This is a genomic window from Arthrobacter sp. PM3, assembly GCF_003352915.1.
Taxonomy (GTDB): domain Bacteria; phylum Actinomycetota; class Actinomycetes; order Actinomycetales; family Micrococcaceae; genus Arthrobacter.
The window spans coordinates 460121-517791 of the sequence record NZ_CP022314.1; the positions used below are offsets into that span (position 1 = coordinate 460121).

49 protein-coding genes and 1 pseudogene (1 of these 50 cut by a window edge) are annotated in these 57671 nt (G+C 68.0%); 20 read left to right on the top strand and 30 right to left on the bottom strand.

What is annotated here, in order from left to right; translation table 11 throughout:
* Positions 1-78: 78 nt before the first annotated feature.
* Together CFN17_RS02205 and CFN17_RS02210 are read left to right on the top strand one after the other, a co-directional pair.
* Entirely contained in the window at positions 79-1425 is a 1347-nt protein-coding gene (locus CFN17_RS02205) for an ammonium transporter (RefSeq protein ID WP_395926829.1), read from the top strand.
* A 200-nt stretch (positions 1426-1625) separates the two neighbouring features.
* A complete protein-coding gene (locus CFN17_RS02210; RefSeq protein ID WP_261792312.1) occupies positions 1626-3023 on the top strand; it encodes a S8 family serine peptidase in 1398 nt (465 codons plus the stop codon).
* A gap of 43 nt (positions 3024-3066) precedes the next feature.
* On the opposite strand, the gene CFN17_RS02215 is transcribed toward CFN17_RS02210, so the two are convergent.
* Complete coding sequence (locus CFN17_RS02215) at positions 3067-3747, bottom strand: response regulator transcription factor (protein ID WP_261792313.1); 681 nt, start codon at positions 3745-3747, stop codon at positions 3067-3069.
* Positions 3740-5068, bottom strand: a complete 1329-nt coding sequence (locus tag CFN17_RS02220) for a sensor histidine kinase (RefSeq protein WP_261792314.1) — start codon at positions 5066-5068, stop codon at positions 3740-3742. Before CFN17_RS02220 ends, CFN17_RS02215 begins: the two co-directional genes overlap by 8 nt.
* 119 nt (positions 5069-5187) lie before the next feature.
* Here CFN17_RS02220 and CFN17_RS02225 point away from each other — a divergent pair, with 119 nt between their 5' ends.
* The 3 genes from CFN17_RS02225 (at position 5188) to CFN17_RS02235 (ending at position 7549) form a co-directional block, all read left to right on the top strand.
* Complete coding sequence (locus tag CFN17_RS02225) at positions 5188-6522, top strand: LssY C-terminal domain-containing protein (protein WP_261792315.1); 1335 nt, start codon at positions 5188-5190, stop codon at positions 6520-6522.
* Between the two features lie 193 nt (positions 6523-6715).
* On the top strand, positions 6716-6853 hold the full coding sequence (locus tag CFN17_RS02230) for a hypothetical protein (RefSeq protein WP_208749769.1): 138 nt from the start codon (positions 6716-6718) through the stop codon (positions 6851-6853).
* Positions 6854-6907: 54 nt separating this feature from the next.
* The gene (locus CFN17_RS02235) at positions 6908-7549 is read left to right on the top strand and encodes an NADPH-dependent F420 reductase (RefSeq protein WP_208749770.1); all 642 of its coding nucleotides are present in this window, start codon (positions 6908-6910) and stop codon (positions 7547-7549) included.
* 121 nt (positions 7550-7670) lie between these two features.
* Here CFN17_RS02235 and tkt read toward each other — a convergent pair whose 3' ends face one another.
* The 7 genes from tkt to CFN17_RS02270 form a co-directional block, all read right to left on the bottom strand.
* Positions 7671-9827 (bottom strand): transketolase, encoded by a 2157-nt coding sequence (gene tkt, locus CFN17_RS02240; protein ID WP_208749771.1) that lies wholly within the window; start codon positions 9825-9827, stop codon positions 7671-7673.
* A 113-nt stretch (positions 9828-9940) separates the two neighbouring features.
* Positions 9941-10804 carry a phosphogluconate dehydrogenase C-terminal domain-containing protein gene (locus CFN17_RS02245; RefSeq protein WP_208749772.1) on the bottom strand — a complete coding sequence of 288 codons (864 nt, stop codon included), beginning with the start codon at positions 10802-10804 and terminating at the stop codon, positions 9941-9943.
* A gap of 1 nt (position 10805) precedes the next feature.
* Positions 10806-11588 carry a sugar phosphate isomerase/epimerase gene (locus CFN17_RS02250; protein WP_261792316.1) on the bottom strand — a complete coding sequence of 261 codons (783 nt, stop codon included), beginning with the start codon at positions 11586-11588 and terminating at the stop codon, positions 10806-10808.
* Between the two features lie 29 nt (positions 11589-11617).
* On the bottom strand, positions 11618-12430 hold the full coding sequence (locus CFN17_RS02255) for a triose-phosphate isomerase family protein (protein ID WP_261792317.1): 813 nt from the start codon (positions 12428-12430) through the stop codon (positions 11618-11620).
* The gene (locus CFN17_RS02260) at positions 12414-12884 is read right to left on the bottom strand and encodes a ribose-5-phosphate isomerase (protein ID WP_208749774.1); all 471 of its coding nucleotides are present in this window, start codon (positions 12882-12884) and stop codon (positions 12414-12416) included. Before CFN17_RS02260 ends, CFN17_RS02255 begins: the two co-directional genes overlap by 17 nt.
* The gene (locus tag CFN17_RS02265; protein WP_208749775.1) at positions 12881-14638 is read right to left on the bottom strand and encodes a dihydroxyacetone kinase family protein; all 1758 of its coding nucleotides are present in this window, start codon (positions 14636-14638) and stop codon (positions 12881-12883) included. The genes CFN17_RS02260 and CFN17_RS02265 overlap by 4 nt, the downstream gene beginning before the upstream one ends.
* A 141-nt stretch (positions 14639-14779) precedes the next feature.
* Positions 14780-16144: an MFS transporter gene (locus CFN17_RS02270; RefSeq protein ID WP_208749776.1), complete on the bottom strand. Its 1365-nt coding sequence runs from the start codon at positions 16142-16144 to the stop codon at positions 14780-14782.
* Between the two features lie 214 nt (positions 16145-16358).
* Between CFN17_RS02270 and CFN17_RS02275 the strand changes: the two genes are divergently transcribed.
* Positions 16359-17114 carry a FadR/GntR family transcriptional regulator gene (locus CFN17_RS02275; protein WP_208749777.1) on the top strand — a complete coding sequence of 252 codons (756 nt, stop codon included), beginning with the start codon at positions 16359-16361 and terminating at the stop codon, positions 17112-17114.
* Between the two features lie 134 nt (positions 17115-17248).
* On the opposite strand, the gene CFN17_RS02280 is transcribed toward CFN17_RS02275, so the two are convergent.
* From CFN17_RS02280 to CFN17_RS02310, 7 genes and pseudogenes are all read right to left on the bottom strand, one after another.
* Positions 17249-18376 (bottom strand): Gfo/Idh/MocA family protein, encoded by a 1128-nt coding sequence (locus tag CFN17_RS02280; protein ID WP_208751295.1) that lies wholly within the window; start codon positions 18374-18376, stop codon positions 17249-17251.
* 68 nt (positions 18377-18444) lie between these two features.
* Entirely contained in the window at positions 18445-19146 is a 702-nt protein-coding gene (locus tag CFN17_RS02285; protein ID WP_208749778.1) for a ThuA domain-containing protein, read from the bottom strand.
* A 33-nt stretch (positions 19147-19179) separates the two neighbouring features.
* The gene (locus tag CFN17_RS02290; protein ID WP_208749779.1) at positions 19180-20184 is read right to left on the bottom strand and encodes a sugar phosphate isomerase/epimerase; all 1005 of its coding nucleotides are present in this window, start codon (positions 20182-20184) and stop codon (positions 19180-19182) included.
* 11 nt (positions 20185-20195) lie between these two features.
* The gene (locus CFN17_RS02295) at positions 20196-21419 is read right to left on the bottom strand and encodes a Gfo/Idh/MocA family protein (protein ID WP_208749780.1); all 1224 of its coding nucleotides are present in this window, start codon (positions 21417-21419) and stop codon (positions 20196-20198) included.
* Between the two features lie 12 nt (positions 21420-21431).
* Positions 21432-22333, bottom strand: a pseudogene (locus CFN17_RS02300) (carbohydrate ABC transporter permease).
* On the bottom strand, positions 22333-23235 hold the full coding sequence (locus tag CFN17_RS02305; RefSeq protein ID WP_208749781.1) for a carbohydrate ABC transporter permease: 903 nt from the start codon (positions 23233-23235) through the stop codon (positions 22333-22335). Before CFN17_RS02305 ends, CFN17_RS02300 begins: the two are co-directional and overlap by 1 nt.
* Before the next feature lie 4 nt (positions 23236-23239).
* Entirely contained in the window at positions 23240-24559 is a 1320-nt protein-coding gene (locus CFN17_RS02310; protein WP_208749782.1) for an extracellular solute-binding protein, read from the bottom strand.
* A gap of 286 nt (positions 24560-24845) precedes the next feature.
* Here CFN17_RS02310 and CFN17_RS02315 point away from each other — a divergent pair, with 286 nt between their 5' ends.
* Entirely contained in the window at positions 24846-25883 is a 1038-nt protein-coding gene (locus CFN17_RS02315; protein ID WP_395926836.1) for a LacI family DNA-binding transcriptional regulator, read from the top strand.
* On the opposite strand, the gene CFN17_RS02320 is transcribed toward CFN17_RS02315, so the two are convergent.
* Positions 25849-27372 (bottom strand): xylulokinase, encoded by a 1524-nt coding sequence (locus CFN17_RS02320; RefSeq protein WP_208749784.1) that lies wholly within the window; start codon positions 27370-27372, stop codon positions 25849-25851. The two genes, CFN17_RS02315 and CFN17_RS02320, sit on opposite strands and share 35 nt — an antisense overlap.
* A gap of 19 nt (positions 27373-27391) precedes the next feature.
* The gene (gene xylA / locus CFN17_RS02325; protein WP_208749785.1) at positions 27392-28582 is read right to left on the bottom strand and encodes a xylose isomerase; all 1191 of its coding nucleotides are present in this window, start codon (positions 28580-28582) and stop codon (positions 27392-27394) included.
* Between the two features lie 255 nt (positions 28583-28837).
* Here xylA and CFN17_RS02330 point away from each other — a divergent pair, with 255 nt between their 5' ends.
* Genes CFN17_RS02330 through CFN17_RS02340 form a run of 3 tightly spaced genes read left to right on the top strand, consistent with a single transcriptional unit; the run spans position 28838 to position 32305 of the window.
* Positions 28838-30097 carry an FAD-binding protein gene (locus tag CFN17_RS02330; RefSeq protein ID WP_208751296.1) on the top strand — a complete coding sequence of 420 codons (1260 nt, stop codon included), beginning with the start codon at positions 28838-28840 and terminating at the stop codon, positions 30095-30097.
* A gap of 10 nt (positions 30098-30107) precedes the next feature.
* Positions 30108-31328, top strand: coding sequence for an ROK family protein (locus CFN17_RS02335; protein ID WP_208749786.1), 1221 nt, complete (start codon positions 30108-30110; stop codon positions 31326-31328).
* 2 nt (positions 31329-31330) lie between these two features.
* Positions 31331-32305 (top strand): aldose 1-epimerase family protein, encoded by a 975-nt coding sequence (locus CFN17_RS02340; protein ID WP_261792318.1) that lies wholly within the window; start codon positions 31331-31333, stop codon positions 32303-32305.
* Positions 32306-32415: 110 nt separating this feature from the next.
* Here CFN17_RS02340 and CFN17_RS02345 read toward each other — a convergent pair whose 3' ends face one another.
* On the bottom strand, positions 32416-33174 hold the full coding sequence (locus CFN17_RS02345; protein WP_208749787.1) for a DUF4386 family protein: 759 nt from the start codon (positions 33172-33174) through the stop codon (positions 32416-32418).
* A gap of 152 nt (positions 33175-33326) precedes the next feature.
* Here CFN17_RS02345 and arfB point away from each other — a divergent pair, with 152 nt between their 5' ends.
* The gene (arfB, locus tag CFN17_RS02350) at positions 33327-33749 is read left to right on the top strand and encodes an alternative ribosome rescue aminoacyl-tRNA hydrolase ArfB (RefSeq protein ID WP_208749788.1); all 423 of its coding nucleotides are present in this window, start codon (positions 33327-33329) and stop codon (positions 33747-33749) included.
* Positions 33750-33781: 32 nt separating this feature from the next.
* Here the strand turns inward: arfB and CFN17_RS02355 are convergent, their stop codons facing one another.
* Entirely contained in the window at positions 33782-34777 is a 996-nt protein-coding gene (locus CFN17_RS02355) for a Gfo/Idh/MocA family oxidoreductase (RefSeq protein ID WP_208749789.1), read from the bottom strand.
* A gap of 1 nt (position 34778) precedes the next feature.
* On the bottom strand, positions 34779-35984 hold the full coding sequence (locus CFN17_RS02360) for a Gfo/Idh/MocA family protein (protein WP_208749790.1): 1206 nt from the start codon (positions 35982-35984) through the stop codon (positions 34779-34781).
* 121 nt (positions 35985-36105) lie between these two features.
* Between CFN17_RS02360 and CFN17_RS02365 the strand changes: the two genes are divergently transcribed.
* Positions 36106-37134, top strand: coding sequence for a LacI family DNA-binding transcriptional regulator (locus CFN17_RS02365; RefSeq protein ID WP_208749791.1), 1029 nt, complete (start codon positions 36106-36108; stop codon positions 37132-37134).
* Here CFN17_RS02365 and CFN17_RS02370 read toward each other — a convergent pair.
* Positions 37131-37769: a DUF1992 domain-containing protein gene (locus tag CFN17_RS02370; RefSeq protein ID WP_208749792.1), complete on the bottom strand. Its 639-nt coding sequence runs from the start codon at positions 37767-37769 to the stop codon at positions 37131-37133. The two genes, CFN17_RS02365 and CFN17_RS02370, sit on opposite strands and share 4 nt — an antisense overlap.
* Before the next feature lie 218 nt (positions 37770-37987).
* On the opposite strand from CFN17_RS02370, the gene CFN17_RS02375 reads away from it, so the two are divergent.
* Positions 37988-38230, top strand: a complete 243-nt coding sequence (locus tag CFN17_RS02375) for a hypothetical protein (RefSeq protein ID WP_208749793.1) — start codon at positions 37988-37990, stop codon at positions 38228-38230.
* A 190-nt stretch (positions 38231-38420) separates the two neighbouring features.
* Complete coding sequence (locus tag CFN17_RS02380) at positions 38421-40412, top strand: glycosyltransferase family 2 protein (protein WP_208749794.1); 1992 nt, start codon at positions 38421-38423, stop codon at positions 40410-40412.
* Positions 40413-40503: 91 nt separating this feature from the next.
* On the opposite strand, the gene CFN17_RS02385 is transcribed toward CFN17_RS02380, so the two are convergent.
* The 4 genes from CFN17_RS02385 to CFN17_RS02400 form a co-directional block, all read right to left on the bottom strand.
* Positions 40504-41394 (bottom strand): NAD(P)-dependent oxidoreductase, encoded by an 891-nt coding sequence (locus CFN17_RS02385; RefSeq protein WP_208749795.1) that lies wholly within the window; start codon positions 41392-41394, stop codon positions 40504-40506.
* Between the two features lie 18 nt (positions 41395-41412).
* A complete protein-coding gene (locus tag CFN17_RS02390) occupies positions 41413-43332 on the bottom strand; it encodes a TRAP transporter large permease subunit (RefSeq protein WP_208749796.1) in 1920 nt (639 codons plus the stop codon).
* A gap of 81 nt (positions 43333-43413) precedes the next feature.
* On the bottom strand, positions 43414-44448 hold the full coding sequence (locus tag CFN17_RS02395) for a DctP family TRAP transporter solute-binding subunit (RefSeq protein WP_208749797.1): 1035 nt from the start codon (positions 44446-44448) through the stop codon (positions 43414-43416).
* Positions 44449-44531: 83 nt separating this feature from the next.
* Entirely contained in the window at positions 44532-45884 is a 1353-nt protein-coding gene (locus tag CFN17_RS02400) for an NAD(P)H-dependent oxidoreductase (protein WP_208749798.1), read from the bottom strand.
* A gap of 237 nt (positions 45885-46121) precedes the next feature.
* Here CFN17_RS02400 and CFN17_RS02405 point away from each other — a divergent pair, with 237 nt between their 5' ends.
* Together CFN17_RS02405 and CFN17_RS02410 are read left to right on the top strand one after the other, a co-directional pair.
* Positions 46122-47156, top strand: coding sequence for a LacI family DNA-binding transcriptional regulator (locus tag CFN17_RS02405; RefSeq protein ID WP_208749799.1), 1035 nt, complete (start codon positions 46122-46124; stop codon positions 47154-47156).
* A 22-nt stretch (positions 47157-47178) separates the two neighbouring features.
* Entirely contained in the window at positions 47179-47490 is a 312-nt protein-coding gene (locus CFN17_RS02410; protein ID WP_208749800.1) for a putative quinol monooxygenase, read from the top strand.
* Here the strand turns inward: CFN17_RS02410 and CFN17_RS02415 are convergent.
* From CFN17_RS02415 to CFN17_RS02430, 4 genes are all read right to left on the bottom strand, one after another.
* On the bottom strand, positions 47487-48401 hold the full coding sequence (locus CFN17_RS02415) for an MBL fold metallo-hydrolase (protein ID WP_208749801.1): 915 nt from the start codon (positions 48399-48401) through the stop codon (positions 47487-47489). The genes CFN17_RS02410 and CFN17_RS02415 overlap by 4 nt on opposite strands.
* Before the next feature lie 8 nt (positions 48402-48409).
* Complete coding sequence (locus CFN17_RS02420) at positions 48410-50098, bottom strand: long-chain-fatty-acid--CoA ligase (RefSeq protein WP_208749802.1); 1689 nt, start codon at positions 50096-50098, stop codon at positions 48410-48412.
* A gap of 54 nt (positions 50099-50152) precedes the next feature.
* The gene (locus CFN17_RS02425) at positions 50153-50950 is read right to left on the bottom strand and encodes an IclR family transcriptional regulator C-terminal domain-containing protein (RefSeq protein WP_208749803.1); all 798 of its coding nucleotides are present in this window, start codon (positions 50948-50950) and stop codon (positions 50153-50155) included.
* 127 nt (positions 50951-51077) lie between these two features.
* A complete protein-coding gene (locus CFN17_RS02430) occupies positions 51078-51914 on the bottom strand; it encodes a shikimate dehydrogenase (RefSeq protein ID WP_208749804.1) in 837 nt (278 codons plus the stop codon).
* 175 nt (positions 51915-52089) lie between these two features.
* Between CFN17_RS02430 and CFN17_RS02435 the strand changes: the two genes are divergently transcribed.
* From CFN17_RS02435 to CFN17_RS02450, 4 genes are all read left to right on the top strand, one after another.
* Entirely contained in the window at positions 52090-53418 is a 1329-nt protein-coding gene (locus CFN17_RS02435) for an MFS transporter (protein WP_208749805.1), read from the top strand.
* Between the two features lie 222 nt (positions 53419-53640).
* Positions 53641-55239: a CdaR family transcriptional regulator gene (locus CFN17_RS02440; protein ID WP_208749806.1), complete on the top strand. Its 1599-nt coding sequence runs from the start codon at positions 53641-53643 to the stop codon at positions 55237-55239.
* The gene (locus tag CFN17_RS02445; RefSeq protein ID WP_208749807.1) at positions 55236-56168 is read left to right on the top strand and encodes a glutaminase; all 933 of its coding nucleotides are present in this window, start codon (positions 55236-55238) and stop codon (positions 56166-56168) included. The genes CFN17_RS02440 and CFN17_RS02445 overlap by 4 nt, the downstream gene beginning before the upstream one ends.
* A 73-nt stretch (positions 56169-56241) precedes the next feature.
* On the top strand, positions 56242-57671 hold the 5' portion of the coding sequence (locus CFN17_RS02450; RefSeq protein WP_261792319.1) for an amino acid permease. The gene runs 97 nt beyond the window's last position; the window shows 1430 of its 1527 coding nt (coding positions 1-1430); the start codon lies at positions 56242-56244; its stop codon lies off the right edge, out of view.

A 57671-nucleotide genomic window follows, 5' to 3' on the forward strand; every position in this document is an offset into this window, starting at 1 on the left:
GCCGGCGGCGACGTGTCCCGGTACGACAGACTGACAGGAAGGGACCCGCCGGTGGAACTCACTGCTGGAAGCGTCTGGATGATTATTTCGGCGGCGCTCGTTCTGCTGATGACCCCGGCACTGGGCCTCTTCTACGGCGGCATGACCCGCGCCAAGGCCTCCCTCAACATGATGATGATGAGCTTCATCTCTCTCGGGATTGTTGGCGTCGTCTGGGTGCTCTGGGGCTACTCAATGAGCACCGGCAAGGGCGTCCTGGGCTTGTTCGGCAATCCGTTCGCCAACTTCGGGCTGAGCAACATCATGGACTCGCCCGACCTGATCAAGGCCGGCTACAGCGCCACGTTCGCAATCATCACCGTCGCGCTGATCAGCGGTGCCATCGCCGACCGCGCCAAGTTCACTTCCTGGGCCCTGTTCGTGCCCATCTGGATCACGCTCGTCTACTGCCCGCTGGCCTACATGGTCTGGGGCGGCGGACTCATGAGTGCCGGCGGTGCCGTCAGCGCCGTGTTCGGCCAGGTCATCGACTTCGCCGGCGGCACCGTCGTGGAAATCGCGTCCGGAACCGCGGCCCTGGTGCTGGTCCTCATCCTGGGCAACCGCCACGGTTTCGGCAAGGACCCCGGCCACCGCCCCCACAACATCCCCTTCATCATGCTCGGCGCCGGCATCCTCTGGTTCGGCTGGTTCGGTTTCAACGCCGGCGCCGCCACCACCGTCCAGCAGGCCGGACTGATCTGGGTAAACACCCTCGCCGCCCCTGCCGCCGCCATGATCAGCTGGCTGGTGACGGAAAAGATCCGCCACGGCCACCCCACCTCCCTGGGCGCCGCCTCCGGCGCCGTCGCCGGCCTGGTGGCCATCACGCCGTCGTGCGCCAACATCAGCCCGCTCGCCGCCCTCGGCCTCGGCTTCGTGGCCGGCGCCGCCTGCGCCGTGTTCGTGGACCTGAAGCTCAAGTTCGGCTTCGATGACTCGCTCGACGTCGTGGGCGTCCACCTCGGCGGCGGCCTCATCGGCACCCTCGCGCTGGGCTTCATCGCCCTCCCGGTGAACGGCACCGGCGGCGGCCTGTTCTACGGCGGCGGACTCCACCAGGTGATCGCGCAGACCGTGGCCGTCCTCATCACGGTGGCGGTCTCCGGCCTCGGCACCGCGGTGATCGGACTCGCGATCCACAAGACGCTCGGGTTCCGGGTCAGCCATGAAGACGAACTCGCCGGTGTGGACCGCTCCGAGCACGCCGAGACCGCCTACGCCTTTGCCGAGCTGGGTTTCAGCCGCTTCAACCCGTTCGGGCACCACGTCCGCGCCTCGCACGACGTGCACGCCGCGACTACAGCCCACGCTGCGGCCCGCGCAACGGAGGATGCGCCCGCGCCGGCCAACGAAGCCGGCATCAAGGAAGACAGCCTCGTCTGAGCCGGCCCCGCACCGCGGCGGCCCGGGCATAGGGGTGGCTCGGCATGGTGGCACAAGTTTTTCCAAAGGTCCCTGTGTATCGGCGGACGTGAGGCCTAAGATGATGGCCGGGGGGCACTCGAATTAGCGAACTCGCTTAATGGGAGGCCACGATGTTCAGCCAAGCCAGCCGCAAGGGATCAAAACCTCAGCTAGCATCGGTGGCGCAGGTCCCGCGCAGACACCGCCCCAGCACGTCGCCCCCGCTGGCCGGACTCCCGTTCCGGCGCGCCGTGGCAGCCCTCGCGGCCTTCGTGCTGCTGGCCGGCGGGGGCCTGGTCGCGGCCGCGCCTTCGTCCGCCGCCGGACCCGCGCAGGCCTACATCGTGGTACTCAAGGACGGCGCCGCGGACCCCGGAGCCACGGCGGCCGCCCAGCAAAGCGCCTACGGTTTCACTGCGACGAAGGTCTACCGCAGCGCAGTGAACGGCTACTCGGCCACCATGACGGCGGCGCAGGCGCAGCGCCTCCAGGCTGATCCCGGCGTCGACTTCGTCACGATGGGCCGGACGTTCCAGAAGCCGCAGGATCCCGCGGCCCAAGGCAAACAGGACACGCCGTTCTGGCGGGAACGGATCGCCGGAGAAGACTCCAACGTCCGCAAAGCCCTGGACCGGGGGCCGTCCCGGATCAACGTCAATGTCGCCGTGATCGACAGCGGCATCGATGCCACGCACCCGGACCTGAACGTCAAGGGCGGCGTTGACTGCCAGTCGGGCTCCCCAGTGGACGTGACCCCCGTGGATGTCATGGGGCACGGGACATTCGTGGCGGGCGTGATCGGGGCCCGGAACAACCGCTTCGGCGTGATCGGGACGGCTCCGGGGACTCCGCTGTGGTCCGTGCGCGTGGTGGACGACAACGGCCTGATCTCCGAGGAGAGCCTCATCTGCGCCATTGACTGGGTGACGTCCACGCACAAGGACGATGATCCGGACAACGACATCGCCGTGGCCAACATCAGCATCGCCGGCGGCGCTCCGGACACGGCCAACTGCGGCAAGGGCACGGACCCGATGCATTACGCGATCTGCCGCTCGGTCCGGGCCGGCGTCGTTTACGCCGTCGCGGCCGGCAACGCCGGAGAGGACTTCGCCAACACGGTGCCGGCCACCTACGACCAGGTGCTGACCGCCACCGCTATGGGCGACTTCGACGGAAAGCCCGGGGGCAAGGCCGCCCCCGAGTGCGGCACGATCGATTTTGCGCGGTACGGGCAGAAGGATGACGGGCCTGCATTCTTCTCCAACTTCGCCACCACGAGCGACGACGAGGCCCACACGGTCGCCGGACCCGGGGTGTGCATGCTCTCCACCGTCCCGGGCGGCTATGGGGTGAATCATGGCACCAGCTTCGCCAGTCCCGCCGTGGCAGGGTCCGTAGCCCTGTGCATCAGCCAGCACGAGTGCACCGGGTCCGCCTCGGACATCATGGAGCAGTACCTGAACCTGACAAAGTCGTACTCGAAGCGGCACCACGACTACGGCTTCGACGGCGATCCCATCCACCCGGTCGGCTCCCGCTACTACGGCTACCTGACCCAAACGGTGAGCTTCTGACGTTGCGCGCACGGACCCCCGGCACCGGGGGTCCGTGCGGGTTTCAGCCCAGGAGCCGGCGTTCGTAGGCGAACGCCACAAGTTGCAGCCGGGTCCCGAGGCCCAGCTTGTCCAGCACGCTCCGGAGGTGCGTCTTCACGGTGGCCTCGGAAACAAACAGGCTCTCCGCGATCCCGCCGTTGCCGAGCCCCTTGGCCGCGAGCAGGAACACGTCCCGTTCCCTGGCCGAGAGCACTTCGAGCACGGACAGGTCCGGTCCGGCAGCCGGCAGGGTCCGGGCAGCGTGCTGGAACAATTCCTGCACGGAGCCCGGGGCGATCACGGAATAGCCCGAATAAACCGTGCGGATCGCCGCGAGCAGAAACTCCGGTTCGGCGCTCTTCAGCAGATACCCGCTGGCCCCGGCCTGGACGGCCTCCACCACGGCCTGGTCGCGGTTAAACGTGGTCAGCGCAATGACTTTCGGGGCCGCGGTGCCGGCTGCTGCCGCCTCCTGCATGATCCGGTGCGTCGCGGCGACGCCGTCCAGGACCGGCATGCGCAGGTCCATGAGCATCACGTCGGGGCAGTGTTCGACGGCGAGTGCCGCCGCCTGGGCGCCGTCGCCGGCCTCCCACGCGAGTTCCAGGTCCGGCTGGCTCTCGATCAGCATCCGGATCCCGGCCCGGAACAGCGGCTGGTCGTCCGCGAGCGCCACGGTGATGGCCGAGCCGGCATCAGCCACGGTGCCCGGCTTCCTCCAGCGACAGCTGCCGGCGCCCTGCGGGTCCTCCCGCAGGCACCAGCTGCGACTCGGCGCCGGGGGCGGCGGCCTCGGCACTCCGTGTGCCGTACGGCAGGAAGGCGGTCACCCGGTACTGCTCGCCGTCCGGGCCGGCGGTCACCCAGCCCCCGGCCAGATGGGCGCGCTCCCGCATGCCGGCGAGGCCGCGGCCCACCCGCACATCGGCGGCGGGGTCGGGGCTGTCAGCCGCCGCGCGGATCCCTGACGCCACGTGCAGAGTCAGCCCGGGGCCGCTCCAGTCCAGGTGCAGCCGCACGGCGGTGCCACGGCCGCCATGTTTGAGCGCATTGGTCAGGCATTCCTGGATAATCCGGAAAACGGCGAGCTGCTGGCCGCCGGATAGCTCGACTGGCGCCCCGGACTCGCTCCGTTCGATCGCTAGGCTGCCCTGCATCCCCTCGACCAGCGGCACGACGTCGTTGAGGCCGGGCTGTGGCGCGGCCGGACCGTCGTCGTGCACTCCCTCGATGACGCGCTGCGCGTCCACCAGGGCGCTCCGCGCCGACGTCGAGATGTTCTCCAAGGCGGTCAGCACGGCTTTTGGCTGGTCCTTGCTCAAGTAGCGGGTGCCGTCGGCCTGCGCCGCGATCACGGCCAGCGAATGGGCCAGGACGTCGTGCAGATCGCGGCCGATCCGGGTCCGTTCCTGTTCCACAATCAAGTCAACTTCTGCTTCGCGGAGGCTGCTCTGTGCCAGGCTCCGGGCCCGGAAGAGGCTCCCGCGCTCCTCGTACAGGGCCAGGGCGAGTCCGACGGCGGCGCACGCCGCCGCGATCAGCAGCAGCAAGGAGAACAGCTGCCAGCCGAAGGCCCGGAGCGTCCACCGGTCGCCCATGTATAGCGGCGGGAACCAGCCCAGGCCGGCACTGTAGCGCCACGACAGCATCAGGAACGTCATGGCGCCGGCAAACACCAGGTTGGCGCCGGCCGCGAAGAACCGTGTCCTGCGCCCTGCCGTCCACTGGATGAAGCCCAGGGCCACAAACGCCCCCAGGTAGATGGCCCAGTGGTTCGCTTCCATGGGCGGCACGATGCCCAAGAACTGCCCGGCCGGCAGGGCCGCCGCACATCCGAGCGAGGCATAGGGCTTCCAGGCGGCCAAGGCGATGGCCGCCGTCATGAGGACCAGCGGCCACGTCCCCGGCCAGGTGTGGAGGCCGGGCCCCATCCGGCCTGCCTCGCCCACGCACCACAGCGTGAAGAAGAGAACGGCCGCCGCGGGGGCGCCCCAATGCCGCAAGACTTTCAGTAGTGGTTCCATGCCTGTCACCCTATCCACGGCGGCGGGCACCATCCGGTCATACCGGGCCGTGCTCAACCTTCGGGCCAGAAGAATCATCTTTCGAGCCAACCGTCTTCGGTGCGCGTAACATGGCGCCCATGACCAAGGCAGCGGTTGAGGTCACTGCCCCCGCCGATACGGTGCCGTACTCGTTGCTGGACACCGTGTTCTTCGTGGTGGGCGGCGTCTCCGCCGTCTGGCTGACCTCCCTGCTGGTGCAGTGGAGCTTCGAATGGGGCTGGGCGCAGGTCTGGTTCTTCTTCATCTTCTGGGGCCTGCTCGCCTATCTGGTCCTCCCCCGGCTGCACAGGATCCTGACCCGGCTCTACGTTCCGGACTACTTCATCGGCCGCGCCCGCACCAGCGACGGGCTGCTGGGCGATCCGGTGAACGTGGCCCTGCTGGGGTCCGCACCGCAAGTGCACGGCGTGATGCAGTCCGCGGGCTGGACGCTGGCCGATGACGTGACGCTGGCCAGCAGCCGCAGGATCGTGTCCTCGACGCTCCTGCGCCGCAGTTACCTCGAGGCCCCGGTGAGCCCCCTGTTCCTGTTTGGCCGGCAGCAGGATTTTGCGTATCAGCAGGAAGTCGACGGTACGCCGGGCAAACGCCACCACGTCCGCTTCTGGCGTTGCCCGCCCGGCTGGCTGCTCCCCGGCGGGCTGGCCGTGGACTGGCTTGCCGCCGGCATCTATGACCGCAGCGTCGGGCTGTCCCTGTTCACCCTGCAGATCACCCACAAGATTGACGAGTACACCGACGTCGAACGCGACCACGTCGTCGGAGCCATCACCGGCGCCGACCCCGCCGCCGAGGTTACGGTGATCCGGGACTTTTCGACCGGGTACCACGCCCGAAACGGCGGGGGCGACACCATCGTCACCGACGGGGACCTCCCAATCGTCGACCTCAGGAGCACGGCCGGGGCCCCGGCAGGATCCGTCCCGCCACGCAGCGACAGCCAGAACAGGCGCCCGGCGCCCACGGTTGTCGGTGCGGTCCTGGTGGGAGCCCGTGCCGCGGCGGCCGCCCTGCTGGCCCTTTCCATGGTGCTCTTTCGCGGGGAGCACGTCAGCTCACTGCTGCAGCCCGGGACGGGACCGGATATCACGGCCGCGCAGGCGGAACTGGCCGTCAGCATCGCCACGGCGGTGGTCCTGCTCTTTGTCGTCGTCGAGTTCCTGCTGGCCGGGTTTGTCTTCCTGGGGCGGAACTGGGCACGGACCGTGGCGATGGCACTGAGCACGGCGGCCATTGGCATGCAGGCGTTCGACGTCTTCTTCGGCGGACCCGACATCACGCTCCGGTCCAACCTCCCCGGTCTGGCCCTGGACATCCTGCTGCTGCTGGCGCTCTCCAGCAAGAAATCCCGCGACTATGCCCTGCGCCCCAGGAAGGAGCCCACAACGGCCTCCGGCCGGGCACTGCCCTGACCGGGCCTGTGTTGCACAGGCGTCTGCTGAACGGACCCGGGCGCCCTCCTCAAGGCGGCGGAGGGACAGGCCTTGACAGTGCCGAAGGAACCGGCGCTAGATGAAAAGTAGCCGCGGCGGCCTGTTCACCCACGCCTTCACTGCACGCCTGTCCAGGACGATTTCGCCGCAGTCTTTCAGCAGAGGAGCCGACATGACCAAGGACTCACAGGCGACTGAACGCACGCACAGCGAGACCCCCGCCGAGGGTGACCCTACCGCACTGCCGTTTGACGACCGTGCCCATTCCCAGGACCCGGCGGAAGGTCCGGACATCGACGAAGAACCGTAGCCGGCAGTCAATCACCGGCGAAATATCTCCGGGCGTGCTGTTGTTGGCTGGGGCATGACAACAATCGGAATCATCGGTGCAGGACATATCGGCAGCCAGCTCGCCCGCAAGGCGGTGGAGCTCGGCTACGACGTCGTGATCAGCAACTCGCGCGGTCCGGAAACTTTGGCGGACCTGGCCGCTGAGCTGGGGCCGAAGGCCCGGGCGGCAACACCAGCCGAAGCGGCAGCGGCGGGCGATTTCGCCGTCGTTACCGTGCCCTTGAAGAGCATCGCGGATCTTCCGGCCGGGCCGTTGGCCGGCAAGATCGTGCTGGACACGAACAACTACTATTGGGAACGCGACGGGCGCTTTCCCGCCCTCGATGCCGGAGAGGCCACCACCTCCGGCCTGTTGCAGGAGCACCTGCCGCAGTCCAAAGTCGCCAAGGCCTTCAACCACATCCTGGCCGCCCAGATCACCACGGATGGCACGCCGGCCGGTACGCCTAACCGGCGGGCCCTGGCCACGGCGAGCGACTATCCGGAGGCCGTCGCACTCGTCACCCGGGTCTATGACGAATTTGGCTTCGACACAGTCAATATCGGGCCACTGTCTGAGAGCTGGCGGGTGGAGCGGGACCGCCCCGCCTATGTGGTCCGGCAGAACGCGGCCGAGCTCACGCAGAACCTGGCCAAGGCGCCGCGGACCATCTGAGAGATCCCGGCCGGCAGCGTCCTGACCAGCGTCAATTCGCCGGAACGCTGCCCGTTCGCCGGAAGGTTCCGGCGAACGGGCAGCTTTCCGGCGAACTCGGCGACGGGCCGCTCTCCGGCGACTAGTTGGTGACGGCGGCGAGGGAGTCCTTCGCGGCGGCGGTGACGGCTTCGGCGGTGATGCCGAATTCCTGGAAGAGGCGCTTGTAGTCCGCGGACGCGCCGAAGTGTTCCAGGGAGATGGTGCGGCCGTGGTCGCCGACGAACTCGCGCCAGCCCAGGGCGAGGCCTGCCTCGACCGAGACGCGGGCCTTCACGTAGGAAGGGAGGACGGACTCGCGGTAGGCCTCGTCCTGCTTGGTGAACCATTCCACGCACGGCATGGACACGACCCGGGTGGGGATGCCTTCGGCCTGCAGGGCCTCCCGTGCNGCGACGGCGAGCTGGACTTCGGAGCCGGTGCCGATCAGGATGACCTGCGCGTCCACGGTCGCCCCGTCGCGGGAGGCTTCGGCCAGGACGTAGCCGCCGCGTGCGACGCCGGCGGTGGAGGCGAAGGTGTCGCCGTTGGCTGCGCCCTCGCCGCGNNCNNANGTGGGGATGTTCTGNCGGGTCAGGACGATCCCGGCGGGGTTCTCGTGGTTTTCCAGCATGACCTTCCAGGCCGCGGCGACCTCGTTCGCGTCGCCGGGGCGCACGACGTCCAGGCCCGGGATCGCGCGCAGGGACGCGAGCTGCTCGACGGGCTGGTGGGTGGGGCCGTCCTCGCCCAGGCCGATCGAGTCGTGCGTCCACACATACAGCGACGGGACACCCATCAGGGCGCCGAGCCGGATCGCGGGGCGCTGGTAGTCCGAGAAGATCAGGAACGTGCCGGAGAACGCCCGGGTCCGTCCGTGCAGGGCGATGCCGTTCACGATCGACGCNGCGGCGTGCTCGCGGATCCCGAAGTGCAGGACCCGCCCGTACGGGTTCCCGGTCCAGGCGTCCGTGGAGCGGGAGGCCGGGATGAACGACGGGGAACCTTCGATCGTGGTGTTGTTCGACTCGGCCAGGTCCGCGGACCCGCCCCAGAGTTCGGGCAGGACCGGGCCGATCGCGTTCANCACCTTGCCGGACGCGGCNCGGGTCGAGACGTCCTTGCCGGCCTCGAACACCGGCAGGGCCGCGTCGATGCCCACGGGCAGCTTCCTGGCTTCGATGCGCTCGAGCAGGGCAGCACCGTCCGGGTTGGACGCCTGCCAGGCCTCGAACCTGGACTGCCAGGCAGCGCGTTCCTCGGAACCGCGCGCNACNACCTTGCGGGTGTGGGCCAGGACATCCTCGTCGACCTGGAAGGACCTGGCCGGGTCGAACCCGAGCACGCTCTTCAGGGCCGCGACTTCCTCCGCGCCCAGGGCCGAGCCGTGGATCTTGCCGGTGTTCTGCTTCTTCGGCGCCGGGTACCCGATGATGGTCCGCAGCGAAATGATCGACGGCTTGCCGGTCTCGGCCTTCGCCGCCAGCAGCGCGGCNTGCAGCTCCTGCACGTCCTCGACGTAGTCCCCGGTNCGGGTCCAGTCAACCCGCTGGGTGTGCCACCCGTACGCCTCATAGCGCTTGAGNACGTCCTCGGTGAACGCGATGTCGGTGTCGTCCTCGATGCTGATGTGGTTCTCGTCGTAGATCACCACGAGGTTGCCCAGTTCCTGGTGCCCGGCCAGCGAGGACGCCTCACTCGTGACGCCNTCCTGCAGGTCACCGTCGGAGGCAATCACCCAGACCGTGTGGTCAAACGGGGACTGCCCGGCGGGGGCGTCGGCGTCGAACAGGCCCCGCATCCGGCGCTGGGAATACGCGAACCCGACCGCCGAGGCCAGGCCCTGGCCCAGCGGGCCGGTGGTGATCTCCACCCCGGCCGTGTGCTTGTACTCCGGGTGCCCCGGGGTCAGCGACCCCCAGGTCCGCAAAGCCTCCAGGTCCTCCAACTCCAGGCCGTACCCGGCCAGGAACAACTGGATGTACAGGGTCAGGGACGTGTGGCCCGGAGACAGGATGAACCGGTCACGGCCCAGCCAGTCCGGGTTCTTCGGATCGTGCCGCATCAGCTTCTGGAAGAGAAGGTACGCCGCCGGGGCCAGACTCATCGCCGTCCCCGGGTGCCCGTTACCGACCTTCTCCACCGCGTCAGCAGCCAGCACCCGGACCGTGTCAACAGCCTTCCGGTCCAGATCGGTCCATGACAGTTCTTCAGAAGCGGCGGCGGGTGATCCGGCCAGGGTGGCGGTGCTGGTGTTCATCGGGTTGTTCCATTCATTCTGCGGCGGTGATTCTGCGGTTGAGGGCCTGCGGAAGGCACGGGCGGGGCGGCATCCGCAATGGATGCCGCCCCGTCCGTGCGGGAAAGGAGGGATCAGCGCTGGACGGCGGTCTCGAGCTTGAGCATCTTGGCGATGACGTAGTCGAGTTCGGAGTCGTCGAAGATCTTCTTCCAGTCGTCCTTGATGATGGTGTCCTTGCCGTACTGGATGGCGATTTCGCAGGCCTCGGAGAACGGGTTGGAGCCGCGCAGGGCGTTGGTCAGGGCGATCTGGACGTGGCCGAACAGCATGGCCTTGGCCGCTTCCTCGGGGACGCCGGCGGTGTGCACGGTCTCGTGCAGGGCTTCCTTGAGCAGGGTGCCGATCATGCAGGCGACCGTCTCGACCAGGGTGGGCTCGAGGATGGCGAGCTGCTTCACGGTGACCCAGTGGACGTCGATGACGGGGGCGTAGATGACCTTGATGGTCGCTTCGGCGACGGCGCGGGTTGCCTCGGTGGCGTCGTCGTCGATCGCGGCGACCACGTTCTGCGGGGCGCCCTGGCCGCCGAAGGTGTCGGCCCATTCTTCCTTGGTGGTGCGTTCGAGGAAGACGGAGGGGTGGCAGGGGTGGGCCACGGCCTGGACGACGTCCTCGCGCGTGGCGAGCAGGCCGGCGTAGGCGGCGGCCGGGTCGAGGGTGAGCAGGATGGCGCCGGACTTCATCTGCGGCACGACGCCCTGGGACACGATGCCCAGGACGGTGTCCGGCACGGCGAGGATCACGACGTCGGCGTCTTTGATGGCGTCCTCGGTGGTGCTGATCTCGCGGCCTTCGGCGCGGACGCGCTCCTGGCCGGCCGGGGAGTTCTCGCTGTAGTAGACGGTGTGGGCGCTCTTCTGGAGGTTGGCTGAAACGCGCAGCCCCATTTTGCCTCCGGCTCCGATAACGGCAACGGTCAAGTGTTCTGCTGACATTTCAGTTACTCCTTAGGAAATCGAGGCTTTGCTGGGTCCACTGTTTTTCGAGGCGGATGGTCTCGTCTTCGGAGGCCTGCCACGGCAGCCAGTGCTCGATGATCTGGTTGATATTTCTTTCTTTGGGCTGCAGCTTCCGGGCCATGTAGGCATAGTCCAGGAGGCCTTCGCCGAGGGGGGCGCCGGAATAGGTGAATCCGACCCAGCCCTCCTTGCGGCTGAACGCAAAGTCTTTGATGTGCATGTTGAGGACATAGGGCGCGACGGCGTCGATCACCTCGCGCGGGGACTCCAGCGCCGCCACGGTGTTGGCGGGGTCGCTGCAGATCCCCAGGTAGGGGCTGCCGACCCGGGCGATGACGTCCAGGACGCGGGCCGTGGGGACCTGTTCGTAGGTTTCCACGGCGATCCGCACCCCGGCGGCCTCGAACTCGGGCAGGACGCCGGTGAAGATGGCCGCGGCCTCGTCGGCGTCCGGCGTGTGGCCGGGGACGTTGAACATGGTCCGCAGCAGCGGCGCGCCCAGGATCCCGGCAATCCGCAGGAAGTTCCGGAGGTGTTCGGGCCGGATGCCCTTGGTGCCGAGTTCCAGCGAAATCCCCAGGGCATCCGCGGTGGCCCGGACGGCGGCCAGTTCCTCATCCGTCATGGCTTCCAGCGGGGCGTAGTCGCAGACCTGGAAGAGGTCCACGCCCAGCGCCGCGGTCTCGGCGAGGGCGGCGTGCAGGTCCAGCGGTGCCGAGACCCGGTCCGAGAGCTGCCAGAAGAACGCGTAGCTGCTCAAGCCGATTCTTGAAACGGATCCGACCCGGCTCACGCGGCAACCTCCTGCCTGGTAGACCGGGCGGCGGCCTCGTCCAGGATGGTCTTGAGGGCGGCCGGATCGTGGGCGAAGCGGCCCAGGAAGAGCCCGGCGACGGCGTTGTCGAGTTCGGTGATCAGGCCCGGTCCGGCGCTGCCGCCGTAGATGACCCGGCTGTCCGCCTGGCCCGGCAACGACCGCAGGTGCGCGTCCAGCCCGGTGATGACGCCGCTGATGTACTCGGCGGTGGCCGGTTTTGGGGCGCCGATAGCCCACTGCGGTTCGTAGGCCACGATCGTCCGGCCGGCCGGGGCCAGCGACTGTGCCCGGTTCAGGGCGGCGTCGATGTCCGCGGCGCAGTAGCGGATGGCTTCCTCGACCGAGCCGGGCTGCTGTTCGCCGACGCAGAGCACCGGGGTCAGGCCGTTGCGGTAGGCGGCGGCGGTCTTCAGCCCGATGGTCCGGTCGTCTTCGCCGAAGATGCGGCGCCGTTCGGCGTGGCCGACCTCGGCGTAGCGTCCGCCGAGCTCGGCAACGGTGCGGCCGGAGACTTCGCCGGTGAACGCGCCTTCGTCTTCCCAGAAGATGTCCTGGGCCCCGGCGGCCGCCCCGGCGGGGCCCAGGATCCGGGCCGCGTCGGGCAGCGCGGGCAGCGCCGGCAGGACGAACAGTTCAATCTCGCCGCTCTGCACCGCGGGATGCGCCAGCGCGACGGCGGCGACGTCGCGGCAGTACTCCAGCGTGCGCTGGTAGCCGAAGTACATCTTCAGGCTGACGCCGATCACGGCCTTCGATGTCGTCGTGGCGTTAGCAGGTCGTGACACCTTCGTAGTCCTTAATCAGGGTGACCTTTTCGGCCGAGGCGGAGGTTTCGTCGAAGGTGTAGGTGAGCCATTCCTTGGCGAGCCGGCGGGCCAGTTCCAGGCCGATGACGCGCTGGCCCATGGTGAGGACCTGGGCGTTGTTGGACAGGATGGCCCGTTCGACGGAGAAGGAGTCGTGCGCGGTGACGGCGCGGACACCGGGGACCTTGTTCGCGGCGATCGCCACGCCCAGGCCGGTGCCGCAGACCAGCAGGGCGCGGTCGGCCTCACCTGCGGCGACGAGTTCGGCGGCGGCGATCGCCACGGACGGGTAGGGGGTGTGGCTGGTGGCGTCGACCCCGACGTCGGTCACGGACGCGACGAGCGGGTTGGCTTCCAGGTCCGCTTTCAGGGCTTCCTTGTATTCGAATCCGGCGTCGTCGGATCCGATGACCAGGCGCAGTGTGGCGCTCATGCGTTCTCCTTCAGGGGTGTGTTCTGGATGAGGGTGTTGTGGATTGCCCGGACGATCAGCGCCATGGACACGGCACCGGCGTCGGGGGTGCCGAGGCTCTTCTCGGCGTGCGGGCGGGCCCTGCCCATCAGGGGCAGAAGGTTCGCGGTGGCTTCGGCGGACTGTTCGGCGACCGCGGCCGCGGCGCCCCAGCCCTGCCGCAGGGAGCCCCCGTCCTGGACGGCGGCGGTGAGGGCGTCGCTGAACGGTGCCAGGACGTCCACGAGGGTCTTGTCACCGACCTTGGCCTTGCCGAAGTCCATGATCGAGCGCTTCGCCTCGGCCACCCCGGCGGCGACGGCGGCCGCGCCCGGGGCGTCGGTGTCGCCCACGGCGTTCCCGACGGCTCGCAGGGCCATGCCCCACAGGGCACCGGACGTGCCGCCGGCCTTGTCGGCCCAGGCGTCCGCGGCCAGATTAAGGACCGTCCCGGCGCCGGCTCCGCGGTCGACGGCGTCTGCCGCGGCCGCCGCCGCGGCGTGAATGCCGCGTTCCATGCCGATGCCGTGGTCGCCGTCGCCGGCGATCGCGTCAATCCGGCCCAGTTCGGCCACGTTCGCGTCGATCACGGACTTCGCCGCGTCCAGGGCGGCCAGGACACGCACGGCCCCTGCCCGGGATTCCTCCGTCGCCTCGGGAATCGCCGCCGCCTCCGCGACGGCCACGGCCAGCTCGGACGCGTCCAGCGCCTGCGCGGTGACGGCGCCGCGGCGGAACGCCGGAGCATCGCACGGGGCGTTCCACAGGGTTTCGAGTTCGGGATCGAGCCAGAACAGGGTCAGGGACGTGCCGGCCATGTCGAAGCTCGTGACGAGCTCGCCGACTTGCGGGTCCACGGCCTCGATCCCGGCCTCGGCCAGCAGCTGCGCGACCCGGCGGTAGACCACGAACAGTTCCTCGTACTTCACACTGCCCAGGCCGTTGAGGATCGGCACCACCCGGGCGGGCCGGTCCGTGTCGCCGACACTCAGCCCGTCGGGAACCTCGGCCAGGAGATCCTTGACCAGCAGTCCGGCGAGTTCGTCCGCCGTCGGAACCTCCTGCTCGCCGATGCCCGGCTCGCCGTGGATGCCCATCCCGACCGCCATCCGGCCCGCCGGGACGGAAAACAGCGGTTCCGGCGCGCCCGGCAGGGTGCAGCCGCTGAACGCCACGCCGAACGACCGGGTCCGGTCATTCGCGCGCTCGGCGATAGCGACGACGTCGTCCATGGTGTACCCGGCTTCGGCGGCCGCGGCGGCGACCTTGAACACCGTCAGGGCCCCGGCGATCCCCCGCCGCTTGTGCCGCTCGGCCAGCGGGGCCGAGGAGATGTCGTCCGTGACGGCGATGCTGCGGCAGTCAATGCCCTCGGCCCGGAGCTTGTCCTGCGCCTGGGTGAAATGCAGGACATCCCCGGCATAGTTGCCGTAACCCAGCAGCACCCCCGCGCCGTTGTCGGCGGCCTTCGCCACGTTATAGACCTGCTGGGCCGACGGGGACGCGAACAGGTTCCCCATCGCCGCGCCATGCGCCAGGCCCTGGCCCACCAGGCCGGCGAACGCCGGGTAGTGCCCCGACCCGCCGCCGATCACCAACGCCACCGTCTCCGGGGTGCTGCGCGTGCTGCGCGCCACACCACCGGACACGCGCCGCACCCAACGGCCGTGCGAGGCAACAAAGCCCTCGATCATCTCATCAGCAAACGCTGCAGGGTCATTGAACAGGCGGGTCATGGGTACTCCTGGAAAAGGGGAAAAGCTGGTTGGTAGGTGCCCGCCGCGGGCATGGGGCAGCGCGGCGGGCACCGGTCGGGTGGGGATTGCGCATCCCGGGCGACTCCACCCTCGGTGGGGGAGACGCAGTGAAGACCGTGCCTAGGAGTGCGCGGCGGCTGACTCTGCCGGAGTCTCGGCGGTGACCGGGGAGGTGGCTGAGTCGGCGGTGCCCTTGCGGGCCAGGAGCACCATGAGGATGGCGGAGAGGAGCATGAAGCCGCCGACGGCGAACATCGGCACGGTGTAGCCGCCGGTCCAGTCCTTGAGCCAGCCCGTGATGTAGCCGGCGCTGAAGCCTGCCAGGTTGCCCACGGTGTTGATCAGGGCGATGCCCGCCGCGGCGGCCGCGCCGGTGAGGAAGCGGGTGGGGACGGTCCAGAAGTTCGGCAGTGCCGCGAAGATGGACATCGCGGTGACCGTGATGACCGCGATCGTGGCGGCCGGCGAGCCGGCGAAGAGGGCCAGCGGGATGCTGAGGCCGCCGATCAGGGCCGGGAGGGCGATGTGCCAGGTCTTGACGCCGCGCTTGGTGGCGTCCTTGGACCAGAAGTACAGGGCAACGGCCGCCGGGAGGTACGGGATGGCCGTGATCAGGCCCTTCTGGAAGACGTCAAACTTGGCGCCGTACAGGCCTTCGAAGCCGGAAATGATGGTGGGCAGGAAGAAGCCGAGCGCGTACAGGCCGTAGATGAAGCCGAAGTAGATGAAGGACAGCATCCAGACCCGGCCGTTGCCGAACACCGTACGGACGCTTGCGTGCTTGTTGCCGGCCGCGGTTTCGTTCTTTTCCTTCTCCAGGGCACCGGTCAGCCAGGTCTTCTCGTCCGGGGTCAGCCACTTGGCCTTGGCCGGGGAGTCAGCGAGGTAGAACCAGGCGATGATGCCGATCAGGATGGCCGGGATCGCGACGCCGAAGTACATGACGCGCCAGCCTTCGAGGCCAAAGAGGCCGTGCTGCTGGATCAGGAGGGCGGCAAGCGGGGCGCCGATCACGGTGGTCAGCGGCTGGGCCAGGTAGAACAGGGCGAGGATCTTGCTGCGGTGCCGGGACGGAACCCAGAGGCTCAGGAACAGGATGGCGCCGGGGAAGAAGCCGGCCTCGGCGACGCCGAGGATGAAGCGCAGGATATAGAGCTGCTCGACGTTGGCCACCCAGGTGAAGAGGAGGGACACGATGCCCCAGCTGACCATGATCCGGGCCAGCCAGCGGCGGGCGCCGAACTTGTGCAGGGCGAGGTTGCTGGGGACTTCGAGCAGGATGTAGCCGATGAAGAAGACGCCGGACGCGAAGCCGAACTGGGCGGCGGACAGCCCGAGATCCGTGTTCATGCCGTTGGGACCGGCAAAGGAGATCGCCGTGCGGTCCAAATAGTTGATGAAGAACATGAGGGCGACGAACGGCACCAGCCGTACCGCCACTTTCCTGATTGCAGATCTTTCGACCACTGATTGCGTGGTGTCCACATTGACTCCTAGATGTCGGGATCCCGGCGGCTTCCAGCACTGGAAGCTCCGTGATTGGTCTCATCGCGTAGTTCCAACGGCTGGCCAGGCCCCTAACTAAGCGTGTGATAAAAACCATAAGCTGTCCAGAGCAAATTGGTCAACCGGTTGACTTCTTTGTTTGCCTGATGGACATCTGCGCTACACGCCCGCCCCGGGTTGTTACGCTTTGAAGGTGTCCGTTAACTCCGCCGCTTCGACGGCTAAAATCAGTGCCGCGCTCGGTTCCATGGAGCAGGGATCTGTCGTGTCGGAAGTCGCGGAACGCCTCCTGGGCTATTTCACGAGCGGTGAGATCGCCGTCGGGACCCGACTGCCCGCCGAACGCCAGCTTGCCGCCTCACTGGGCGTGGGCCGCTCCGCCGTCCGGGAGGCCCTCGCCGCACTGGAGATCCTCGGGATCGTGATCGTCCGGCCCGGGTCCGGCACTTACCTGCGCGACGGCATCTCCGAGCTCCTCCCCCGGACCTTGAGTTGGGGCCTCATGCTGGGCGCCCCCCGCACCCGGGAACTCGTGGAGCTGCGCAGCGGCCTCGAGGTGCAGGCCGGCCAGCTGGCCGCCGCGCGGATTACCGAGGACGCCCTGGCGCGGATGCGCGCCAACCTGGCCACCATGGAGGCCAGCCTTGAGGATCTGGGCACTTTCGTGGAGGCCGACGCCGCCTTCCACCGCGAAATCGCCGCCGCCTCCGGCAACCAGGTCCTGCAGGAGCTCCTGCAGAGCATCCGTTCGCTGCTGAGGATCTGGGTTGACCGCGCCCTGACGGACGAGGGCCACGCGGCGTCGGCCCTGGCCGAGCACCGGGAAATCTTCAAGGCACTGGAGTCCCGGGATGAAGCCGCAGTCACGGCAGCGATGCGCTCGCACATGGGAACCGCGTCCCGGCGGCTGCTGGCCGGGTTCGACGCTGACCGCGGCGCCACGGACTGACCCGCCTCCTCCCCTTCCCACCACACGCCCCTCCCCCAACGCACGAATTCGCCGGAAGCGTGCCCGTTCGCCGGAAGGTTCCGGCGAACGGGCAGCTTTCCGGCGAATTCTTGCGTCGCGCGGCTGGGGAGGCCTTAGGAGGGGACCCCCACGGGCGCCGCGGCGAGGGTGCTCAGTGCGACCGGGGCCGGCCGTGCCACCGTGCTTTCGATCCTGACGGACGCGCCCGTTTGCGCCGATTCGAGCACGGACTCCATCACCTCCAGGGCGTGGAATGCCAGGGCTCCCCCGGCCCGGGGCTCCTGCCCGGCCGGGGTGCGGACCAGGTCCGCGATGCCGAAGCCGCGCCCCGAGTCCGCGTAGCCGGCGGAGACCGGGAGCGTCTCCCAGTCCTGCGCACCGAGGGCGAAAAGCTGCACGTCGCCGTCGAAATGGTTGGGGTCCGGGACGGCCAGGGACCCGAACTCGCCGTGGATTTCGATGTTGGGGCTCTGGGTCTTCACTGCGTCGAAGCTCATCACGAGCGTGGACAGCGCCCCCGAAGCGTGGACCAGGACGCCGGTGACGTGGGTGTCGGTCGCCACGGGCACGGTCTGGCCAACGCGTGCGCCCGAGCCGATGGTCCGCTCCGCCCTGGTGTGGCTGGCCGCGCCGATCACCGAGACCACCGGTCCCAGCAAGGTGACCAGCGCGGAGACGTAGTACGGGCCCATGTCCAGAAGGGGCCCGCCGCCGGGCTGGTAGTAGAAGTCCGGGTTCGGGTGCCAGCGCTCATGGCCGGGGGTGACCATGGTGGCGGTCGCGGAAATCGGCCGGCCGATCAGCCCGTCGTCAATCGCCTTGCGGGCGGTCTGGATCCCGGTGCCGAGGACGGTGTCCGGGGCGCAGCCGACGGCGACGCCGGCAGCCCGCGCGGCGTCGAGCACCTGCCGCGCCTCCGCCGTCGTGGCCGCGAGCGGCTTTTCACCGTAGACGGACTTGCCGGCGGCAATCGCCCGGAGGGCGACCCCGGCGTGGGCCGCCGGGATGGTCAGGTTCAGGACGAGGTCGACGTCGTCGGCGGCCAGCAGTTCGTCCACGGTGACGGCACGGACGCCGTCGTAGGAATCCGCCACGGCCTGTGCCCGGGCGGGGTCCAGGTCCGCGACGGCGACGAGGTTGATGGGGCCGTTGTCCCGAAGCTGCCGGAAGGTTGCCAGGTACTGGGCGATGATGGCTCCGCACCCGATGATCCCAACGTTGGTTGGCTGGTCTGTGTCGATTGGCTGGTCTGTGTCGATTGGCTGGTCTGTGTCGATTGGCTGGTCTGTGTCGATTAGCTGGTTCGGGTCTAACGGCTTGCCCACAGCAGGCCCCTTTCGATGATGGTGCGGACGTTGGTGTCCTGGAGGATTTCGACGCGGTGTCCCGGGGTGCAGACGAAGATCTTGCCTTTGCCCCACTGCCGGGTCCAGATGGCCGGGGACGTGACTTCCCGGTGCCAGGGGTCCCAGGCGCGGACCTTCTGGGTAGTGGTGGCCAGGACGTCAATGTAGTCGTCGGCGAGGACCCAATACTGTTCGGTGACGAGGTCGAAGTCGCCGAGCCCGGCGGTGATCGGGTGCTCCGCGGCCGCCGGCAGCATGTTGACCGTGTAGGGCACGTAGTTGTCAGGCTGCCCGCCCGTGCGCTCGTCCGGGTGCTTGCCCGGGTGGCAGGCGAACTGGCCTCCGACCAGGTGCAGGTAGTCCGAGGTGTTGCGGTAGGAGTCGGCGATGCCGCCGTGCCAGCCGGCCAGGCCGGTGCCGTTTTCGACGGCGGTCCGGAGCCCTTCGAACTCGTCCTTTTCGATGGTGGACATCGTCATGCACTGCAGGATGAGGTCGACGCCGGCCATGTAGTCGGCGTCGGCGTAGATCTTGGGCGATTCCTCGATCCTGACCTCGTAGCCGTTGGCCTTCAGGTACGGGATGAATTCCTCGGTGGCTTCGACGGGCTGGTGCCCGTCCCAGCCGCCGCGCACCACGAGGGCGGTCTTGGGGTTGCTTGTCATGGAGTTCCTTGGTGTTGGTGTTCTGTGCGCGGTTCAGCGGGCGGCGAAGGCCGCGTCGAAGGCGGCTGCGGGCGGTGTGATGGTGGCGAGGTCCCTGACGAGCGCGAGGGCCTGGGGTGCGCCGATGAGGCGGTCCATGCCGGCGTCCTCCCACTCGATGCTGGTGGGCCCCCGGTAGCCGATGGCGTTCAGGGTCCGGAAGATCGGTTCCCAATTGACGTGGCCGTGGCCTGCCGTGACGAAGTCCCATCCGCGGCGCGGGTCCGCCCAGGGAAGGTGCGAGCCGAGCCGGCCGTTGCGGCCGTTGAGTTGCCGGACGGACTCCTTCACATGGACGTGGAAGATCTTCTCGGCGAAGTCCTGCAGGAACATGACGGGGTCCAGGTCCTGCCAGATGAAGTGGGAGGGGTCGAAGTTCAGGCCGAAGCTTTCCCGGTGCCCGATCGCCTCGAGGGTGCGTTTGGCGGTCCAGTAGTCGTAAGCGATTTCGGACGGGTGGACTTCCAGGGCGAAGCGGACCCCTTCCGCGTCGAAGACGTCGAGGATCGGGTTCCAGCGGTCGGCGAAGTCCTGGTAGCCGCGGTCGATCATGGCCTCCGACGCCGGCGGGAACATGGCGACGCATTTCCAGATCGAGGATCCGGTGAAGCCGGTGACGGTCTTCACGCCCAGCCTGGCGGCTGCACGGGCCGTGGTCTTCATGGCGTCGGCGGCCCGGGCGCGCACGCCTTCGGGGTCGCCTTCGCCCCAGACGTCCGGAGACAGGATGTCCCGGTGGCGCTCATCGATGGGGTCGTCGCAGACGGCCTGTCCGGTGAGGTGGTTCGCGATCGCGTGGACGGTGAGGTTGTGCTTTTCCAGGATGTCGAGCCGGCCCTGGAGATAGGCGTCGTCCTCGACGGCGCGCAGCGGGTCCAGGTGGTCGCCCCAGCAGGCGATTTCGAGGCCGTCGAAGCCCCATTCGCCGGCGAGCCGCGCCACTTCCTCGAAGGGCAGATCGGCCCACTGGCCGGTAAAGAGGGTGATGGGTCGGGTCATGGTGTGTCCTCTCAGACTTTTTGCCAGCGGCTGTCGGATTCGGCGCTGGTTTCGACGGCGGCGAGGACTTTCTGGACCTGGACCGCGTCGGCGAACGACGGCGACGGGGGCCGGTTGCCCGCGATCGCCTGGATGAGGTCCACGACCTGGTGGGTGAAGAGGTGTTCGTAGCCCAGGCCGTGGCCGGTGGGCCACCAGCTGCCGGTGTAGGGGTGTTCGGGTTCGGTGACCTGGATCTTGCGGAAGCCGGCGTCGGGGCCGTCGGCGGCGTCGTAGAAGGACAGGGCGTTCATGTCCTCGAAGTCGAACGCGAGCGAGCCCAGCGTGCCATTCAGTTCGATGCGCATGGCGTTCTTCCGGCCCAGGGCGAACCGGGTGGCCTCGAAGACCCCGATCGGCCCGCTGTCGGCTTGACCGGGCTCAGTTTGGCCGCCACCGGGTCCGGATCCTTCGAACCGGGCGGTGAAGATCGCGGCGTCGTCCACGGTTACCGGCCCGCGGACGGTGTCAGCGCCGGTGGCGCCGTGCCCGCCCAGGCCGACGAAGTCCCCGGCGACGGGGCGTTCGGTCACGAAGGTCTCCAGGAGGGCCGAGACGCCGGTGATGTTCCGGCCGGTGATCCACTGGGCGGCGTCGATGCTGTGCGCCCCGATGTCCCCGAGCGAACCGGACCCGGACTTGGCCTTGTCCAGCCGCCAGGTCAGCGGCGCGTCGGCGTCGGAAAGCCAGTCCTGCAGGTACTGCGCCCGGACGTGCCGGATCTGACCCAGCCGCCCGGCGTCGACCATCCGTTTGGCCAGGGCCAGGGCCGGGGTGCGCCGGTAGCTGAAGCCGCACATCGAGTAGACGCCCCGGGCGGCGGCGGCGTCCGCGGCCGCCGCCATGCGTTCGGCCTCGGCCACGGAGTTCGCCAGTGGCTTCTCGCACAGCACGTGCTTGCCGGCCTCGAGCGCGGCGATCGCGATCTCGGCGTGGGTGTTGCCGGGGGTGCAGATGTCGATCAGGTCGATGTCGTCCCGCTCGATCAGCGCCCGCCAGTCGGTCTCCGCGGATGCCCAGCCCATCTTCTCCGCCGCGGCCCGCACACCGTCGGCGTTCCGGCCCGCGACGGCGGCCAGCTCCGGGCGCAGGGGCAGGTCGAAGAACCGCGGCGCGGTCCGCCAGGCGTGGGAATGCGCGGCCCCCATGAAGGCATAGCCCACCATCCCCACCCGCAGGGGTTTCGGTTCAATCACAACAAGTCCTCTCTATTTGCTGAAGCCCGCGGTCAGGCCGCTGAGCAGCTGGCGCCGCGCGAGGACGTAGACCACCAGGAGCGGCAGGGTGGCGAGCACGACGGCGGCCAGCACGGCCGGGATGTTCACGCTGAACTCGCCCTGGAAGGTCCACAGGGACAGCGGCAGCACCCGGGTTTCCGGGCTCTGGGTCAGGATCAGCGGGAACAGGAAGCCGTTCCAGACGTGCAGCGCGTTGTAGATCCCCACCGTGATGACGGCCGTTTGGTCATGGGCAGCGCCAGGCGCCACATCATGGACCAGTCCGAGCAGCCGTCCAGCCGCATCGATTCGAAAAGTTCGTTGGGCACATCCCGCATGAAGTTGGACAGGATCAGCACGGAAATCGGGATGGCGAATGCGATGGAGGGCAGGATCAGCGCCAGCAGGGTGTCATACATGTGGGCCCGGGTGATCATCCAGTAGATGGGGATGATGGTGGCGTGCAGCGGAATAGCCAGGCCCAGCAGGAACAGGTTGTTGGTCCAGCCAAGGAACCTGCTCTTGCCGCGGACAATCGCGTAGGCGGCCATGAACGCGACCAGGAGCGCCGGGAAGACGCTGCCGGCGGTGACGATGAGGCTGTTGGCGAAGTAGCGGGCGAAGTCGTTCTCCAGGACCAGTTTGTAGTTGTCCAGGGTGGGCTCGGAGGGCGGCATCATCGGGTTGGACGCGAAGAAGCCTGCCTGGTTCTTGAAGCTGGTGATGACAACGTAGTAGACGGGGATGATGATGATTGCCAGCCAGAGCCAGCCGCCGGCGCCGCCGAGGACGTTGGGCCGCGACCGTCCCGTGCGCTTGGCCTGCGGACGGGGGCTGCTGACGGCAGGGGGTCGGGTGGCGGACGGGACGGGGAGCTGGGTTGTGGAAGCCATCAGGCACCTTCCAGTTGGCTGGCATTGCGGTTCTTGCCGCCCAGCCGCTGCAGCAGCAGGGCCAGCGCGAGGCCGATGACGACGAGGATGACGCCGAGGGCACTGGCAGCGCCCATGTCATTGGCTTTGAACCCGGTGAGGTACATGTGCAGCGGCAGCAGCCGGGTGGCATAGCCGGGACCGCCGCCGGTGAGGACGAAGACGAGGTCGAAGTACGCCAGCGACCCGACCACCATGAGCGTCGAGGACGTGATGATGGTGTACTTCAGCTGCGGCAGGGTGATGCTGAAGAACTGTTGGATCCGTCCGGCACCATCGATTTGCGCGGCCTCGTACAGCGAGGTCGGGATCTGGCGCACGCCGCCTTGGTAGATCAGCGTGTGGAAGGGGACGAACTGCCAGGCGATGACGAAGACCACGACGAACAGCACCAGGTCCGAGTTGCCCAGCCAGTCCTGGGCCAGGAGTGGGATGCCGAGCCCCGCGCCCAGGCCGAAGTTGGGGTCCAGGAGGGCCTTGAACGCGATGGCGACGGCGGCCGAGGACAGCAGCAGGGGCACGAAGTACAGGACTGCCAGGACGGCCCGGTACTTCTGGCCTGCGGCGGTGAAGACGCCCAGCAGGAGGCTGATCGGCGCCTGGACGATGAAGGAGAAGAACATGATCTTGGCCGTCACCAGCAGGGCGTTGCCGGTGACCGGGTCGGTCAGGACAGTCGTCCAGCTGGACAGGCCGTCCAGCTTGATCTCGCCCAGGCCGTCCCAGCTGGTGAAGCTCAGGAACAGGACGCCGATCAGCGGAATGATGGCGAACAGCAGGAAGAAGGCAAGGGCCGGCGCTGCCAGCCATCCCGACGGGCCCCGGTCGAGGGCCCGCCGGGAGGAACCGGATGTGGTGGACACGGGATTACTTTCCGATCGTCGCGTTCATCGTGGCGACGAACTGCTCCGGGGTGATCTTCTTCAGGAAGATCTGGTCCAGGTTGGCCAGCATCGCGTCACCCTGCGCCGGGCTGAGGGCCTGGTCCCAGGAGAGCGTGAAGCTCGGAGCGTTCTTGGCCATGTCGTACACGTAGGTCAGGAAGTCCTTGTCCGGGGACGCGGCGAGCTTGGCCTCGATGCCCTTGACCACCGGAACGGCGCCGGAGTCGATGAGGCTCTGGACGTTGCTGTCCGAGAACATGCCGCTCTTGACGTACTCGAGGGCGGCCTTCTTCTGGCCCTCGGTGGCCTTCGAGGAGACAGACCAGAAGTTGGATGGGTTCCCGACGACGTTCGCCGGGTCTCCCTTGCCGCCGGAGACCGTGGGGAACGTGGTGTAGCCGAGTTTGCCGCTCTTGACGAAGTCGGCGGCGTCCTTCTTCATGCCCTGGTAGATCCAGCCGCCCTGCAGGATCATGGCCGACTTGCCGGTGTAGAGCAGGGCCTGGTCCGCGTTGCTGTCCGCGGCGATGGAGGAGAACCCGTTGACGAAGCCGCCGGCGTCCACGAGCTGTTGGATCTTGGTCAGCGCCTCGGTGACGGCGGGGTCTGACCACGCGCCCGGCTTGTTGGCCGCGATGTTGGCGAAGACTTCGGGGCCGCCGATGCGCTCCACGAGGTACTCCAGCCACATCAGGTCCGGCCAGCGGGACTGGCCGCCGAGGGAGAACGGCGCGATCCCGGCGTCCTTGAACTTCGGCACGAGTGCCATGAGCTCGTCCCAGGTCTTGGGGGCCTGGACTCCCACCTTGTCGAAGACGTCCTTGTTGAAGTAGAGCACCACGGGCTGCACGTTGTTGTTGGGCAGGGCGTAGGTCTTGCCGTCGATGACGCCGTTCTTCAGCACTGCGGGAAGGTAGCGGTCCTGCACGTCCGGGTTGTCCTTGAGGAACGCGGAGAGATCATCCACCTGGCCGGCGTCGACATAGGACTTCAGCACGCCCCCGCCCCAGCCGTAGATGAAGGTCGGGCCCTGGCCGGCGCCGACGGCGGTGCGCACCTTGGTCTTGTAAGCATCGTTCGCGAAGAAGTCCAGCTTGATGGAGGAATCCGGGTGGGCGGAATTCCAGTCCGTGATGGATTTCTGCAGCACGGGCTGGTTGCCGCCCGTCAGGCCCCACATGGTGGCGGAGTCGGCGCTCGCGGCGGTGCCGGCCGGGCCGCTGGAGCCGCAGGCGGCCAGGCTGAGTGAAACTGCGGCCGCGGAAACGGCGATCGCGGCACGGCGAAACGTACGATTTTTCATCTGGGATTCCATTCGTCCTCCGGGTTCTGCGCTGAGGTCCCGGTTGTGAGTGGCGGCAGGCCGGCCCGTCTCGAAGAAGGCTGCGCTGCCGCTGCTGATGGGTGAAGCTGGATTTTCGAAAAGTTTCGTAAAAGTCTGCGACTTGTGAAACTAAAGTAACGGTGACTGCGGTCACAGTCAAGGGCGGATTCGGAACCTGAACGTGTTGCATGACCCGCAAGCTTGACGCAAAGGGCAAAGCACGCCAGACTGCTTCGTATCGAAATATTTCGAAAGTGCAGGAGTCATCGTGTCAGTAGTTCAGGGTCCCGGGAGGCCAACGCTTGCGGCCGTCGCCCGCCAGGCCGGCGTCTCCTCCCCCACGGTCTCCAAGGTGATCAACGGGCGGGAGGACGTGGCGGAGACCACCCGGGCCAAGGTTCTGGCGGCGCTGGAGCAGCTGGGGTACCAGTCTCCCCAGCAGCGCAAGAAGGCCGACGGCCGGACGGCCATCGTGGAGGTGGTGTTCGACTCCCTGTACTCGGCCTACGCCGTCGAGGTCCTGAACGGGATCCTGGAGCAGGCCGCCTTGACCGACGTCGAAGTCCTCCTGGACGTGACCGGGCACCTGCCGGCCGTGACACTCAGTCCGGAGCGGCGCGCGCAGCGCATTCTGGATGAAGGCCGGGTCGGCCTGATTGTGGTGACGTCCGGGTTCAGCACGGCCCAGCTGCATGCCTTCCGCCGGCGGCACATCCCCGTGGTGGTGATCGATCCGCTCAACCCGCCGCCTCCGGAGGTGGTCAGCGTGGGGGCCACCAACTGGGCCGGCGGCAAGGCAGCCACCGAGCACCTGCTGGAACTCGGCCACCGGCGGATCGCCTACATTGGCGGGCCGGAGACGGCCGAGTGCAACCAGGCGCGCCTGCACGGCTACATGGCGGCCCTCATGGCCGGCGGCGTCGAGGTGCGGCCTGACTACGTCCTGCTGGACAAGTTCCGCGCCGAGCACGGCATCCGGAGCCTCAAGACACTCCTGGCCCTCCCCGAGCCGCCGACCGCCATTTTCGCCGGCAGCGACAGCATCGGCCTCGGCGTCCTGGCCGAGGCCCGCAGGCACGGCATGCGGATCCCCGAGGACCTCAGCCTGGTGGGCTTCGACGGCACCTACCAGGCCGAGCAGTCCATCCCGGCCCTGACCACCGTGGCGCAGCCGCTGCAGGAGATGGGCCGCGCCGCCCTGCGCACGGTCCTCCGCCAGGCCAACGGCGAGGAACTTGATTCGCAGCGGGTGGAACTTGCCACCCACCTCATCGTCCGGGACTCGACGGCGCCTCCTTCATGATGTGGCTGCTGGCCCCCAGGTAGTTCTGCCGGATTTCCGGCCGGAAGTCCGGCGCCGGCGCGGCATCTACCGCGACGGGCCAGTCCGGCCGGTTGCCGCCCAGCGCCCATGCGGCCTGAAGCGCGGCGCCCCGGGCCACGTACTCCCCCGGGCTCGGGATCAGCACGGGCAGGTTAAAGACCTGGGCCGCGATGGCCTGAACCGCCGGGTTCTGCACGGCGCCGCCAATCAGCAGGAGCCGGTCCGCCGGTGCACCCAGCACACGCAAGGCGTCCAGGCCTCCGGAGAGTCCGCAGAGCATGCCTTCGATGGCGGCCCGGGCCATGTTGGGCCGGGTGCTGGAGGCGATGCTGAGCCCGTGGAAGCTGGCCTTGGCGTAAGGCAGGTTGGGCGTGCGCTCACCTTCGAAGTACGGCACCAGGACCACGCCGCCGGCTCCGGGTTCCGCCTGCAGGGCCAGGCGCGAGAGTTCGTCGAGATCGACGCCGAGGAGGCCGGCCACGGAGCTGAGCACCCGTGCGGCGTTGAGGGTGACGGCGATGGGCAGGTACTCCCCGCCGGCGTCGGCGAATCCGGCGACGGTTCCGCCGGGATCGGCCACGGGCCGGGACGCCACGGCGAACACGGTGCCGCTGGTGCCCACGGACACCACCACGTCGCCGGGACCGGCGCCCAGGCCCAGGGCCGCGGCCGCGTTGTCCCCGGCACCGGCGCCGAGCAGAATCCGGGCCGCCCCCGGTCCGGGGAGACGGGCCGGGGCCCCGAAGCAGTCCGGGTGGATGGCCCCGGCAGGCTCGCCGGGGCCCAGGACGCGGGGCAGCACGACGGCGCCCGCATCCCCCGGCCCGGTGTCCCCGTCGGCTTCCCGGGCGTCCCGGCCGAAGGCCAGCTTGAACAGCTCAAGGTCATAGGCCCCGGTCGAGGGGCTCCAATAGCCCGTGCCGCTGGCGTCCGAGCGGTCCGTGGTGAGCTGGTCCAGGTCCGGGCCCAGGGGGCTCGAGGCGTCCGGGCCGTAGCCGCGGAGCCGCCAGGTCAGCCAGTCGTGGGGCAGCGCCACGGCCGCCACCCGGTCCGCCAGGTCCGGTTCGTGGTCGCGGACCCAGCGGACCTTCGTGATGGTGAAGGAGGCCACCGGGACCAGTCCGGTCCTGCGGGCGAAGTCCTCCGCGCCCACCTCGCCGGTGAGGTCAGCGGCAGCTCCGGCCGAGCGGGTGTCGTTCCACAGCAGCGCGGGGCGCACCACGTTGCCGGCGCGGTCCAGCAGCACCATGCCGTGCTGCTGGCCGCCCACCGAGAGTGCGCTGACGTCCGCGAGGCCGCCGGCGGCGTCGAACGCTTCGGACAAAGCACGCCACCAGTGGTCCGGGTGGACCTCCGTGCCGTCCGGATGGCCGGCACGGCCTTCGCGGACCAGCGCGCCGCTGTCCGCATCCAGGACCACCACCTTGCAGCTTTGGGTGGAGGAGTCGACGCCGGCAACAAGTGTCATGGGAGCAGCCGCCACGGCGTCAGCGGGCGCCGAGGAGGTGCTCGATGAAGAGCTGCTGGAGCTTCACGAAGCCGAAGCCCTTGCCGCCGAAGTAGGCGTCGGCGTCGAAGTCCTCGTAGGAAGAGCGGTCCGCGCGGAGCTGTTCGTAGCCTTCGCCCGGGTTGAGCGTGGGTTCGTTGATCTCCGAAACCCGCGACGCCTCCAGCGCGGCCTGGACCTCGGGGTCGGCGCGGAAAGCCTTGGCGCGTTCCTTGAGCAGCAGGTAGGTCTGCATGTTGGCGGCGGCGGAGTCCCAGACGCCGTCGATGTCCTCGGTGCGGCTGGGCTTGTAGTCGAAGTGGCGCGGGCCGTCGTAGGCCGGTCCGCCGTCCGGGCCGCCGTTTTCGAGCAGGTCCACCAGGGAGAAGGCGTTCTGCAGGTCGCCGTGGCCGAATACCAGGTCTTGGTCGAACTTGATGCTGCGCTGGCCGTTGAGGTCGATGTGGAAGAGCTTGCCCTGGTAGAGCGCCTGGGCGATGCCGTGGGTGAAGTTCAGCCCGGCCATCTGCTCGTGCCCGGTTTCGGGGTTGATGCCCACCAGTTCCGGGCGTTCCAGCGTCTCGATGAACGCCAGGGCGTGGCCCAGGGTGGGCAGGAGGATGTCGCCGCGGGGTTCGTTGGGCTTGGGCTCGATCGCGAAGCGGATGTTGTAGCCCTTGTCCGTGACGTAGTCGCCCAGCAGGTTCACTGCCTCGCGGTAGCGCTCCAGGGCGCCGCGGATGTCCTTGGCAGCGTCGTATTCGCTGCCTTCGCGGCCGCCCCACATGACGAAGGTTTCGGCACCGAGTTCGGCGGCGAGGTCGATGTTCTCCAGGACCTTGCGCAGGGCGAAGCGCCGGACGCCGCGGTCGTTGCTGGTGAAGCCGCCGTCCTTGAAGACGGGGTGGCTGAAGAGGTTGGTGGTGACCATCGGGACCACCATGCCGGTGGCCTTCAGCGCGCCGGTCAGCCGGTCGATTTCGCGCTGGCGGTCAGCGGCGGAGCAGCCGAACGGGAAGAGGTCATTGTCGTGGAACGTGATGCCGTAGGCGCCGAGGTCGCTGAGCCGGTTGACTGCCTCGACCGTGTCCAGTGGCGGGCGGGTGGCGGAGCCGAACTGGTCCTGGGCCTCCCACCCCACAGTCCAGAGGCCGAAGGAAAACTTGTCTTCACGGGTGGGCTGGATCGCCATTGAATACTCCCAGGGTTGAGGTGGTGGTTGCCGGAGTCCGGCACGTGAGAAATTGTTCTGGAAACAAACATATTACGAATTTTTGTGATGTCAACCACGCACGCTCCTGCCGGCCCGGCAATCTAACCTGCCCCCTAGCGGTCCTGCGCTGCGGCTGTTATGTTGTGATGAACATCAAATCTTGCAAAAACAGCAACACCGAACCGGTTCAAGCAATGAAGCCCCAGAGTGAAGGATTCAACCGTGATTGATCAGATGGTGACCGAACTCAACTGGGCGGGGAACTACGGCTACCGGGCGCCCCGGATAGTCCATCCGGCCAGCTTGGCGGAGCTGCAGGACCTTGTCGCCGGCGCCGGGAAGGTCCGCGCCCTGGGCTCCCGCCATTCCTTCAACGACATCGCGGATACATCAGGCACCCTGGTGGTACTGGACAGGCTCGACGCCGGCATCAGCGTGGACCGGCAGAACATGACCGTCACTGTCAGCGGCGGCACGCGCTACGGGAGGTTGGCGGCAGAACTCCAGCGCCAGGGCTTCGCACTCCACAACCTGGCCTCGCTGCCGCATATTTCGGTGGCGGGAGCAGTCGCCACAGCCACGCACGGTTCCGGCGACGGCAACGGCAACCTCGCCACGGCCGTGGCGGCCCTTGAACTCGTCACCGCCGACGGCACGGTGGTTACGGTCCGCCGAGGCGAGCCCGACTTTGACGGCATGGTGGTGGGACTGGGCGCCCTGGGCATCGTCAGCCGCCTGACCCTGGACATCGAGCCCAGTTTCGACATCGCCCAGAGCGTCTTTGAAAACCTCGACTGGGACCAGGTCCTGGCGGGCTTCGACGACGTGACGTCCGCGGCGTACAGCGTCAGCCTGTTCACCGACTGGAGCGGGCCACGCGTGGGCCAGGCGTGGCTGAAGAACCGCACGGACCAAACGGTGCTCCCCGCCGGAGCGCCGGACTTCTTCTCCGGCACACCGGCCGGCCAGGCCCGCCACCCGCTGCCCGGCGTGTCCGGCAGCAACTGTACCCAGCAGCTCGGCGTTCCCGGGCCGTGGTCCGACAGGCTGTCCCATTTCCGGATGGAATTCACCCCCAGCAAAGGTGACGAGCTCCAGAGCGAATACCTCATTCCGCGCGAGCACGCCGTGGACGCCATCCGCACGATGCGGAGCCTCTCCGACGTCGTCACTCCGCTGATTCTGGTCGGCGAAATCCGCACCATCGCCGCAGACCAGCTGTGGCTCAGCCCCAACTACGGCGGCGCCGGGATCGGCCTGCACTTCACCTGGCGCCAGGACGAGCCTGCGGTCAGGGCCGTCCTCCCCCTCCTCGAAGCGGAGCTTGCCCCGTTCGGCGCGCGGCCGCACTGGGGCAAACTGTTCCACGCCGAAGCCGCCGCCCTCGCCCCGCTGTATCCCCGTTTTGCCGACTTCACCGCGCTGGCCGGCCGGCTGGATCCGGACGGAAAGTTCCGCAACGAATTCCTGGACCGCACGGTGTTCGGCCGCTGATAGTGTCACGATGATGCCTCCACGAACCCATGTTTCCGCGCCCGCGGGCGAGCCGGACCCGTCGCGCCGCAACAACCTGTCGCTGCTGACCTCCCTCGTCCACCACCAGCGCATCGTCAGCCGCGCCCAGCTGACCCGGCAGACCGGGCTGAACCGTTCCACGGTCGGGACGCTGATCGGGCAGCTGATCTCCCTCGGGCTGGTGTTTGAAACCGCGCCCGCCGGCGAGGGGCAGGTGGGCCGACCCAGCCCCGAGGTCCATCCCAGCCCGTCGGTGGCGGCGCTGGCCGTGAATCCGGAAGTCGACGCCGTCACCATCGGCCTGGTGTCCCTGGGCGGGAAGGTGCAGAAGAAGATCCGCTTTGAGACGGAACGGATTCCAACTGCCCGGGAGGCCGTGAACATCGCCTCAGCCGTTATCGCCGGGATGCGGACCGAGCTCGATGCCTCCTACCGGATTACCGGTATTGGCATGGCGGTGCCCGGCCTGGTCAACCGCGACGACGGCGTGGTGCGGCACGCGCCGCACCTGGGCTGGCGCAACGAGCCCGTGGCCCGGATGCTGGCCGAGGCAACCGGGTACCCGTGCCAGGCCGCCAACGACGCCTCGCTCGGGGCCGAAGCCGAACTGATCTTCGGGGCCGGCGCCGGGCGGGCGAACCTGATCTATCTCAACGGCGGCGCCAGCGGCATCGGCGGCGGGATCATCGCGGACGGGCAGCTGCTCCGGGGTGCCTCCGGTTACGCCGGAGAGCTGGGCCACACCTTTGTCCGCACCGGAGGCACCACCTGCCACTGCGGCGCCACCGGCTGCCTGGAAACGGAAGTCTCCCAGTCCCGGCTCCTGGAACTTGCCGGCCTGAGCAGCGGCGACACCGCCGACCTCGAACGGGCGCTCGGGAATAGCAGCAGCCCGGAGGTGGAGGCTGAAGTTGCCCGCCAGCTGGAATACCTGGGCCTAGCCCTGCGCAACGCCGTGAACATCTTCAACCCCGACGCGATCGTCCTCGACGGTTTCCTCGGGACGCTGCATGCGCTGTCCCCGGCATCGCTGGGCGGCATCCTGCTGTCCCAGGCGATGGACGGCCCGGCGGCCCAGGCCAACATCTACCGGGCCGCTCTCGGCTCCGACCTGATGATGATCGGAGCCGCCGAGCTCGCCTTCACGCCCTTCCTGGCCGATCCTGCCGGACTCGGCGCCGTCCCCGCACCCGCTTCCCAGACAGGCTGACCGTGCCGAACCAGACATCACAAACCCGCACACTGCAGACCCCCACCGGCTCGCCGATGGGTGAGCACTACGAACTGCAGGCCACCCTGGGCGGCCGCACCCAACGAGCCGTGGTGACGGAAGTCGCCGGCAGCCTGCGAGCGCTCGAAGTCGACGGCGTCGCCCTCCTGCAGGACTATCCCGCCCGGTCCGCTCCGCCGTCGTGCGCCGGCTGGGTCCTGGTGCCGTGGCCCAACCGGGTGGCCGACGGCAGGTGGACGTACGACGGCGTGGTGCAGCAGCTGGACATCACCGAACCCGAGAACGGCAATGCCCTGCACGGGCTGCTTTCCGCTACCCCGTACACGGTCGCGCACCGGACGGCGGACAGCATCACCCTGACTGCCGACGTGGCGGCGGCACCGGGCTATCCCTTCGAACTTTCGACGGCGGTCCGTTACCAGCTCAGCGGGGACGGGCTGCGTGTCACCCACAGCCTGACCAATACCGGCAGCCGCAGCGCCCCGGCCGCCGTCGGGGCCCATCCCTTCCTCAGGCTGGGCGGGGTTCCCACGGACGACTTGACCCTGGTCATCAACGCCGACACCCACCTCGAAGTCGACCACCGGCTGAACCCGACCGGCGCCAGCACGGACGTCCAGGGGACCCGGCACGACTTCCGGACCGGCCAGCCGATTCGCAATGTTGACCTCGACGACGCGTGGGGCGGCGTCCGCCGGGAACGGGACGGCGGCTCGCTGCACTATCTCGAAGCCCCGGACGGCCGCCAGGTCCAACTGGTCATGGATGCGTCCTTCGGCTACCTCCAGGCCTTCACCACCCGGATCTTCCCCACGGACGAAGGCCCTGTCACCGCAGTCGCCGTGGAACCGATGACGGCTCCCGCAGACGCCTTCAACAGCGGCGAAGGTCTGCGCTGGCTGGCCCCGGGCGAGACGTGGCACCTCAGCTGGGGCATCCGCTACCGGCTGCCCTGAGCGCCCGTCACCCGGCCCCAGCACTCGCCGTTTCGCCGGAAACCCCCGGGATCGCCGGAAGCTCCCGGCGATCCCAGGCGCGTCCGGCGACTTCGACGACGGGCGGTCGCTTACCCGCTGCTGCGCCTCCCGAACCAGGCGCTGAGCAGCAGCCACACGGACCAGGCCAGGATCAGGACGATGCCCGCAAGCGTGGGGATGGTGTTTGCCGGCGTGAAGCCTTCGGTTCCGATGATCCAGCCCTGCGCCAGGTAGGCCAGCCCTGACAGCGCCATGAGGTAGCCGATCGGCCGGGAGACGCGGCGGGCCGAGACAACCACAGCGCCCGCCAGGACCAAGGCCGCGCCCAGCAGGAAGCTCTGGTAGCTGCGCATGCCCCACTCGAGCCACCGGATGCCCTCGGCCACGGCAAACCGGGCGGACTTGTCCGCTTCCGCGGCCGCAGCCCACGCATCGACGGCGTGTTTGAGGGCGACGCCGTCGACGGCTTGAAGTGCCGCGTACAGGGCCAGCGCCGACACCGCCGCAACCGCGCCGAACCGGGCCGTCCAGTCCATGGCCCCGCCCGGCGCCTGCAGCACCACGAGCAGGACCAGCAGCCCGGCGATCAACAGCGCCATGCCGGCGAACTGGCCCAGGTGGACCGCCGTCCAGATGCCGCTGCGGGCATACTCCGCGAACGTCGCCGGGTGGTCGTTCGCGCTGGCCGTATCGGCGTGGAACAGTCCGGCAACGAGGGACACCGCGAAGCCGGCGAACGCCAGGGTGCCGGCCAGGCGCAGCGGCGCGCGGAACGGCGGCGGGCGCCCCGGTTCGGCCGCAACCCCCGGCCGCGGGGCCTCGCCGTCCTGCTGCCCGAACTTCTTCATGGCATCGCCTGCTTCGTACCGACGCGCAGTTTCGCAATTCGCGCGGTTAAGCGCAGGCTACGCCGATTGCGCTGTCGGGGCCACGGCAGAGCGCGGGCCCGGCATCAGCCGGCGGGCGGGCGCCCGCGCCCTTACTGTGCAACGCTAGGTGCATGGACCTGGAGGTATCGCGTGCGCTCACGATTCCGGCGGTGGAACTCAGCTGGCGGTTTTCCCGTTCCTCCGGACCGGGCGGCCAACACGTCAACACCTCGGACAGCCGGGTCGAACTCTCGTGGAACATCGCCGGCTCCACGGCCGTGTCGGATGGCCAGCGGCAGCTACTGCTCACGCGTCTCGGACCGCGCCTGACCGCCGGCGTCATCACCGTGACCGCGTCCGAGCGGCGCTCCCAGCTGCGCAACCGCGAAGTCGCACTGGCCAGGCTCGCCCACCTCGTGGCCGAGGGCCTCGCTCCCGAACCCGCCCGCCGCCGGGCGACGAAACCCACCCGGGGCTCGGTCCGACGCCGCCTCGCCGCCAAGGAGCAGCGGGCGGCGACGAAGAGGCAGCGACGGCGGCCGATGGCTGAATAGCGACGGCAACAGTCTCCGCGTGTTGCGGAGCCCTAATACTCGATCCGTTCCGACCGGCCCGTGCGCAGGGAGCGGGTGGCGGCCTCGGCGATGGCCTGGGCCTTCAGTCCGTCCTCGAGCGACGGCGTCAGGGCAGTTCCGCCCTCCACCGCCGCCACGAAATGGGCCAGGGCCGCAGCGTAGGTCGGCTGGACGCGTTCGAACCAGCCGGGATGCAGACCGTCGTCGACCACCTGGCCGGCGCGGTACCTGGACACAGCGCCGGTGCGGCGGCGGCCTGCCTCGACCAGGCCGGCGGAGCCCATGACCTCGATCCGCTCGTCGTAGCCGTAGCCGGTGCGCCGGGCGCTGTCGATCTGAACCAGCGCACCGCTGGGCAGCCGGAGCGTGACCGCGGAGGTGTCGACGTCGTCGTACTCGGCCAGGCGGGGATCAGCCAGGGCGGATCCTACGGCGAAGACTTCCACGGGGTCCAGCCCGGTGAGCCAGCGGGCGAGGTCGAAGAAGTGCACGGTCTGGTCCCGCATCTGCCCGCCGGAGGTGGCGATGTAGGACAGCGGCGGCAGGGCCGGGCCCCGTGTGGTGAGCTGGAGGAGTTCGACGTCGCCAATCTCACCGGCGTCGATGGTGCGCTTGAGTTCCGCGTAGTCGCGGTCGAAGCGGCGGTTGAAGTCGACCATGACCGGGACGTCGCGCCCGGCGGCGTGCGCGGCGGCCTGCCGTGCACGGTCGAGGTCCAGGTCGATCGGCTTTTCGCACAGCACGGCCAGACCTGCGTCGGCGGCGCGGACCAGGTGCTGGGCGTGGGTGTCCGTGGAGGAGGCGATGAAGACCGCGTCAATGTGGTCGGCGTCGAAGACCTCGTCCAGGTCCGCGGCGGGGCGTGCGCCGTGCGTATCGGCCAGGGCCTTCGCGCGGTCCGGATCGATGTCATAGATGAGGGAAAAGTCGACGCCGGGATGGGCGGCCAGGCTGGCGGCGTGGACGGAGCCGATGAATCCGGCACCGATGAGGGCGAAGCGGAGCATGTCAGAGTCCTGTCTTACGGAGTTCGGGAAGGGCAGATGCCGGGACGACCCACGCGGCGTCCTTGGCGTGGGAGGCGGCCACGGCCTCGACGAACTGGACGCCGATCAGGCCGTCGCGGCCCGTCGGGAAGCTCAGTTCGCGGCCAGGCAGTTTTCCGTCCAACACCGTGCCGTCGCGGCGGGCACGGAGCACCTCGGCGAGGTCGCTGTAGAAGTTCGCGAAAGCCTCGAGGAAGCCTTCGGGGTGGCCCAGCCCCACCCGGGTGAGTCGGGTCGCGTCCTCAGAGAGAGTGCTGATGCCCTGGGTAAGGATGGTCGTGGTGCCGTCGAGGTCCTGCAGCGTGAGGTGGTGGGGGTCCTCGTGCTGCCACTCCAGGCTGCCCCGTTCGCCAAAGACCCGGATGCGCAGTCCGTGGCTGTGCCCGGTGGCGGCCATGCTGGCCCACAGCCGTGCCGGCACGCCGCCGTCGAGGTCCATCTGCACGGTGGCGTGGTCGAAGACGCGGCGCTGGGGCACGACGGTCTTCAGGCGCGCGGAGAGCCGTTCGGCGTCGAGCCCGGTGATGTAGCGCAGCAGGTGGTAGGCGTGCGTGCCGAGGTCTCCGACCACGCTGGGAAAGCCCGCGACGTCGGGGTCCGTGCGCCAGCCGGCCTGCTTGTGCCCGAGGAGCTCCAGCGGGGTGGCGGCCCAGCCGGACGCGTGTTCGACGTCGACAAACGTCACCGGACCGAGCCGGCCGTCGCGGACCAGCCGGGCCGCGTGCCGGACCATGGCGTAGGCGGAGTAGCAGTGCGGGACGGCCAGCACGGCGTCGTGCTCAGCGGCGATCCGCACGAGTTCCGCGGCGGTGGCGGAATCCTGGGTCAGGGGCTTTTCGCAGACCACCGAGATCCCGGCCTCAAGGAACGTGCGGGCGATCTCAAAGTGGCTGTCGTTCGGGGTGGCCACGGCCACGACGTCGACGCCGTCCCCGCGGGCAGCCTCGGCCGCGGCCATCTCGCCATAGCTGCCGTAGGCGCGGTCCGCCGGGATGCCGAGTTCCGCCGCGAGGGCGGCAGAGCGCCCGCGGTCCCGGCCGAACACGCCAGCCAGGAGATCGTACTTCCCGTCCAGGCGCATGGCGTACCTGTGGGTCTTTCCGATGTCGGCGCCCGCGCCGCCGCCGACCATCCCGGCGACGAGCCGCCCGGACTGTGGTGCACTCATATCAATTTCCTCACTGCTGGACAAACCTATTGGACAAATACTTGGACCGGTCCATAATGGACGTTGTCGGGATCACACGTCAACCCCTTATGCTGAAACGGCACCGAAGAGGAGAAGCGCCATGAACCACCCGCCGCCCCCCGGCCAACCGCCCCGGCGGCCCACCATCCGCGACGTCGCCGAGCGCGCCGGAGTGTCCAAGTCTCTGGTCTCCCTGGTGCTGGGCGGCTCGTCCAACGTGGGTGCCGGGCGCCGACAGGCCGTCCTGGCGGCAATGGCCGAGCTCGACTACAAGCCCAACCAGCTGGCCCGCGGACTTTCGAGTCCGCGCAGCGGCACCGTCGGCGTGCTGCTCAACGACCTACGCAATCCCTGGTTCGTCGAGCTCCTCGAAGGCCTGAGCGCAACCCTGCACGCCGCCGGGGTCGCCCCTGTCCTCGTCGATTCCTACACCGACCACCGGGTGGGCCGCCGGTCTGTGGAGACCCTGCTGGAGCAGCGCATCGACGGCCTTGTGGTGGTCGGGACCACGCCGGAGGGGGCCGCACTGGAGGCCGCGATCACCAGCGTCCCGGTGGTCCTCGCCGGCACCCGGGAGCCCGCACTGCCGGGAGCGGACATCGTGGTGAACGACGACGCCTCCGGCGCCCGACAGGCGGCCGAGCACCTGATCGCCCTCGGCCACCGGCGCATCGCCCACCTGCAGGGCCCCGGCGAAATCGGCCGGCTGCGGCGGGCGGGCTACGAGGCGGCGATGCAGGACGCCGGGCTGGAGCCGTGGGTGGTGGCCGGCGGCATGAGTGAGGAAAGCGGCTATGACGCCGCGCGCCGCCTGCTCGCGGAGGCGCAGCGGCCGACCGCGATTTTTGCCTTCAACGACCTCGCCTGCATCGGTGCGCTCTCGGCCTCCGCCGACCAGGGCCTCACGGTGCCGGACGACCTCTCGCTGGTCGGCTATGACAACACGTACCTCGCCCGGATCCGCCACCTGTCCCTGACCTCCGTGGACAACGGCAACTTCGCCGTGGGCCTGCAGGCGGGCAGGTTCATCCTGGAACGGCGGGAAACGCCGGATCTTCCACAACGGCTGCACCTCGTTCCGACCCAGCTGGTGGTGCGCGGTTCCACCGGACACGCCCCCGGCGCTTAGCCGGGCGGCGTTTGGCCGGCCCCGTTCCAGACCCGCCGCCACCAGGACCGCGGGGGTTCCGGCTCGGGCGGAACGACGGCGGCAGCGGCGGCCCGCCGCTCCCGCCAGCGGGCCAGTTCGACGTCGACGTCCCGGGTTTTCGTGATCACCGGCGGTCCGCCCTGGAGCTGCCGCCGGGCGTCGATGACCCGGGCGTTGAAGTCCTCTACGATGTCCCGCACCTGCTGTTCGCCGAACTGGGCATCCAACCGGGCATCAAGTTCCGCGTCCTCGGTGCGGAGCAGGAGCGCCTTGGGCCCCAGCCCGGAGATGTTCTCGCGCTGGATCAGGCCCTTGACCCACCAGTCCGGGTCATACGCCTCACCCAGCCCCGGGATGGGCTTGCCGGCGTATTTGAGGTTGTCGAACTTGCCCTGCGCCATGGCGTCACGGATCAGGTAGTCAGCCCGGGCGGCGTCGTCGATCTTCGCGCGCTTGCTCCGGAGTTCGTCCTCGGCGGCGTTCAGTTCCTCGTTCTCCCGGGCGGTGCTGCCCGAGGCCCGGACGGACCGCAGTTCCGCGGCGCGCTCCAGACGTCGCCGGAAGGCGCTGCCAGACCCGCCTCTTGTACCTGCATCCTCGGCCCCGCTGCTCATCGGCTGTCACCGCCCCTCCACATTCCAGGCTTCCAGTATGGGGATCGCCCGGGCAGCGGCGAAAGGGGCGTCGTGATAGACCCAGCCGGGATCAGCCGTTGAGACCCGACCCTAACACCCCGGTAACCCAGTGTTAACCCGCACGTGCGAGGCTGGGAACTCCGGATAAAACTAAGCATCCTTCCCATCCCTGCCCAGCAGATTCAGAGGAGTTGCCCGTGACCAGCCAGGAACCCCGCTCCGCCGGCGACGCCGGAACCCCCGACCCCCGCGGGCGCGGGGACGCGTCCCCGGATCTGAGCAGCACGCACGTCACGCACGTCCGCGACGACGTCGCCATGGCGGGCCGGTGCGCCAATGTCCACTTGCCCACCGGACGCACCTGCACGCTGCCCGTCCGCCATCCCGGCTCATGCAACTTCGTCGGGCCCGAGGACGCGGGAAGGGTCGCCGCGCACTGACCGTCAAGACCGCCGCTACAGGCGGCTGGCAGCGGCCCGTCCGGCCACCCGCCCACGGTTGACCAGCGAAAACGCGTCTTAAAACGCAGTTTTGTGCAAGTTGTTCCGCTGCCCGGGAGTATCCCGGTGCGCCGTTGCTACGATCAAACCGTGGGGGGTGTCTAGCAGAGGTCTAGCTGAGGGAGACCACGTGCCACGTGACGATGTAGAGCTGATCCCCGAAAAGGCGGTACCGGCGGCGGTCCCGCTGGATGCCACGGCCCTGACCCGGGCGGGGATTGCCGGCTGGGCGGCCCGGATCGGGCCGCCGGGACCGGAGGCGCCGAGGTCCCGGCGGCTGGCCCATATTGGTGGCCTCGCAGCCATCGCGGCACTGGTGCTCTACCTGGCATGGCGTGTGTTGTTTACCCTCCCGTCGGGCGAGTGGGACCTGACCATTGCCTGGATCCTGGTGGTCTTCGAGGCCCTCCCGCTGGCGGGCCTGATCCTGAAGGCGTGGTCGGTGTGGAACATTGACAGCCATCCGCCGGCGCCCGTCACCGAGGCCCCCAACGGCATGCGGGTGGCCGTCCTCATCCCCACGTACAACGAGCCCATCGAAGTGCTGACCCCCACAGTTGCCGCCGCCTGCGAACTCGCCCCGGACCATGAGACCTGGGTCCTGGATGACGGCGACCGGCCGTGGGTCGAGGAAATGTGCGCCGCCTATGGTGCCCGTTACGTCCGGCGTGAGGTTCACGACCACGCCAAGGCCGGCAATATGAACCACGCCCTGGGCCTGATGGCCGCGGAAAAGTCCGCCGGCGGGCCGGGCATCGACATCATCGCGGTGCTGGACTGCGACCACGTCCCGCTGCCGACGTTCCTGACCGCCACGCTGGGTTGGTTCGAGGACCCCAAGGTGGCGCTGATCCAGGGCCCGCAGTCCTTCTACAACGGCGGCGCGTTCGACGACGACGGCATCACGGGCGAGCAGGGCACCTTCTTCAACGTCCTCATGGCCTCCCGCAACGTTCCCGGTGCCGGCCCGTTCTGGTGCGGGTCGACGTCGTTGTTGCGGATGAGCGCCCTGGAGGAGGTGGGCGGAGTGGCCACCGAAACCATCACCGAAGACATGCACACGACGCTGAAACTCCTCCGCCGCGGGTGGCGGACGGTGTACCACCACCAGACCCTCGCCGTCGGCCTTGCCCCGGCGACGCCGGACCAGTACCTGCTGCAGCGGCGGCGCTGGGGCATGGGCGCCATGCAGATCCTCGTCCACGAGAAGCTGTGGGCGGCGAAGAACTGGATGTCGTGGCGGAACTACCACGAGTACCTCAACGGCACGCTGTGGTGGCTGGAGGGCATCGCCACACTCGTGGCCTTCCTCATTCCCATAGTCATCATGCTCTCCGGCGCCCAGACGTCCACCGCCGGCCCCCTGTTGTTCAGCGCGGTCTTCGTTCTGATGTTCACCATCCGGCTGTGGGGATCCAAGCAGCTCATGCGCAACGAGATCCACTGGCCTACGGCCTTCGCCTTGCGGATCTTCCGCGTCCCCGTCGGGATAGCCTGCCTCTGGTGGCTCATGTCGCGGAACATCCTCGAATTCCAGGTCACGCCCAAGGGCGCAGCGGAATCCCGGCTGCGCGGCCGGACGCCGCGGATCCTGATCGTCATGGTGGTCCTCATTACGGCGGTCATCCTGTACGCCGCGGCCGGCCTGGCCGGCCTGGTCCCCTGGCGCACCACACCCGGCGCCACAGTGGCGTCGGGCTCATGGCTGGTGCTCGCCGGTGTGGTGCTGGTCCTTGGCACCCGGCGCATCCGTGCCGCCGAGTTCGCCACCTCCCGCCGCAACGCGCACCGGATCGAAGTGGCGGCCCCGGTGGAAGCCGACGGCGTCCGCGGCGAGCTGCTGGATATTTCGGTCGGTGGCGCGGCCGTCAGGTTCCCGAAAGGCACGCTGCCGGACTCCGGCAGCGTGCCGCTGCAGCTGCCCGGGTCCGCGCCGGTCCGGCTGCAGGTCATCCGGACCACCGAGCAGCCGGACGGGACCCAGATCGCGTCCCTGCGGGCGCCCGACGACGACTGGGCCGTCTACCGCGCCCTGTCGTTGTGGATCTTCCACACGCCTGCAGGGGCGCTGCCCGACTTCCCGGCAGGGGTCCCGGCCGCGGCGTCACTGCGCGGCCGCTGACGGGGGGACCTCCCGCCCGCCCGTCCCCGAGATGACGTTCCACGGCAATCTTGCGCCCCGGCATTGCCGTGATCTGCCACTTCGACGGCGGCTACCCCCGGATGCCGAGGTAGATGCCCGTGTGGTCGAGGTCCCCGAGCCCGGCCGAGACCATCGCCTGGAACGCCGTCAGGAGACTGCCGGCTACGGGTAACGACAGGCCAGCCTCGGTTGCGACCTCAGAAATGAAGCGAAGGTCCTTGAGCTGGTTTTTGGCGGATCCGCCCCCCTCGAAGTCGGCGTCAATCCACCGCTGCCCTTTTTGCCGGAGCACCTCCGAGTTGGCCAGCCCGCCGGCAAGGATGGACTGGACCTGGTGCAGATCCAGTCCGTTGGCTTCGGCGAGCGCCATGGCCTCCGACAGTGCGGTCACGGTCGCGGCCACTACGATCTGGTTGCACGCCTTAACGGTCGAGCCCGCGCCCGTGGCTCCGAACCAGGCGACCGTGGAACTGTACAGCCGGAAGAGCGGCGTCAGCCGGTCCACGACGTCGCGTGGTCCGCCGACCATCGTGCTCAGCCTGCCCTCTTCGGCCCCGATCGTGCCGCCGCTGAGCGGCGCGTCAATCACAGTCACGCCGTGGGCCTGCCGGCACTCGGCGGCGAAGGCCGCCACGGCCACTGGCGACACCGTCCCGTGAATCACGAGGATTGGATGCTCGACACCGGCGGCCGCCCATCCGGCCAGGAGGCCGTCTTCACCGGGAATCAGGGACGCAACCTGGGGAAGGTCCGGCAACACGGTCAGCACCACGTCGCTGGCGGCACCGGCCGGAGAGGCGACGACGGTGCCGCCGCCAACTGCCTCTGCCTTGCCGACCGTTCGATTCCACAGCGTCAGTGGCACGCCGCCGTTAATAATGTTCCGGGCAATCGGGGCGCCCATCGGCCCCGTCCCCAGCAGGGCCACTGACGTGGGCATTCCGGTGGATGAAAGGTCCATTGTTTGCCGTCTCCTGGCCTAGAAGGGAATCAGCCCGGCGATAGCCGGGAGGAAGGTGCTGAACCAGGGAACCGCGGCCAGCACGAGGAGCCCGATAAACACAGCGACCAGGTACGGCCAGAAGTGTTTGAGGCTGTTTTCCACGGTTTCGCGGGCCGTGGCGCAGGCGACGTAGAAGCCGACACCGGCCGGCGGGGCGAACGATCCGATGCCCATGGCGATGATCAGCACCATGGCGTACTGCACGGGGTTGACGCCGAAGTCGGTGGCGATCGGCAGCAGCAGCGGCGCAAAGATCAGGACTGCCGGCAGCCCCTCCAGAAGCTGGCCCATGATGATGAGCAGGATGATCGTGAACAGCATGAACAGCACCGGGGAATCCCCGAGCCCGGACATCAGGTCGTGGATCTGCTGCGAGACGCCGGCGAGTGCGAGGGTCTGCGCCAGCGGCGAGGCCGCAGCGATAATGAAAAGCACCATCCCCGCCGTCGTCGTCGTTTCCCGCAGGGTGTCCCCGAGCAGGCGCTTGCTGCCGCGGCGGTACGCGGCGGCCAGAACAAAGGCATAGGCGACGGCGACGGACGAAACTTCTGTCGGCGTTGCGAAGCCGCTCATGATGCCCACCACCATGCCCACCGGCAGCAGTAGCGTGGGAAGCGCGAAGAACGTCGCCGAACCGCGGGCACGCCAGGTCGCCTTGGGACTGGCGACGCCGCCCTGCTTGCGGGCGCGGAGGAAGACGAGCGCCATGACGACGAGCGCGAGGAAGGCCGCAGGGACGAAGCCGGCCAGGAACAGGGTGGTGGTGGAGATCGTCGTGATGGAGCCGAGGATCAGCAGCACAATGCTCGGCGGGATAGTTTCGCCCATAATGGCCGACGCCGACAGGACCGCCACCACCTCGCCGCGCGGGTATTTGCGCTCCTCGAGCATGCCGCGCATGGTGGTGCCGACAGCCGCGACGTCGGCGACTTTGGACCCGGAGATGCCGGAGAAGATGTACATGGTGACAACGACAACCTGCAGCAGGCCGCCGCGTAGGTGGCCGATGAGGGCGTCGACGAGCTTGGCCAGGGGCAGGGTGAGCCCGGCGGAGTTCATGACCGTGCCTGCAAGGATGAAGAACGGGATGGCCAGGAGCACGAACCCCTTGGCGCCCGAGGCCATGCCGATCGGGATGGCGCTGACGTCGGAAATGCCGCCGAGGTACAGGTAGATTCCTGAGGCGAGGGCCAGGACAAAGGCGATGGGGAGGCCGAGGAACAGCAGCAGGAACAGCACCGCGAGCACTACGCCCAGGAGGACGTTCGGCGACGCATAGTAGAACAAGGGCGGCGCCAGCACGACGACGGCGACCATCGCCGCCGCGATGCCGGCGGCGGCCAGGACCGGCCGGCGGTCCTGCCGCCAAAGCTTGACGAGCGCGAACCACGCGATGAGCACCATGCCTACGGAGAAGGGCATCGACACCCAGAACACAGGCAGCTGCAGGATCGGCGTCTTTTCTTCGATCTGCTGGCCCAGGGTGGGCACGAAGAGCACGAAGGCGCCGGCGCTCATGACGAAGACGAGCCAGTCGACCAGGGCGGCCAGGTACGGCTTCCACGTGGCGGGCAGGCGCATGATGAGGGCCTGGACCGACATGTGCGCGCCCTTGGGGTACGCGATGGCTCCGCCGATGAAGGCAATCGTCAGGAGCGCAATTTCCGATACTTCCTGGGTCCAGAGCACTGAATCGCCGGTGACGACACGGACCGCGATGTTCAGCAGGATGACGACGAGTTCGGCGAGGATCGCCGCGCCCACGACCCCTTCCAGGACCTTGTCGAGCGATGCGGCGCCGCTCCAGCCGGGCGGGACGTGACCGTGGTGCAGGACTTCTTCCGCATCGGACGGAATGACTTCCTCGAGTTCCTCGGGAGCGAGCGTGCGTTTCATGTTTTTCCAGACTGTCGACATTGAGAGCGGGACGGTGGAGGGAGGGCCGGGGCGCCACTGGCGCCCCGGCCCTCGGCGGGCTTACTTGGAGGCGGTGAAAGCAACGGCCTCGTCGAAGAACTCCTTGCCGATCAGCTCGGAGAACTGCGGATAGAGGCTCTTGGAGGTGGCCTTGAACTCCTCCAGGCCGGCAGCGCTGAGCTCGTTGACCTTCATGCCCTTGGCGGTGAGTTCGTCCAGCTGCTTCTTGGACTGCTCTTCGTCGTAGGCGGTCTTGAAAGTCGCCGTTTCGGTCGATGCGTCCGTGAGGGCCTTCTTCTGGTCAGCGGACAGTCCGTCCCACTTCTTCGATGACAGGGCGAGCACCCAGGCGTCATTGATGTGGTTGGTCAGCGACACGTATTTCTGCACCTCGGAGAACTTATTGGTCCACGGCACCTCGATCGGGTTTTCCTGGCCGTTGATCGTTCCGGTCTGCAGGCCCGTGAAGACCTCTGAGAAGGCCATGGTGGTCGGGCTTGCGCCGAGCTTGCCGAAGAAGTCGGTCCAGAGCGGGTTGCCGGGAACCCGGATCTTCAGGCCCTTCAGGTCTGCGGGCTTCTCGACAGGACGCACCGAGTTGGTGATTTCGCGGCCGGTCCGGGTGAGGAAGGACAGCGCGACGGTGTCTTTGGCGGCGAGCTTATCCTTCAGAACCTGCCCGGGCTTGCCGGCCAGGAACGCCGCCTCCTCGGTTGTGTCCTTGAAGAGGTAGGGGATGCTGATGCCATTCATTTCCGGCACCACCGAGGCATACACGGACGTGGAGAGGATCAGGGCGTCGAGCGAGCCGCCCTGCAGGCGCGTGACGGCGGCGTTCTGGTCCCCGCTGAAGCTTGTGCCGTTCGGGACCACCGTGACGACGACCGATCCGTTGGACGTCTTCTTGACCTGGTCGGCGAAGTGCTGCGCCGATACTCCCACGGAGGAGGTCAGCGGGTCCGGTATCGAGAGCTGGATCTTGGCAACCGGTGCGCCTCCGGCCGCGCCGGGCGCTCCGGAAGCGCAGCCGGCCAGGAGCGTGGCGGCCAGCGAGCAGGCCAGCACACCGGTGAGGGCGCGAGTCTTGGATTTCATGTGATGCCTTTCTTCGTTGGAAGGAGTCTGGTCTCCGGGGGCATGCATTGCACGGGCGCGCCCGGATAAAGGTGCGGAGGGCGTCAGACGCTGAGTGCGGATTCCGCGACGAGCGCCTCGGTTTCGCGGCGGAGTTCGAGGGCCTGCGACAGGGAGTCATCAATGATGACATCGTCCCAGCCAACGATGTCGCCCTTGGCGACATCGTTACGCAGTTCCACGTGATGGGCCAGGGCAACGGGAAGGGCGCCGGTTGCGACAGAGTGCCTCGCCGAAACGAGCTTGCCCCAGACCGTGTACCCGCCTTCGCCGTCGAGGAATTCACCGGCTTTGAGGTCCTTCTTCGCCGTCGCGACAACGTCACCGAAGAACCCGACGGGCGAGCCCGTGGCGATCCCGCGAAGGACGGCGTTGGCGATGGACATGTTCAGTTCCAGGCCTACGTAGTGGTACGGGCGGTACAGGGCGGCATACTGACCGGTGGGGTCGGGGTGCCACGGGTATTCGTTGAAGCAGCCGGAAACGTAGCCGTTTGTGGCCTTGACGACGACAAACACGCCTTCCTGGGTGTTGTGGGGGATCCAGGTGCCGTCGCGGTTGACACTGGACATGACATCGACGCTGCCTTCGTGGGCGAGGGCTCCCCCGACGTCGGCCGGGCGGCAGATTGTGGCGATTTCCTCGACGTTTCCTGGCGTGAAGCTCAGCCCGTTGTCGGAGGGCACCAGCCCAGCGCCGTTGGCGACGGCCGCCATCTCGATCGACGCCTTGGTGCCGTCACGGAACGAGGTGTGCATGTTGGGGTTCAGCTGCCCGGAGTCGGTGAGTTCCTTGGAGAATTCCCAGTTCTCCCAGACGTTGTCCGGGTTCATCTCGTGATAGTGCTCAAGGTACTTGGCACCCTTACCGGCACAGACGACGTCGAACCCGCTGGTGCGGGCCCAGTCGACGAGCTCCATGATGAGGGCCGGCTGGTCGCCGTAGGCCATCGAGTACACTACACCGGCCGCTTCCGCGCGCTTGGCCAAGGCCGGCCCGGCTAGGGCGTCGGCCTCGACGGTGACCATGATGATGTGTTTCTTCGTTTCAATGGCACGCAACGCGTGCTTCACGCCCACGATCGGGTTGCCCGTTGCTTCCACGATGACGTCAATATCAACATCAAAGAGCTCGTCCGCGCTGGCCACGATTGTCGTGGAGCGGTCCCGAAGGGCGGTGGCGATGTCCGGTGCGATCTGGTTCTTGGGCCAGCCGACGAGGTCGAAGGCGCCTTCTGCACGCTTGACGTTGATGTCCGCGATGGCGACGACGTGAATGCCCGGGATGTTGTTGGCTTGGGCAAGGTACATGGTGCCGTAACGGCCAGCCCCGATGAGGCCAACGCGGATGGGGCGACCTTCCTGCTCACGGTCGCTGAGGAGTTTGTGAAGGTTCACTGGAGTCTCTCTGATAGGTGTGCGAAACGAAGAGAGGCCCGCCCGCTGCAGCGGATGGCACAACTTCTTTGTCGCGATGCGGCTGAAAATTTACCCGGAGTGGAACCGGTTCCACTTTTGTACCAGCTGGTGCTAAGCTGTGTCAACGACTCCGGAAAAGTCTGCCGCCAGCTCGGGGCGCGCCAGCCGGAGGCGCTGTGTACCACTAGTGCAAGGGATTTCCCTCAAGGAGGAGCGGTGAAAAAGGCCCCAACCATTCGCGATGTCGCGGCGGCTGCGGGAGTTTCGGTCTCCGTAGTGTCCCGGGTCCTGAACCCGGATTCCGGCCCCGTGGCACCGGCAAAGCGGCAGGAAGTCCTCCGGGTCATCGACGACCTCGGCTACCGCCCGCGGGCGGCGGCCCGCGAACTCAGCGCAGGGCACGCCCTCACAATCGGGCTCGTCGTCACCGATCTGTCCAACCCGTTCTTCGCGCGCCTGGCGGACCGCATTGTCTGGGAGGCCCGCAGCCACGGGGTTCAGGTGGTCCTGATGACCACCCAGGAGGATCCGCATCTGGAGGCGGAGTCCCTCGACACCCTCCTGGACCGGTCCGTCAGCGGCGTCATCGCCACCCCGACGGGCGGAAACATTGAAAAATGGGCGCGCCTGCAGGACCTGGGCGTGAACGTGGTCTTCGTCGACCGCACCATCGAGGAGCTCGGCGACGCCGACGTCGTCAGCATCGAAAACTTCGACTCCGCCCGGCGCTCCACCGAGTACCTGATCGGCCTCGGCCATACCCGGATCGCCCTCGTCACGGGGCCCCTAAGCACGTCAACCGGCAGGGCAAGGATTGGCGGCTACCGGGCCGCGCATGAAGGCGCGTCCCTCCCGGTTGATCCCCTGCTCATCCGCGATGTTCCCTTCCGCGGTGATGCCGGGGGCGATGCGGTAGGCTCACTTCTGGCCATGCCGCAGCCGCCAACCGCCCTCATTGTCGCCAACACGGCGCAGGTGCAGAGCTCGGTGCGGCGGCTGGTTCAGCGAGGGGTCCGCATTCCGGAAGACCTCTCCGTGATCGTCTTCGATGACAATCCGTGGACAGAACTCATGTCGCCGCCGCTGAGCGTGATCCGCCAGCCGCTGGACATGCTCGCCGTTCATGCCCTCGAACTGGTGCTTGGACGCATGCAGGGCAAGCTTCCGGACGGTGCCCGCCTCATCGAGGTGAAGGCCGATTTCCTGCCGCGTAACAGCTGCGCCCCGCTCGCCCACATTCCTATCCACTAAAAACAACCCGCAAAGGAAAACCATGCCCGTCGTCGTAACCGCAGCATTCACGCCCAAAGAGGGGGCCTTCGACCAGGTCGTCGCGGCCCTGTCCCCTGCCATCGCCGAGGTGCACGAGGAGCCAGGCTGCCTGCTTTACGCCATCCATGAATCTCCCGACGGCCGAATCCTCATGATCGAGAAGTGGGAGTCCGCCGAGCTGCTGGACGCCCACGGCGCCGGCGAGCCGGTCAAGCGCCTCAACGCGTCCCTGGCCGGCCTTCTGGAGCGGCCGGTCGAAGTGATGCGCCACGAGCCGATCCCCGCCGGGACCCCGGGCCAGGGCGCGCTCTAACCAGCTGCCCCAGTCCGCCGAGTTCCCCCCTCGACGCAGAGGATGAAGCCGGGGAACACGTGCCGGCCGGAGCGCCCGTCCACCTGATCGATGGCCCGGCGGATCTGCCGCAGCTGGTCCACCGTCATCTGCAGCGGGGGTTCGTCCGGCTGGTAGGTGGTGAAGATCGGGTAGTCGACGCCGGGCTCCCGCGACATTTCGATATGGCAGCCCAGGACATGGGTGACGGCGTGTGTAACGCAGAACCCGAGCAGCCGGTCGATGGTGCGGACGAACGCGGGCCAGTCCTGGATGTAGAGCCGGCCGGGATAGACAGTGTCCCCGGTGAGCAGGAGTCCGGTGCAAGGATCATAGAGCGTGACGGCCGCATCGTGGTGTCCCGGGCTGGGCCAGCACTTCAGGACCCGGCCGCCCAGATCCACGTGCGCCGGATCGAACGTGCCGTCACCGTCGCCGTTCTTGAACCCGAAGAACTCCCACGCGCGGTCGCGTTCCGCACCCACCAGCATGGTGTCGGGGCGGTCCGTGAACTGGGGATCGCCCGCGACATGGTCCCCGTGCGGATGGGTATGCAGGACCAGTAGCCCGTAGCCGTCGCGGGGGTGCGCGGCAAGCCACGCGTCCACCAGCCCGTCGACAACGCGGCGCAGGGGGAAGAAGTCCGCGGACTCCGTGGCCCCGGTGTCGATCAGCACGGCCCGGGTATTGCCGAAGAGCAGGAACATGAACGGGGCCTCGTAGTTGACGGCCATGTTCTGCCGCAGGATCAGGGTGTGCTCGTTGTAGGCGTGGACCTGGATGTCGGGGTCCGTGTTGTGCTTGGCGGACTCTGATCCGTGGATCCAGGCGACATTGAGGTCGCCGGTGCGGGGCGTGCCGGCGGTGAAATCGATGTATGCGTCAGGGTGCATGTGTCGGCTCACAGCCCCGGCAGGATCTGGTCCCGGACCTGCTTGCGGAGGATCTTCCCCAGCATCGAACGGGGCATGTCATCGATCGCCACGATCCGCCGGGGCACCTTGTACCCGGCGAGATGTTCCCGGCAGTACGTGCGCAGGGCCTCCTCGTCGAGGGTCGCGCCCGGGGCGAGTTCGACGGCGGCGACCACCATCTCGCCGCCGCGTTCCAGCGGTTTGCCGATCACGGCAGCGTCGGCGACGCCCGGGTGGAGGCGCAGCGCGGCCTCCACTTCGGTGGGCGAGACGTTGAAGCCGCCGGTGATGATGAGTTCCTTGGCCCGGTCCACGATGGTGGTGAAGCCGTCCGCGTCGACGGTGACGACGTCGCCGGTGCGCAGCCAGCCGTCCGGGGTGAGCGTTTTCGCGGTTTCCTCGGGGTTGTTCCAGTAGCCCTGGAACACCTGCGGGCCCTTGATGAGCAGCTCCCCGGGCTGGCCCTGAGGCACTTCCGTGTCCGGGTTGTCGATGTCCACGACTTTCATGAGCGTGGACGGGAAGGGCACCCCGATGGTCCCGGTCCGGCGGGTGGGGTGGAAGGGGTTGCCCATGGCCACCGGCGAGGACTCGGTCATCCCGTACCCTTCCACCAGGAGCCCGCCGGACACGGATTCCCACAGCTCCACCACGTGGTCGGGCAGGTTCATGGCCCCGGAAATGCAGTACTTGCAGGACCGCAGCGAAATGCCCTTCTCTTTAGCTGCCATGGCGGTGCGTTCGTAGATCGGCGGCACCGCGCAGTAGACGGTCGCGGGCGACTTTTTCATCGCAGTGAGGACCAGGTCGGGGTCAAACTTCGGGAACAGCACCAGCAGGCCCTGCTTCCGGATGCCGTAGGTGAGGTAGAGCGTCATGCCGAACGCGTGAAACATGGGCAGGATGGCATAAAACACTTCCTTGCCATATTCCGCACCGTGCATCCAGGCCTCACCCTGCAGCGCGTTGGCGTACAGATTGAAGTGGGTCAGCATGGCACCTTTGGGCCGGCCGGTGGTGCCCGAGGTGTACTGGATCGCGGCGAGGTCGCCGACGGCGGGGCGCGGGTGCGCGGGGTCGATCCGGCCGTGGCCGAGCAGGTCCTTCCACGGCGTGGTGCCGGGCGCCGCCGCGGTCAGTGAGGCGCGCGTGTCGCGCAGCTTCTTCACCGGCAGGTGCAGGGCCAGCCGCTTGGCGGCCGGGAAAGCGTCCAGGAGGTTGACAGAGACCACGTGGTCGATCTCGACGTCGTCCGGGAACTCGCGGACGGCGGCCGCGGCCTTGTCCCAGGCGATCACGATCCGCGCCTGGTGGTCCTCGAACTGGTGGCGCAGTTCCCGGGAGGTGTACAGCGGGTTGTGTTCGACGACGATGGCGCCGAGGCGCAGGACCGCGTAGAACGCGACGACGTGCTGCGGACAGTTCGGCAGGATCAGGGCCACCCGGTCCCCCGCGCGGACGCCAAGCCGGCGCAGGCCCTCCGCGGCCCGCTCCACCTGTTCGCCGAGCCCGGTGTAGCTGGTGCGGCGGCCGAAGAACTCCAGGGCCGGCGCGTCCCCGGCCTCGGCCACGGACCGGTCCAGCATGTCCACCAGCGACTCCGTGGGTAGTTCGATCTCCGCCGGGACACCCGGCTGGTAGTTCTTCACCCAGGGCTTCAGGTCAGTATTCTCCATGGCCACATCATGTCGTGAAGTTCGGGCCGGGGCGAATGCGCGCCCCGGGCGCCTCTATCCCCGGGACCCTGTCCTGGACTCTCCGGCGAGCCGTCCGCCGTAGTCGTTGCCGATCTGCCGCGCCGCGTCCTGCAGGAGCGGCACGACCGACTTTTCGATGTCCTCGGCGGGAGCCCGGTGCGTCTGCAGGGAAACGTTGATGGCCGCGACGACGTCGTGGCCGCGCCACACGGGCACGGCAACGCCGCGCAGGCCTTCCTCCAGTTCCTGTGACACCATCGACCAGCCCTTGGCCCGTGCCGTGTCGATTTCGGCGCGGAGCTGGTCGATGCTTCCGATGGAACGTTCGGTGAACCGCTGCAGGTGGACCGAGTCGAAGTATGCCTGCAGTTCCGTTTCTGAGAGTGCCCCCAAGAGGACCCGTCCCATCGACGTCGCCCAGGCCGGGAAGCGGGTTCCCACGCTGATGGAGACGCTGAGCAGCCGCGGTGAGGGTACGCAGGCCACGTAGACCACATCGGTACCGTCGAGGATGCACAGCGAGGTCGTTTCGTTGAGCCGCGCAGCCAGCGACTTCAGGTGCGGCTCGGCCACTTTCGGGAGTGTCAGGTTCGCCAGGAACGACTGGCCGATGTCCAGCGAGCGGGGTGTCAGCTCGAAATGCGGACCGTCGGCGCGGAGATAGCCCAGATCCGTCAGGGTCAGCAGGAACCGCCGTGCGGAGGCCCGGGTCATGTCCGCCGTGGTGGCGACCTGGGAGACGGTGAGCCGCGGAGACTCCGGAGTGAAGGCGAGCAGGACGTCAAAGGCCTTTTCCACCGACTTCACAAAATACGCCGGTTGCTCCTCCATGGACTCCCTGTCTCCTTGAACCTGCACGGGGACGCGGCAGATGCCGCAGGTCCGCAGGCTTGTGTTCTCGATCATATAGGCGCCGGAGGCGACTGGGGCGCCCGCGACGCCGGAGCCGGGCTGTGTGTCAGCCCTTCGCCTGGATGGCCGCAAGCGTGCGCTGCAGCAGCGCATCCGTCTGGGGAGCCAGGCCCAGGAGCGGGATCATGGCTGCCGCCTGGGCACGCAGATGGTCCCAGCCGTCGGCATGACGCAGTCCCTGTTCTCTCGCGGCTGCGATGGTTCCGGTCACGTGTCCGGCGTAGACGAAGTCGTACACGAAAGCATCCCCGGCCAGTCTGGAACCTCCCCATACCGGTGCGTCCTCGCTCCTTTTTCCAACCGGCGTCGCGTTGACGATCAGTGAAGCCCGGGACGCCTGCTCTTGGGCGTCCGCCCACGTGGCCGTCTCCGCGTCCATGCCCAACTGCCCGGCGAGCGCGTGCAACTGCCGCGCGGCTTCGGGGTCCCGGTCCGCGACGGTGACCCGGCCGGCCAGTCCTTTGAGCGCCACCAGGGCGGCCCGGGCGGCCCCGCCGGCTCCGAGCATGACCACGTGCCGCTGATGCCGCCCGCCGAGCAGCGCGGCGACGGCGGCAACGTCGGTGTTGTGTGCGGCCAGCATCCCGTCTTTGCGGATGAGCAGGTTGGAGGCGCCGCTGAGCCGGACCGCTTCGCTCACGGTGTCCGCGGCCCGGGCGGCCCACTGCTTGTGGGGCATGGTCACATTGGCGGCGACGACGTCCGATCCCAGCAGCCGGGCCCGGACCCGGGACATGGGCGCGCCGCGTGGCACGTCCCAGGCCTCGTAACTCCAGCGCCCGCCGAGTTCTTCGAGGACGGGGTTCCACAGCCCGGGCGACATCGCCCGCGAGGCTTCTGAACCGATGAGGAACAGCCGGGAGGCCAGGTTCTGGATGTCCAAGGTGCCGCCTTTCAGGGTGGTGGACCGCAGGGCCAAGCAAGAAGGCGTTGTGAGGCACCTCACCCTGCAGTATGCTATTCCATAGTCGCATACCGCACAGCTGTACGGAATGCGCACAAATCAAACCGCTCCCCATCTTCAAACCACCGTCTTTCAGTGCGGAAGGACCAGCACCATGACCAAACTCGCAACCAGCCCCGCGCTCGTCGAGGAAGAGCGCAAGCTCAAGCGGGCCAAGAAGGCAGCCCTGGCCGCGTTCCTGGGCGGCGCCCTCGAGTACTACGACTTCTTCATCTACGCCACCGCGGCGTCGCTGATCTTCTCCAAGATCTTCTTCCCGCCGGGCGACCCCACGGCTGCCCTGCTGGCCTCCTTCGCGACCTTCGGCGTCGCCTACATTGCGCGGCCCTTCGGGGCGGTGCTCTTCGGCCACCTCGGCGACAAGATCGGCCGCAAGACAACGCTGGTCCTGACCCTGGTCATGATGGGCGGGGCGACCTTCCTCATCGGCATGCTGCCCGACTTCAGCACCGCGGGCTACTGGGCACCGGCCATGCTGGTTCTCCTGCGGCTCATGCAGGGTCTCTCCGCCGGCGCCGAAACCGCCGGCGCATCCGCACTGACCATGGAAGAGGCCCCCGCCGGCCGCCGCGGCTTCTTCGCGAGCTTCGCGATGAGCGGCATCTCCTTCGGCATCGTGCTGGCCTCGCTGGCTTTCCTGCCGGTGGCCGCCATGAGCGAGGCCGACCGCCTGTCCTGGGGCTGGCGCATTCCGTTCTGGCTCTCCATCGTCGTGCTGATCGTCGCGTTCCTCGTCCGCCGCACGCTGGAGGAACCGGAAGTCTTCGAAGAAAAGCACGACCACGGCGAACTCGTGAAGCTGCCCTTCGCCAAGATGTTCAAGACGCACCCTGCACAGTTCTTCCAGGTCGCCCTGATGTCCTTCCAGGTGGTCACGAACACCTTCATGCAGTCCTTCGGCCTGGCCTACGCCGTGTCCGTCGGGGTGAGCGCATCGACCATGCTGACGGTAAGCATCCTCGGCAACGTAATTGCCATCGCCACGCAGCCGCTCGCTGCCCGGCTCTCGGACAGGTTCGGCCGCCGGATTGTCTTCATCACTGGCGTCGTCGGGTCCGGACTGATGATCTTTGCCTATTTCTCGGTGATCTCGACCGGGAACGTCCCGATGATCTTCGTGGCCAGCACGCTGATCACCGCCGGCACGTACGCGGCCTCGAATGCTGTTTACCCGGCATGGTTCTCGGAGCTGTTCAACGTCAAGGTCCGCTACTCCGGGATGGCGATCGGCCTGCAGATCGGCATCCTCTGCGCCGGATTCACCCCGCTGCTCGGCACCGCGCTGGTCGGCCCGGACAAGGCCAACTGGCTGCCGGCTGCCTGGATCGTCGCCGGCTCCTCGCTCCTCGCCGTCGCCGGTGCCATTTGGGCCCGCGAAACCAGCAAGACGCCGCTGCGCGAACTCGGGAACCCCGTTCCTTAAGGTTCATCTGCACTGCACTTTCAGCGGGTGTGAGAGTCAAAGGGTGTGGCAGGCAAAGGGTGTGGAAGGCTCCCTGCCCGGACGCCAAAACCGCCTTGGGCCCGGGCCTAAAACTAGCGGCACAATTTGGTCTCCATCCCATATTTTCCGGGGTTGCCGCTGGATAGCATGGAGTGTCCGGACAGAGCCGTCCGGTCTGGTGTCAAAGTCAGAAGGAACCCCATGGCCGCCGCTACTGTTGACGACATCCTCGCGGATCTTCCGCTGGGTTTCGCCACCCTCATGCTTCGGCCCTCCCGCACGGATGCGGCCATCGAGCGCCTGCTGATCGTCGACGCCGACGACGACACTCCCGACGGCGGCGGCGCGTTCGTCCTGCTCGTCGGGGTTCGGGGCCGCTCGGCTTTGCCGGCGCTGCGGCGTCTGCTTAAGGATCCTCCCCTGGTGCTGGCCGTCAAGGGCGGTCCCGGGGAACTGGGCGAAGCCGAAGAGCTGCTCCGGGCCGCCGGAACGGGTCTGCTTCTGGTGGATCCGGCCGCGGACTGGGACCGGTTGATGTCCATCGCGAAGGACCGCATCCAGCCGCGCAGCTACCAGCGCGAAGTGCTGACGCTGCTGGAAGAAGACCTGTTCGCCATCGCCCAGACCACCGCCCGTCTGACGTCGAGCCATGTGCTGATCGAGGACGCGGCCAACAAGGTCCTGGCCTACTCCACGGTGACGAACAACATCGACGAACTGCGCAAGGCCTCCATCCTGTCCCGGCGCGGCCCGCGCAAGTACGAAGTCCTGCTGAAGGACCTCGGTGCCTACCGGGAGCTCCACCGCACCCGCCTTCCGGTCCGCGTTCCGGCCCGGCCCCAGGACGGGCTGCGGGAGCGGGTCGCGATCACCCTGTTCGCCGGCGAGCGCATCATGGGGTACATCTGGCTGCAGGAAACCGGGGCCGGGTTCGGCGACGACGTTGACTATGTGCTCACCGGATCGGCCGCGCGGGCGTCCGCCGAGCTGATCCGCTACCGCAACCAGCAGTCCGTCCACATGCGCGAGGACCGGGTGGTCCGGATCCTCTCTGGCCCGGCCGAAGCCGCGGCCAGCGCCCACAGCGAGAAGATTCCCGCCGACTTGCCGACGGCGCTGATCCTGATCGGCATGTCAGCCGCGGAGGCGCAAGCCGACGACGCCGCCCTCAAGCACGGCGAACTGGCGAACCTCGCGTCCATCCATGCCGCCGCGTACAAGCCGTCCGCCGTCGTCGGACAGTTCCACGGCGACACCGCCGTGATCATTCCCGGACTGCAGTCCGCCAACGCCGAAGCCGGGCTGCGGAGCCTGGCCGAGGCAATCGTCAAGGACACAGCCAAGCATCTCGGCATCAGCCCCTTCGCCGCGGTGGGACCCGTCGTCCCCGATCTGCTCTCGATCCATTCCGCGACCGGAATAACGGAGGCGCTGCTGGGCTGCATGCGCCGGTCCGGCGACGTCCCGGTATCCGGCGTGGACGACTTCGAAGCGGAGATCCTTTTCCACGACGCGGTGGAGAACTTCACGACGTCGGCCTTCCGGCACCGCAGCCTCTGGGCCCTCCTCCGCGACGATCCCGAGCTGGCCGAAACCCTGCGCGCCTATTTCGACGCCGCCCTGGACGTGGCCGAATGCGCCAGGCGGATGCAGCTGCACAAGAACACCGTCTACTACCGGATCAACAAGGTTTCCCGGGTCACCGGACTGGATTTCAGCAATCCCCGCGATTCGCTGGTGGCCCTGCTCCACATTCAGGAGTGGGCCGGCACGCAGAAGGAGCACCTGGGCAGGAGATGATGACAGCAATTGCCTCGCCGCCGCTTGGCCTGATCCTGGACGACCTGGTCCGGAGCCACCGGCCCAGGACCGAGACAGGGTCCGTGCCCGCAAATATTCCTCACCTGCAGTCACCGCCGTTCGACCGGTTCGGCATCGCAGTTGCCACAACGTCCGGTGAAGTCTTCAGTTCCGGCGACGCCGGTCTTCCGTTCTCGATCCAGAGCATCTCCAAGGTCTTCACCCTGGCCATGGCACTCAGCGCCGATGATTCCGGCTCGCTGTGGTCCCGGGTCCTGCGCGAACCGTCAGGGACGTCCTTCAATTCCCTGGTCCAGTTGGAAGTCGAGCACGGGATCCCCCGGAACCCCTTCATCAATTCGGGCGCCCTGGTGGTCACCGACCACCTGATGGAAAAGTCGCCCGACGCTGCCGCTCAGGTCCTGCGCTTCCTCACCGGTCAGGTGGGCCAGGCAGGTCCCTTCATCGACGAGGCGGCCGCCAGCAGTGAGCTCGCCAGCAGCAGCCGCAACCTGGCCCTGGCCCACTTCCTGAAGGACTTCGGCAACCTGCGGCGGCCCGCACAGGCCGTCGTCGAGAACTACGTGCGGCAGTGTTCAATCATGATGACCTGCGTGGAGGTGGCCAAGGCCGGCCTGTTCCTGGCGAGGGACGGCCGCGGGGCCCACGGCGCGGTGGTCTCCCGGAGCGAGGCCAAGCGCATCGGTTCCATCATGCTGACCTGTGGCATGTACGACGCTGCCGGCGAGTTTGCCTACCGCGTGGGGCTTCCGGGGAAAAGCGGTGTGGGCGGCGGCATCCTGGCGATCGTCCCCGGCGAGTGCGCCGTCTGTGTCTGGAGTCCGAGGCTGGATTCCAAAGGAAATTCCCTGGCGGGTACGGCGGCTCTCGCCGACCTGTCCGACCGGACAGGGTGGTCGATCTTCTGATCTGACCCCTCGCTGTCCCCACAATCTCCCTCCCAACCCCATTTAGATCTCAGACAGATCGAAAGGAACACCCATGCCCAACAGCCTGTCCAACAGCCCCAATGACGAGGTTGGTTTGTACGAGGCCGATGGTGGCCACGCCCATGCTTCGGATGCCCTCATCCACGCGGAGGACGCCGGCTACCACAAGAGCCTGAAGCCCCGGCAGATCCAGATGATCGCGATCGGCGGGGCCATCGGAACCGGCCTGTTCCTGGGTGCCGGCGGCCGGCTCAACGCGGCCGGCCCTTCCCTGGTCATCGCCTACGCCGTCTGCGGCTTCTTCGCCTTCCTGATCCTGCGCGCCCTCGGAGAACTGGTGCTGCACCGGCCGTCGTCGGGCTCGTTCGTGTCCTACGCCCGCGAATTCTACGGAGAGAAGGCCGCGTTCATCTCCGGCTGGTTCTACTGGATCAACTGGGCCACCACCACCATCGTGGACATCACCGCCGCGGCCCTCTACATGAACTTCTTCGGCAAATACGTCCCCTGGATGGGCGCCGTCCCGCAGTGGGCATGGGCGCTGATCGCCCTCATCGCGGTCCTCTGCCTCAACCTTGCCTCGGTTAAAGTCTTCGGCGAACTCGAGTTCTGGTTCGCCTTGGTCAAGGTGGCCGCCCTCGTCGCGTTCCTGCTGGTCGGCAGCTACTTCGTCATGTTCGGCACCCCCGTGCAAAGCCAGGAAGTCGGCTTCAGCCTCATCACCGACAACGGCGGCATCTTCCCCAACGGCCTGCTGCCCATGATCATCCTCATGCAGGGCGTGCTGTTCGCCTACGCCTCGATCGAACTGATCGGCACGGCCGCCGGCGAAACCGAAAACCCCGAAAAGATCATGCCGAAGGCCATCAACTCCGTGGTCCTCCGCATCGCCGTTTTCTATGTCGGCTCGGTCATCCTGCTCGCCCTGTTGCTGCCCTACACCTCGTACCAAAAAGGCGTGAGCCCGTTCGTGACGTTCTTCGGTTCTCTCGGCATCCAGGGCGTGGACGTCATCATGAACCTCGTAGTCCTCACAGCCGCCCTGTCATCCCTGAACGCCGGCCTGTACTCCACCGGCCGCATCCTGCGCTCCATGTCAATGGCGGGGTCGGCCCCGAAGTTTGCGCAGCGGATGAACAAAGCCGGCGTCCCCTACGGCGGCATCGCCATCACCGCGGGCGTTTCCCTCCTCGGGGTCCCGCTGAACTACCTGGTCCCGGGCCAGGCGTTCGAGATTGTCCTGAACGTCGCCTCGGTGGGCATCGTCGTCACCTGGGCCACCATCGTGCTCTGCCAGATCCAGCTCAAGCGGTGGGCGGACAAGGGCTGGCTGGAACGGCCCTCTTTTCGGATGTTCGGTGCCCCCTACACCAGCTACCTCTCCCTGGTCTTCCTGCTCGGCGTGCTCGTGATGGTGTTCATCGACTCCCCGCTCACGCTGCTGGTGACCCTGGTGGCCATCGCGCTGATGGTCGGCGGCTG

Coding starts and splice junctions, on each gene's coding strand:
- CFN17_RS02390 (WP_208749796.1), bottom strand. CDS start 43,332: ATGAAACGCACGCTCGCTCCCGAGGAACTCGAGGAAGTCATTCCGTCC.
- CFN17_RS02420 (WP_208749802.1), bottom strand. CDS start 50,098: ATGGAGAATACTGACCTGAAGCCCTGGGTGAAGAACTACCAGCCGGGT.
- CFN17_RS02425 (WP_208749803.1), bottom strand. CDS start 50,950: ATGGAGGAGCAACCGGCGTATTTTGTGAAGTCGGTGGAAAAGGCCTTT.
- CFN17_RS02365 (WP_208749791.1), top strand. CDS start 36,106: ATGAACCACCCGCCGCCCCCCGGCCAACCGCCCCGGCGGCCCACCATC.
- CFN17_RS02225 (WP_261792315.1), top strand. CDS start 5,188: ATGACCAAGGCAGCGGTTGAGGTCACTGCCCCCGCCGATACGGTGCCG.
- CFN17_RS02285 (WP_208749778.1), bottom strand. CDS start 19,146: ATGACAAGCAACCCCAAGACCGCCCTCGTGGTGCGCGGCGGCTGGGAC.
- CFN17_RS02415 (WP_208749801.1), bottom strand. CDS start 48,401: ATGCACCCTGACGCATACATCGATTTCACCGCCGGCACGCCCCGCACC.
- CFN17_RS02335 (WP_208749786.1), top strand. CDS start 30,108: ATGATGCCTCCACGAACCCATGTTTCCGCGCCCGCGGGCGAGCCGGAC.
- CFN17_RS02245 (WP_208749772.1), bottom strand. CDS start 10,804: ATGTCAGCAGAACACTTGACCGTTGCCGTTATCGGAGCCGGAGGCAAA.
- CFN17_RS02290 (WP_208749779.1), bottom strand. CDS start 20,184: ATGACCCGACCCATCACCCTCTTTACCGGCCAGTGGGCCGATCTGCCC.
- CFN17_RS02260 (WP_208749774.1), bottom strand. CDS start 12,884: ATGAGCGCCACACTGCGCCTGGTCATCGGATCCGACGACGCCGGATTC.
- CFN17_RS02320 (WP_208749784.1), bottom strand. CDS start 27,372: ATGACACTTGTTGCCGGCGTCGACTCCTCCACCCAAAGCTGCAAGGTG.
- CFN17_RS02410 (WP_208749800.1), top strand. CDS start 47,179: ATGCCCGTCGTCGTAACCGCAGCATTCACGCCCAAAGAGGGGGCCTTC.
- CFN17_RS02230 (WP_208749769.1), top strand. CDS start 6,716: ATGACCAAGGACTCACAGGCGACTGAACGCACGCACAGCGAGACCCCC.
- CFN17_RS02435 (WP_208749805.1), top strand. CDS start 52,090: ATGACCAAACTCGCAACCAGCCCCGCGCTCGTCGAGGAAGAGCGCAAG.
- xylA (WP_208749785.1), bottom strand. CDS start 28,582: ATGGCGATCCAGCCCACCCGTGAAGACAAGTTTTCCTTCGGCCTCTGG.
- arfB (WP_208749788.1), top strand. CDS start 33,327: ATGGACCTGGAGGTATCGCGTGCGCTCACGATTCCGGCGGTGGAACTC.
- CFN17_RS02220 (WP_261792314.1), bottom strand. CDS start 5,068: ATGGAACCACTACTGAAAGTCTTGCGGCATTGGGGCGCCCCCGCGGCG.
- CFN17_RS02440 (WP_208749806.1), top strand. CDS start 53,641: ATGGCCGCCGCTACTGTTGACGACATCCTCGCGGATCTTCCGCTGGGT.
- CFN17_RS02395 (WP_208749797.1), bottom strand. CDS start 44,448: ATGAAATCCAAGACTCGCGCCCTCACCGGTGTGCTGGCCTGCTCGCTG.
- CFN17_RS02310 (WP_208749782.1), bottom strand. CDS start 24,559: ATGAAAAATCGTACGTTTCGCCGTGCCGCGATCGCCGTTTCCGCGGCC.
- CFN17_RS02345 (WP_208749787.1), bottom strand. CDS start 33,174: ATGAAGAAGTTCGGGCAGCAGGACGGCGAGGCCCCGCGGCCGGGGGTT.
- CFN17_RS02265 (WP_208749775.1), bottom strand. CDS start 14,638: ATGACCCGCCTGTTCAATGACCCTGCAGCGTTTGCTGATGAGATGATC.
- CFN17_RS02235 (WP_208749770.1), top strand. CDS start 6,908: ATGACAACAATCGGAATCATCGGTGCAGGACATATCGGCAGCCAGCTC.
- CFN17_RS02360 (WP_208749790.1), bottom strand. CDS start 35,984: ATGAGTGCACCACAGTCCGGGCGGCTCGTCGCCGGGATGGTCGGCGGC.
- CFN17_RS02355 (WP_208749789.1), bottom strand. CDS start 34,777: ATGCTCCGCTTCGCCCTCATCGGTGCCGGATTCATCGGCTCCGTCCAC.
- CFN17_RS02445 (WP_208749807.1), top strand. CDS start 55,236: ATGATGACAGCAATTGCCTCGCCGCCGCTTGGCCTGATCCTGGACGAC.
- CFN17_RS02330 (WP_208751296.1), top strand. CDS start 28,838: ATGGTGACCGAACTCAACTGGGCGGGGAACTACGGCTACCGGGCGCCC.
- CFN17_RS02205 (WP_395926829.1), top strand. CDS start 79: ATGATTATTTCGGCGGCGCTCGTTCTGCTGATGACCCCGGCACTGGGC.
- CFN17_RS02385 (WP_208749795.1), bottom strand. CDS start 41,394: ATGGACCTTTCATCCACCGGAATGCCCACGTCAGTGGCCCTGCTGGGG.
- CFN17_RS02370 (WP_208749792.1), bottom strand. CDS start 37,769: ATGAGCAGCGGGGCCGAGGATGCAGGTACAAGAGGCGGGTCTGGCAGC.